General features: G+C 61.4%; 52 protein-coding genes and 1 pseudogene (2 of these 53 cut by a window edge). 29 read left to right on the top strand and 24 right to left on the bottom strand.

Annotated features, from left to right (window positions below; genetic code table 11):
* The 3 genes from DXT88_RS03165 to DXT88_RS03155 all read left to right on the top strand — a co-directional run.
* On the top strand, positions 1–1396 hold the 3' portion of the coding sequence (locus tag DXT88_RS03165) for a methyl-accepting chemotaxis protein (protein WP_265211528.1). Its footprint begins 323 nt before the window's first position; the window shows 1396 of its 1719 coding nt (coding positions 324–1719); its start codon lies off the left edge, out of view; it ends in the stop codon at positions 1394–1396.
* 51 nt (positions 1397–1447) lie between these two features.
* Positions 1448–2404: a chemotaxis protein gene (locus DXT88_RS03160; RefSeq protein ID WP_265211526.1), complete on the top strand. Its 957-nt coding sequence runs from the start codon at positions 1448–1450 to the stop codon at positions 2402–2404.
* A gap of 159 nt (positions 2405–2563) precedes the next feature.
* Complete coding sequence (locus DXT88_RS03155; RefSeq protein ID WP_265211525.1) at positions 2564–2878, top strand: hypothetical protein; 315 nt, start codon at positions 2564–2566, stop codon at positions 2876–2878.
* Between the two features lie 56 nt (positions 2879–2934).
* Here the strand turns inward: DXT88_RS03155 and DXT88_RS03150 are convergent, their stop codons facing one another.
* Positions 2935–4449, bottom strand: coding sequence for a GGDEF domain-containing protein (locus tag DXT88_RS03150; protein ID WP_265211524.1), 1515 nt, complete (start codon positions 4447–4449; stop codon positions 2935–2937).
* A 50-nt stretch (positions 4450–4499) separates the two neighbouring features.
* Positions 4500–6098 (bottom strand): methyl-accepting chemotaxis protein, encoded by a 1599-nt coding sequence (locus DXT88_RS03145; protein ID WP_407649261.1) that lies wholly within the window; start codon positions 6096–6098, stop codon positions 4500–4502.
* 342 nt (positions 6099–6440) lie between these two features.
* Here DXT88_RS03145 and DXT88_RS03140 point away from each other — a divergent pair, with 342 nt between their 5' ends.
* Positions 6441–7019 (top strand): TetR/AcrR family transcriptional regulator, encoded by a 579-nt coding sequence (locus tag DXT88_RS03140; protein ID WP_016835935.1) that lies wholly within the window; start codon positions 6441–6443, stop codon positions 7017–7019.
* A gap of 123 nt (positions 7020–7142) precedes the next feature.
* Positions 7143–8360 (top strand): MFS transporter, encoded by a 1218-nt coding sequence (locus tag DXT88_RS03135; protein ID WP_265211523.1) that lies wholly within the window; start codon positions 7143–7145, stop codon positions 8358–8360.
* A 126-nt stretch (positions 8361–8486) separates the two neighbouring features.
* On the opposite strand, the gene DXT88_RS03130 is transcribed toward DXT88_RS03135, so the two are convergent.
* From DXT88_RS03130 to DXT88_RS03120, 3 genes and pseudogenes are all read right to left on the bottom strand, one after another.
* Positions 8487–9278, bottom strand: coding sequence for an SDR family oxidoreductase (locus tag DXT88_RS03130; protein ID WP_265211522.1), 792 nt, complete (start codon positions 9276–9278; stop codon positions 8487–8489).
* 83 nt (positions 9279–9361) lie between these two features.
* Positions 9362–9475, bottom strand: a pseudogene (locus DXT88_RS03125) (3-oxoacyl-ACP reductase); the annotation flags it as partial.
* Between the two features lie 69 nt (positions 9476–9544).
* A complete protein-coding gene (locus tag DXT88_RS03120) occupies positions 9545–10129 on the bottom strand; it encodes an HD domain-containing protein (protein WP_265211573.1) in 585 nt (194 codons plus the stop codon).
* Between the two features lie 125 nt (positions 10130–10254).
* Between DXT88_RS03120 and DXT88_RS03115 the strand changes: the two genes are divergently transcribed.
* The 6 genes from DXT88_RS03115 (at position 10255) to groL (ending at position 16723) form a co-directional block, all read left to right on the top strand.
* Positions 10255–10947, top strand: coding sequence for a GntR family transcriptional regulator (locus DXT88_RS03115; RefSeq protein WP_265211521.1), 693 nt, complete (start codon positions 10255–10257; stop codon positions 10945–10947).
* A 436-nt stretch (positions 10948–11383) separates the two neighbouring features.
* Entirely contained in the window at positions 11384–12202 is an 819-nt protein-coding gene (locus tag DXT88_RS03110) for a phytanoyl-CoA dioxygenase family protein (protein WP_016835959.1), read from the top strand.
* A gap of 114 nt (positions 12203–12316) precedes the next feature.
* On the top strand, positions 12317–13114 hold the full coding sequence (locus tag DXT88_RS03105; protein WP_016835960.1) for an SDR family NAD(P)-dependent oxidoreductase: 798 nt from the start codon (positions 12317–12319) through the stop codon (positions 13112–13114).
* A 56-nt stretch (positions 13115–13170) separates the two neighbouring features.
* A complete protein-coding gene (locus DXT88_RS03100; protein WP_265211519.1) occupies positions 13171–14184 on the top strand; it encodes a TRAP transporter substrate-binding protein in 1014 nt (337 codons plus the stop codon).
* A gap of 469 nt (positions 14185–14653) precedes the next feature.
* Positions 14654–14944 (top strand): co-chaperone GroES, encoded by a 291-nt coding sequence (groES, locus tag DXT88_RS03095; protein ID WP_007882171.1) that lies wholly within the window; start codon positions 14654–14656, stop codon positions 14942–14944.
* Positions 14945–15070: 126 nt separating this feature from the next.
* Entirely contained in the window at positions 15071–16723 is a 1653-nt protein-coding gene (gene groL / locus DXT88_RS03090; protein WP_016835962.1) for a chaperonin GroEL, read from the top strand.
* Between the two features lie 167 nt (positions 16724–16890).
* Here the strand turns inward: groL and DXT88_RS03085 are convergent, their stop codons facing one another.
* Positions 16891–17460, bottom strand: coding sequence for a methylated-DNA--[protein]-cysteine S-methyltransferase (locus DXT88_RS03085; protein ID WP_265211518.1), 570 nt, complete (start codon positions 17458–17460; stop codon positions 16891–16893).
* 292 nt (positions 17461–17752) lie between these two features.
* Between DXT88_RS03085 and DXT88_RS03080 the strand changes: the two genes are divergently transcribed.
* The 3 genes from DXT88_RS03080 (at position 17753) to DXT88_RS03070 (ending at position 20311) form a co-directional block, all read left to right on the top strand.
* Positions 17753–18802 (top strand): methionine ABC transporter ATP-binding protein, encoded by a 1050-nt coding sequence (locus DXT88_RS03080; RefSeq protein ID WP_265211517.1) that lies wholly within the window; start codon positions 17753–17755, stop codon positions 18800–18802.
* The gene (locus DXT88_RS03075) at positions 18792–19445 is read left to right on the top strand and encodes a methionine ABC transporter permease (protein WP_016835964.1); all 654 of its coding nucleotides are present in this window, start codon (positions 18792–18794) and stop codon (positions 19443–19445) included. The genes DXT88_RS03080 and DXT88_RS03075 overlap by 11 nt, the downstream gene beginning before the upstream one ends.
* Before the next feature lie 65 nt (positions 19446–19510).
* The gene (locus tag DXT88_RS03070) at positions 19511–20311 is read left to right on the top strand and encodes a MetQ/NlpA family ABC transporter substrate-binding protein (RefSeq protein ID WP_016835965.1); all 801 of its coding nucleotides are present in this window, start codon (positions 19511–19513) and stop codon (positions 20309–20311) included.
* Between the two features lie 171 nt (positions 20312–20482).
* On the opposite strand, the gene ylqF is transcribed toward DXT88_RS03070, so the two are convergent.
* The gene (gene ylqF, locus DXT88_RS03065) at positions 20483–21436 is read right to left on the bottom strand and encodes a ribosome biogenesis GTPase YlqF (RefSeq protein WP_265211516.1); all 954 of its coding nucleotides are present in this window, start codon (positions 21434–21436) and stop codon (positions 20483–20485) included.
* A gap of 140 nt (positions 21437–21576) precedes the next feature.
* The gene (locus DXT88_RS03060) at positions 21577–23013 is read right to left on the bottom strand and encodes an MFS transporter (RefSeq protein WP_265211515.1); all 1437 of its coding nucleotides are present in this window, start codon (positions 23011–23013) and stop codon (positions 21577–21579) included.
* A 167-nt stretch (positions 23014–23180) separates the two neighbouring features.
* On the opposite strand from DXT88_RS03060, the gene DXT88_RS03055 reads away from it, so the two are divergent.
* Positions 23181–24059: a LysR family transcriptional regulator gene (locus DXT88_RS03055; RefSeq protein WP_265211514.1), complete on the top strand. Its 879-nt coding sequence runs from the start codon at positions 23181–23183 to the stop codon at positions 24057–24059.
* A gap of 1 nt (position 24060) precedes the next feature.
* Here DXT88_RS03055 and DXT88_RS03050 read toward each other — a convergent pair whose 3' ends face one another.
* Positions 24061–25008: a histone deacetylase family protein gene (locus tag DXT88_RS03050; protein WP_265211513.1), complete on the bottom strand. Its 948-nt coding sequence runs from the start codon at positions 25006–25008 to the stop codon at positions 24061–24063.
* A 188-nt stretch (positions 25009–25196) separates the two neighbouring features.
* Between DXT88_RS03050 and mltB the strand changes: the two genes are divergently transcribed.
* From mltB to DXT88_RS03035, 3 genes are read left to right on the top strand one after another with little or no spacing between them, the layout of a single operon-like run.
* Positions 25197–26351, top strand: coding sequence for a lytic murein transglycosylase B (mltB, locus tag DXT88_RS03045; protein WP_265211512.1), 1155 nt, complete (start codon positions 25197–25199; stop codon positions 26349–26351).
* 57 nt (positions 26352–26408) lie between these two features.
* Entirely contained in the window at positions 26409–28562 is a 2154-nt protein-coding gene (locus DXT88_RS03040; protein WP_265211511.1) for a TonB-dependent siderophore receptor, read from the top strand.
* A 25-nt stretch (positions 28563–28587) separates the two neighbouring features.
* The gene (locus tag DXT88_RS03035; RefSeq protein ID WP_265211510.1) at positions 28588–29751 is read left to right on the top strand and encodes a phosphotransferase enzyme family protein; all 1164 of its coding nucleotides are present in this window, start codon (positions 28588–28590) and stop codon (positions 29749–29751) included.
* Here DXT88_RS03035 and DXT88_RS03030 read toward each other — a convergent pair whose 3' ends face one another.
* Together DXT88_RS03030 and DXT88_RS03025 are read right to left on the bottom strand one after the other, a co-directional pair.
* Positions 29752–30165 carry a RidA family protein gene (locus DXT88_RS03030; RefSeq protein WP_116434920.1) on the bottom strand — a complete coding sequence of 138 codons (414 nt, stop codon included), beginning with the start codon at positions 30163–30165 and terminating at the stop codon, positions 29752–29754. It abuts the gene before it with no gap.
* A gap of 42 nt (positions 30166–30207) precedes the next feature.
* Positions 30208–31179 carry an agmatinase gene (locus DXT88_RS03025; RefSeq protein WP_265211509.1) on the bottom strand — a complete coding sequence of 324 codons (972 nt, stop codon included), beginning with the start codon at positions 31177–31179 and terminating at the stop codon, positions 30208–30210.
* A gap of 213 nt (positions 31180–31392) precedes the next feature.
* Here DXT88_RS03025 and DXT88_RS03020 point away from each other — a divergent pair, with 213 nt between their 5' ends.
* Positions 31393–32268 (top strand): LysR family transcriptional regulator, encoded by an 876-nt coding sequence (locus tag DXT88_RS03020; protein WP_265211508.1) that lies wholly within the window; start codon positions 31393–31395, stop codon positions 32266–32268.
* On the opposite strand, the gene DXT88_RS03015 is transcribed toward DXT88_RS03020, so the two are convergent.
* Complete coding sequence (locus DXT88_RS03015; protein WP_265211507.1) at positions 32209–32520, bottom strand: hypothetical protein; 312 nt, start codon at positions 32518–32520, stop codon at positions 32209–32211. The genes DXT88_RS03020 and DXT88_RS03015 overlap by 60 nt on opposite strands.
* A 45-nt stretch (positions 32521–32565) precedes the next feature.
* On the opposite strand from DXT88_RS03015, the gene DXT88_RS03010 reads away from it, so the two are divergent.
* The 3 genes from DXT88_RS03010 (at position 32566) to DXT88_RS03000 (ending at position 35922) form a co-directional block, all read left to right on the top strand.
* Positions 32566–33537 carry a MurR/RpiR family transcriptional regulator gene (locus DXT88_RS03010; RefSeq protein ID WP_265211506.1) on the top strand — a complete coding sequence of 324 codons (972 nt, stop codon included), beginning with the start codon at positions 32566–32568 and terminating at the stop codon, positions 33535–33537.
* Positions 33538–33634: 97 nt separating this feature from the next.
* Positions 33635–34429 (top strand): transporter substrate-binding domain-containing protein, encoded by a 795-nt coding sequence (locus DXT88_RS03005; protein WP_265211505.1) that lies wholly within the window; start codon positions 33635–33637, stop codon positions 34427–34429.
* A gap of 110 nt (positions 34430–34539) precedes the next feature.
* Positions 34540–35922 carry an MmgE/PrpD family protein gene (locus DXT88_RS03000; RefSeq protein ID WP_265211504.1) on the top strand — a complete coding sequence of 461 codons (1383 nt, stop codon included), beginning with the start codon at positions 34540–34542 and terminating at the stop codon, positions 35920–35922.
* Positions 35923–35928: 6 nt separating this feature from the next.
* Here DXT88_RS03000 and DXT88_RS02995 read toward each other — a convergent pair whose 3' ends face one another.
* A complete protein-coding gene (locus DXT88_RS02995) occupies positions 35929–36465 on the bottom strand; it encodes a YaeQ family protein (RefSeq protein WP_265211503.1) in 537 nt (178 codons plus the stop codon).
* A gap of 125 nt (positions 36466–36590) precedes the next feature.
* Between DXT88_RS02995 and DXT88_RS02990 the strand changes: the two genes are divergently transcribed.
* Both DXT88_RS02990 and DXT88_RS02985 read left to right on the top strand, forming a co-directional pair.
* Entirely contained in the window at positions 36591–37172 is a 582-nt protein-coding gene (locus DXT88_RS02990; RefSeq protein WP_265211502.1) for a DUF1415 domain-containing protein, read from the top strand.
* A gap of 321 nt (positions 37173–37493) precedes the next feature.
* Positions 37494–37826, top strand: coding sequence for a hypothetical protein (locus tag DXT88_RS02985; protein ID WP_265211501.1), 333 nt, complete (start codon positions 37494–37496; stop codon positions 37824–37826).
* A gap of 93 nt (positions 37827–37919) precedes the next feature.
* On the opposite strand, the gene cysM is transcribed toward DXT88_RS02985, so the two are convergent.
* On the bottom strand, positions 37920–38822 hold the full coding sequence (gene cysM / locus DXT88_RS02980; protein ID WP_265211500.1) for a cysteine synthase CysM: 903 nt from the start codon (positions 38820–38822) through the stop codon (positions 37920–37922).
* A gap of 179 nt (positions 38823–39001) precedes the next feature.
* Between cysM and DXT88_RS02975 the strand changes: the two genes are divergently transcribed.
* The gene (locus DXT88_RS02975) at positions 39002–40663 is read left to right on the top strand and encodes an isovaleryl-CoA dehydrogenase (protein WP_265211499.1); all 1662 of its coding nucleotides are present in this window, start codon (positions 39002–39004) and stop codon (positions 40661–40663) included.
* A gap of 6 nt (positions 40664–40669) precedes the next feature.
* Here the strand turns inward: DXT88_RS02975 and DXT88_RS02970 are convergent, their stop codons facing one another.
* From DXT88_RS02970 to DXT88_RS02950, 5 genes are read right to left on the bottom strand one after another with little or no spacing between them, the layout of a single operon-like run.
* Positions 40670–41986, bottom strand: a complete 1317-nt coding sequence (locus DXT88_RS02970; RefSeq protein WP_265211498.1) for a four-carbon acid sugar kinase family protein — start codon at positions 41984–41986, stop codon at positions 40670–40672.
* Positions 41983–43251, bottom strand: a complete 1269-nt coding sequence (locus DXT88_RS02965; protein WP_265211497.1) for a ribulose-bisphosphate carboxylase large subunit family protein — start codon at positions 43249–43251, stop codon at positions 41983–41985. Before DXT88_RS02965 ends, DXT88_RS02970 begins: the two co-directional genes overlap by 4 nt.
* 11 nt (positions 43252–43262) lie before the next feature.
* A complete protein-coding gene (locus DXT88_RS02960) occupies positions 43263–43802 on the bottom strand; it encodes a VOC family protein (RefSeq protein ID WP_016832757.1) in 540 nt (179 codons plus the stop codon).
* Between the two features lie 46 nt (positions 43803–43848).
* The gene (locus DXT88_RS02955; protein WP_265211496.1) at positions 43849–45732 is read right to left on the bottom strand and encodes a TRAP transporter large permease; all 1884 of its coding nucleotides are present in this window, start codon (positions 45730–45732) and stop codon (positions 43849–43851) included.
* Positions 45733–45744: 12 nt separating this feature from the next.
* The gene (locus tag DXT88_RS02950; RefSeq protein WP_265211495.1) at positions 45745–46782 is read right to left on the bottom strand and encodes a TRAP transporter substrate-binding protein; all 1038 of its coding nucleotides are present in this window, start codon (positions 46780–46782) and stop codon (positions 45745–45747) included.
* A 478-nt stretch (positions 46783–47260) separates the two neighbouring features.
* Here DXT88_RS02950 and DXT88_RS02945 point away from each other — a divergent pair, with 478 nt between their 5' ends.
* The 4 genes from DXT88_RS02945 (at position 47261) to DXT88_RS02930 (ending at position 51183) form a co-directional block, all read left to right on the top strand.
* Positions 47261–48448 (top strand): acetyl-CoA acetyltransferase, encoded by a 1188-nt coding sequence (locus DXT88_RS02945; RefSeq protein ID WP_265211494.1) that lies wholly within the window; start codon positions 47261–47263, stop codon positions 48446–48448.
* Between the two features lie 79 nt (positions 48449–48527).
* A complete protein-coding gene (locus DXT88_RS02940) occupies positions 48528–50156 on the top strand; it encodes an acyl-CoA synthetase (RefSeq protein ID WP_265211572.1) in 1629 nt (542 codons plus the stop codon).
* The gene (locus tag DXT88_RS02935) at positions 50153–50719 is read left to right on the top strand and encodes a PCC domain-containing protein (protein WP_016832767.1); all 567 of its coding nucleotides are present in this window, start codon (positions 50153–50155) and stop codon (positions 50717–50719) included. Before DXT88_RS02940 ends, DXT88_RS02935 begins: the two co-directional genes overlap by 4 nt.
* A complete protein-coding gene (locus DXT88_RS02930; RefSeq protein ID WP_265211493.1) occupies positions 50719–51183 on the top strand; it encodes a PPC domain-containing DNA-binding protein in 465 nt (154 codons plus the stop codon). The genes DXT88_RS02935 and DXT88_RS02930 overlap by 1 nt, the downstream gene beginning before the upstream one ends.
* Positions 51184–51391: 208 nt before the next feature.
* On the opposite strand, the gene glcF is transcribed toward DXT88_RS02930, so the two are convergent.
* The 5 genes from glcF to DXT88_RS02905 form a co-directional block, all read right to left on the bottom strand.
* Complete coding sequence (glcF, locus tag DXT88_RS02925) at positions 51392–52633, bottom strand: glycolate oxidase subunit GlcF (protein WP_016832769.1); 1242 nt, start codon at positions 52631–52633, stop codon at positions 51392–51394.
* A gap of 3 nt (positions 52634–52636) precedes the next feature.
* Positions 52637–53698, bottom strand: a complete 1062-nt coding sequence (glcE, locus tag DXT88_RS02920; protein ID WP_265211492.1) for a glycolate oxidase subunit GlcE — start codon at positions 53696–53698, stop codon at positions 52637–52639.
* A 3-nt stretch (positions 53699–53701) separates the two neighbouring features.
* Entirely contained in the window at positions 53702–55189 is a 1488-nt protein-coding gene (locus DXT88_RS02915) for an FAD-linked oxidase C-terminal domain-containing protein (protein WP_029363111.1), read from the bottom strand.
* Between the two features lie 225 nt (positions 55190–55414).
* A complete protein-coding gene (locus DXT88_RS02910) occupies positions 55415–56305 on the bottom strand; it encodes a LysR substrate-binding domain-containing protein (RefSeq protein WP_265211491.1) in 891 nt (296 codons plus the stop codon).
* A gap of 87 nt (positions 56306–56392) precedes the next feature.
* Positions 56393–57065: the 3' portion of an FAD-binding oxidoreductase gene (locus tag DXT88_RS02905; RefSeq protein WP_016832773.1), read on the bottom strand. The gene runs 737 nt beyond the window's last position; the window shows 673 of its 1410 coding nt (coding positions 738–1410); its start codon lies off the right edge, out of view; its stop codon occupies positions 56393–56395.

Genomic DNA, 57065 nt, shown 5'->3' with positions numbered 1-57065 from the left:
CGAACCGGAGGAAAAAGCGCTTTATCCGGATATCGAAAAATCCCTTGACGTATTCTTGGCCGAACACAAGAAGATCCTCGATATCTCGCGCTCCGACAAGAACGAAGATGCCCGCCTGCTGCTCAAAGGCGAGTCCACGAAGGTCTACCGCAGCCTGCTCGATCAGGTTGAAAAGCTGGTTGACGTCAACGAAAAGGGCGCAGAGAAATCCAGCGCCGATGCCGACGTCACCTATGCCAACGCACGCACGTGGATCATTGCCATGTTGCTGATCTGCATGGCTGCGGCAATGACATTGGCGGTGTGGATTTCACGGGTCATCGCGCGTCCGCTGACCGAAGCAGTCAACGTCGCTCAACGCGTCGCCGGCGGCGACCTGACCGCCACCATCCACGCCGCGAGCAAGGATGAAACCGGCCAGTTGCTGGAAGCGCTGCGCGGCATGAACGACAACCTGCTCAAGATCGTCGGCGAGGTACGCACCGGCACCGACACCATCGCCACCGCATCCAACGAAATCGCCAGCGGCAACATGGACTTGTCTTCGCGCACGGAACAACAGGCCGGCTCGCTGGAAGAAACCGCCTCCGCCATGGAAGAGCTGACCTCGACCGTCAAGCAAAACGCCGACAATGCCCGCCAGGCCAATCAACTCGCCGTCACGGCCTCGGAAGTTGCGGTCGCCGGCGGCAACGTGGTCGGCCAGGTGGTCGATACCATGGGGTCGATCAACGACTCGTCGAAGAAGATCGTCGACATTATCGGCGTGATCGACGGCATTGCGTTCCAGACCAACATCCTTGCATTGAATGCGGCTGTCGAAGCGGCACGCGCCGGCGAACAAGGCCGCGGCTTCGCCGTGGTCGCCTCGGAAGTACGCAGCCTGGCGCAGCGCTCGGCCGCCGCCGCCAAGGAAATCAAGATCCTCATCGATGACTCGGTGTCCAAGGTCGATGTCGGCAGCAAGCTGGTCGAACAAGCCGGCGCCACCATGGAAGAAGTCGTCAACAGCGTGCGCCGCGTGACTGACATCGTCAGCGAAATCACCGCCGCCAGCCACGAGCAAAGCCAGGGCATCGAACAGATCAATCTCGCCATCACGCAAATGGACGAAGTCACGCAACAGAACGCCGCGCTGGTCGAACAAGCCGCCGCCGCCGCGCAGTCGATGCAGGAACAGGCCGGCCGCCTGTCGGAAGTGGTCAGCGTCTTCAAGCTGGACGAACGCGCTGCACTGAGCAAGCCGGCCGCGCCGAAGCGCACTATCGATATCACCCCGACCCGCATGCCGGGAGTGAAACCGGCCAAACCGGTCGCCGTTCGCAAGGAAACCCGGCCGGCGCTGAAATCACCGAGCGCAGCCAACGACGAGACCGGCTCCTGGGAACAATTCTGATCCGGAAAAAACACTTCCTGCCCGCAACCCAACCTACCACCTGAGGCCTCCATGGATGCATTCCAAAAAGAAATCGACGAGCGCACGAACCTGACTTCCAGCAACAAATTCGAGTTGCTGTTGTTCCGCCTCGGCAGCGCCAACGGCGACGGCCCGGGTGAGTTGTTCGGCATCAACGTCTTCAAGATCCGCGAGATCGTGCCGATGGTGCCGATCACCACGGCCGCCGGCACCAAGGCGCCGATGCTGGGCATGGTCAACATCCGCGGTCAGGTGATTTCAGTGATCGACCTGCCCGCCGTCACGGGCTGCAAGCCGAAGACTGGCCTGAACATCCTGCTGATCACCGAATATGCTCGCAATACCCAGGCCTTCGCAGTGGAATCGGTGGAAGAAATCGTGCGCCTCGACTGGAGCCAGGTGCTCTCGGCCGAAGCCAGCGCCGGCGGCGACCTCGTCACCAGCATCGCGCGACTCGATTCAGACGTCGACGGCAGCCGCCTGGTGCAGGTGCTGGACGTGGAGCAGATCCTGAACATGACGTCGCCGGTCAAGCAGGCGCTCGACAGCGGCCGCAACGGCGAGCTGAAGGATCTGGTCAAACCCGGCGCCATTGTACTGGCGGCGGACGACTCCAAGGTGGCGCGCGCGCTGATCGAAGACGGCCTGACCACGCTGGGAGTGCCATTCATCATGACCAAGAGCGGCAAGGAAGCCTGGGAAAAACTGCAGGTATTGGGCGCCGAAGCGCAGCGTGAAGGCAAGCAGATCGCCGACAAGGTGGCGCTGATGCTGACCGATCTGGAAATGCCCGAGATGGACGGCTTCACGCTGACCCGCAACATCAAGGCCGATCAGCGCTACAAGGGGATTCCGGTGGTGATTCATTCATCGCTGTCGGGCTCGGCCAACGAGGACCATGTGCGCAGCGTTGGCGCCAACGGCTACGTCGCCAAATTTGCCATCGACGAGCTTGCCGCGGCGCTCAAGAAAACGCTGATGCATTGACGTGTTGATGCGCTGATGTGTTGATGCATTCCAGGCCCTTGCCGCGCACCCGGAAACCAGTGCCGGCAAGGAATAAGGAATTCCCCGATATCAGTAGCAGGAGCTGTTCATTATCATCACCACATCGCGCAACCCCATCCTCAGAGAGCACATATAGCCATGGATTTCATCTTCCACCTGCTCCAGCAAGACATGTTCCTCGCCGTCGTCTCCTACCTGAGCGTCGGCCTGGTTTTCCTGCTCTACTTTTTCTACCGTGAAAAGAAATGGGAAAACGACCTCGCCATGTATCAGGTCCGGAATATCGTTCCGGACGAAGCGCCGAAACTGCGTAATGCGGAAATCCATGTACTCAATCGCAGTACCGTAAAGACACCTGCCGTCGCCGCATTTGACGACGAAATGCAAGTGGTGGCCGGCGAGGTAATGGAGCAGGAATCCGACAAGTCCGAAAAATCCACCATCGCCCGCTGATGGCGAGCTGCGGCGGATTCCTCGATTCGCGGCAAACTTCCATACCGGACACCTGCTTACACGCCGACGCGGTCCCTGCCGTCGCCCTTGGCGCGATACAGCGCCTGATCCGCGACACCGATCAGATCGCGCACCGACATCTCCCGTTTCACTTCAGGCAAACAACCGACGCCTAGACTGACCGTCACGATACCGTCCGGATTGGCCGCATGTTCGATCTGCTGCGCACGCACCGCCAGTCGGATCTGTTCCGCAATCGCCGTCGCGCCCGCGGCATCGCAATCGGGCAGGATGATGGCGAATTCCTCGCCACCGTAACGCGCCGCCAGATCGCCGGGACGCCGTTCGCCGGACAGGATGGTTTTCCCGACCTTGCGCAGGCATTCGTCGCCGGACAGATGCCCATATAAATCGTTGTACAACTTGAAGCGGTCGACATCGATCATGATCAAGGCCAGGCTCTCGCCGCTACGTACCGCCCGGCTCATTTCCCGCGCCAGCGCGACGTCGAACTGACGCCGGTTGGCCAGGCCGGTGAGACCGTCCTGCAAGGCCAGCCGCTCCAGGGTCTGATTCAGTTTCTCCACTTGTGCGCGCGCTTCGTTGGCTTCGTTCTCGGCGATCGAGCGCTTATCGATCTGCGCCACCATGCGCCGCCCCATGACCGCAAAACCGGTCACCAGGAGCAGCACGCCGATCATGTGCATATAGGCGTCGGCGCGCCATTCGGCAAAAATCTCGTCGCGCGACAGCGCCACCGAAACGAACAGCGGGAAAGCGTCCAGATGGCGGTAGCCGTTGATACGCTCCACGCCGTCCTGCGACGACTTGATGACGGCCAGGCCGCTGGCGTGCCTGGCCGCATGATCGCGGTAGATGGCGGCGTCGGCCATGCTCTTGCCGATCGAGTCTTCGCGCAGCGGACGGCGGAACACGATGGTGCCGCGGTTGAGCGCCAGCAGGATAGCGCCGGACTTGCCGATGTCGAAGCTGTCGTAGAAACGTTGGAAGTAAGCCATGTCCACCGTCGCCAGCACCACCCCGCCAAAACTGCCGTCGGCGTTGTTGACGCGGCGGCTCACCGTGGCGATCCACTTTCCGGTGGATCGACTGCGCACCGGCGAACCGATATAGGGGCCGTCGTCGGGATGGTCGCGGTGATAAATGAAATACTCGCGATCAGCATTGTTCTGCGTGTTGTCCAGCCGCGGCTGCGAATTGACGACCCAGCGACCCTGGCTGTCGTAGACGAAGATGCCGTTGAGCTGCGGCAGTTCCTTGACCTGTACCGCCAGCAGGCGATGCAGGCGCTCCAGCGCTGCCGGCCCGGTGCCGTCGATGCGCAGGCGCTCCAGCAAACCCACCAGCACGGTGTCGGCTTCCTTCAACGTGTCATCGGCATGCTGCGCCAGCGCGCGCGCCATGTTGGTGACCGAAACGGTGGCTTCGCGCTCCTCGATCACGCGCGCCTGCCAGGTGCGCCAGATATCGAGGCCGATGATTGCCACACAGGCCAGCAGTACGAAGGCTGCTGCCAGCAGTGCCGTGGATGAACGTTTGTAGTGAACCATTGGACTCCGGATGGATTGCGGATGGACGGGGGATCAATCGAGATCGGCGATCAGCCGCGCTGCGCCAGTTTGAAAGCGCCGACCTGCTCCACCAGCTTTTCCGCTTCGTGGCGCAGGCTCTCGGCGGCAGTCGCGGCCTGCTCGATCAGTGCGGCGTTTTGCTGCGTCATCTGGTCGATGTCGCCGACGGCGCGCGTGACTTCGCCGATGTCTTCAGTCTGTCCGGCGCCGGCGGTTGCAATATCGCGCATGATCGTCGCCACGCTGCCGATGGCCGTCTCGATTCCGGACATGGCGCCGCCGGCCTGGCCGGCAAGGCGGTCGCCGTGGTCGACGTTGGCCACCGATTCGGCGATCAGATCCTTGATCTCGCGCGCGGCGGCGGCCGAGCGTTGCGCCAGCTGGCGCACTTCGGTCGCGACCACCGCAAAGCCGCGGCCTTGTTCACCGGCGCGCGCCGCTTCCACGGCGGCGTTGAGCGCCAGGATATTGGTCTGGAAGGCGATGCCGTCGATCACGCCGATGATGTCGGCGACCTTGTGCGAACTGGCGCGTATCGCGCCCATCGTCGCCACCACCGAGCCGACCACCTTGCCGCCTTCGCCGGCATGCGTGGAAGCGTTGTCGACCAGGTTGCCGGCCTGTTGCGTGTGACTTGCGTTGTTGCGGATGGCGGCGCTGAAATTATCCATGGTGGCGCGCACCTGCTCGAGCGCGCCGGCCTGCGCTTCCGCGCGGGCCGACAGGTCGTCGTTGCCGGCGGCAATCTCGTGCGCGGCGATATTGATGCGTTCCGAACTTCCACGCACGGCGCCGACGATGGTCGCCAGTCCTTGAGCGACGCCGTTGATGGCTTGCGTCAGCTGGCCGATCTCATCGCGCCGGCCCACGTGGATCATGGTGGTGAGATCGCCCTTGGCCAATTGCTGTGCGGCGGCCGTGGCATCGACCAGCGGTCGCGTCACCATGCGTTGCGCCAGCCAATACAGACCGCCCATGCCCAGCGCCAGCAAACCCAGCGCGATCGCACCATAGCGCAGCAGCAGCGCTGCGATGATCGCGGGCGCGCCTGAGGTCGCGGGCGGCAGCGCCGACACGGCCGCAACGCTCGCCCAGACATAAGCGCCCAGCACCGTGCCGGCGATGCCGAAGGCCAGCATGCCCAAGCGCGCGCCGATGCCGACCTGGAAGCGCTGGCTGACGTCGATGCCGACATACAGCACCGCCACCACCCGCCCCTGCGCGTCGCGCACCGGGTCGTAGCGGGTCATGTACTGGCGGCCGAACAATTGAGCGAAGCCGGTATAGCTGCGGCCGGCCAGCAAGTCGCGATAACCGGCGTGGGCATGATCGAGCAAGGTGCCGATGGCGCGTTCGCCGTTCTCTTTTTTCACCGAAGTCGAGATGCGCACGAAGTCCTTGCCGCGCTGGACGAAGATGGTGGCGCTGCCGCCGGTGGCCGCCGAAAAACTGTCGATCCTGCCGAAATTGAGATTGAGCACTTCAGCGCCGTTGCGCAGTACCGGCGTGGTCTCCGCGCCGATCACCAGCAACTCGCGCGCATCGGCTGAAAACGTATCTGGAAAACTGCCGGCGAGCCTGCGGGCGAGTTTGTCGATTTGATAAGCAAGCGGCAGAAAGCTGTGCATGACTGACAACCCTTCCTGAATGCGATTTTTGTTGTGGTCTCGAGTCGACGCCGGGGTGGGCACTGCTGCTGACACCGGCTTTGATTTTATGTCGATGGCCGATTGTAGACCAGCGTTGCACTGGAGGAAATCTTGTTTTCGAGGATGTCTTCATACGAATGAAAAACTGCGGAGCAAGACGATGATACAGAGACAGGTGCGGCGTAGTCGGCCGGATGGAGTTCCCGCAAGCAACCAAAGAAGAACGTCGCGCCATACACCACAAACCCTACGTCATGGCATTTTCGCCACAACTTCACGGCTCCCGTTGACTTTTAAGACGACCGGTCATATTATCGCTGCATGTCCAAGCCAAATACCCGTGACCAGATTTTCGACGCCGCGCTCAAACTCCTGTTGGAACGCGGTTTCAACGCGTCGAGCGTGCAAGACATCACGGTCGAGGCCGGCGTGCCGAAGGGTTCGTTTTACAACCATTTCGAGAGCAAGGAAGCCCTCGCCGCCGAAATCGTCAGCGACTATGCCTCACGTCGCAGCACATTGCGCGAGATCCTGGCCGACGACCGCCTGCCGGCGCTGGAACGCTTGCGCGGCTACTTCACGGCGCTCAACCAGCGCCTGGTTGACCGTGGTTTTCAGCACGGCTGCATGATCGGCAACATGACTGCGGAATTGTCGGAGCAAAGCCCGGTGATTCGCGAGCAGCTGCTCAGGATTTACGGCAACTGGAGCACCGCGCTCGAATACGCGATTACCGCCGGCCAGCAAGACGGCAGTATCCCGAACCAGCTGAGCGCCAAGACATTGGCGGGTTTCCTGCTCAATGCCTGGGAAGGCGCGACCTTGCGCGTGCGCGTGGAGCGCAGCCCGGATGCCTTCGATCAATTCATGGAAGTGGTTTTCAACAAAGTCCTGAGCTGAGCAGAACAGAACCGATTCACGCTACACAGAATATTTGCAGCAAGCCGCTTCAATGGAGCGGCATTTTTTTCACCAAGTTTAAGACGACCGGTCATTTCATCTCATTTTTATATCGAGAATTTCATGAACACATCTTCTCTTCCCACTTCCGCTCCTGCGGCGAGCAATGCGCCTCTGTACTGGATGGCGCTGGGCACCTTCGCCGTCGGCGCCGAGGGTTTCATGATCGCCGGCATTTTGCCGACGGTCGCCAAGGACCTCGGCGTCAGCGTTGCGGTCGCCGGCCAGTTGGTGGTGGCGTTCACCGCCGCTTACGCCATCAGTTCGCCGATCCTGACCGCGCTGACCGGCGCCCTGAGCCGCCGCGGCCTGCTGATCGGCGCGATGACCGCCTTCACGCTGGCCAACCTGCTGGCCTGGCAAGCCGGCGGTTACTGGTCGCTGATGACCGCGCGCATCCTGCTGGCCTTCGCCGCCGGCCTGTACGTACCCAATGCGCTGGCTCTGGCCGGTGCGCTGGTCGCGCCGGAAAAACGCGGCAGTGCGCTGGCGCTGGTGAGCGGCGGGATTACCGTGGCAGTGGCGCTGGCGGCGCCGCTGGGGACCGTGATCGCCGACAGCCTCAGCTGGCGCATGACCTTCGCCGGGGTGGCGCTGCTGGCAGCCATCGCGACGCTGGGCCTGATGCTGGGACTGCCGCGCGCCATCGGCAACAACCTGCCGGTCGCCAGCCTGCGTGAACGCGTGCTGGCCGCGCGCGACCCGGCCGTGCTGCGCGCCCTGCTGACCACGCTGCTGTGGGCCACCGGCGCGTACACCATGTACACCTATTTCGCGCTGTACCTGAACCAGGTCACCGGCATCCACGGCACCCACGTCGGCTACGTGCTGTTCGCCTGGGGCATCTCGGCTGCGATCGGCGTCATGGCCGGCGGCAAGATCGCCGACCGCGTCGGCTTCCGCCGCGTTACCGGTCCGGCGCTGATGTTCCTGATCGCCGCCTTCCTGACGCTGACCGCGATTGCCTACCTGCTGCCGGCCAGCCTGGCGGTGCTGCCGGTGTTCCTGAGCGTGATCGTGTGGGGCATTTCGGGATGGGCCTTCTATCCGGCGCAGCAGACCAACCTGATCGGCATCGCCGGCATCAAGCTGGCCCCGATCGCGATGTCGCTCAACGCCTCGTTCATGTACCTGGGCTTCTCGATCGGCGCCAGCGCCGGCGCGCTGACGGTGGCCGAAGGCTCGGCGCGGAATCTGGGACTGGTGGCGGCGGCTTTCGTGTTCGCGGCATGGCTGCTCAAACGCAGCGCGGCGCGCCGGACGGCTGCATCGGCGGCCTGATAGCGGCCAGCCTGCAATTGAAAAGCCCGCGCCGCTTTTGTCGGCGCGGGTTTTATTTTTTGTCCGCTTGGATGCGCGAAGCATCCGAAAGGTCAAATGACGGAAGCCTGCAGGGAATCTACCCGATTACAGATATTCGAGATTGCCGTCGACGCTGATCGCCTGCCCCGAGATGTTTCGCGCGGCAGGCGACGCCAGGAACAAGGCCATCGCCGCGACATCCTGGGTGGTCACCAGGCGCCGCAGTGAAATCTTCTTGACGTAGTCTTCGCGCATCTCGTCGAAGCTCACTCCAAGCGTCTTTGCCCGGGCGGCGATGACGCCGTCCATGCGTTCGCCCTCCACCACGCCGGGAAGAATTGCGTTGACGCGGATATTGCTGGGTCCGAGCTCGACCGCCAGCGATTTCATCAGACCGACGATGGCCCATTTGGTCGAGGCATACGGCGTGCGGAACTGATAGCCCAGGCGTCCGGCCACCGAGGAAAGCGTGATAATGCCCGGATTTTCCGAAGTCTTCTTCAGCAAGGGAACGGCGCGCTTGAGGAAGTAGAACTGGCTGTTCAGATTGGTGTTGATGGTCTGGTCCCAGGCGTCCGCGTCGAGGTCTTCAACCGCGCCCGTCGGTCCGGCGATGCCGGCATTGTTGATCAGCAGATCGAGGCCGCCGAGCTTCCCGGCCGCGTCCGCCATCACTGCATCGACGTCTTCGCGCTTGCCGACGTCGGCGACGCCGGCATGAATGCCGGGGTGCTTCTTCCTGATTGCTTCGACGGCGGCCGGATTGATGTCGCAAACGTAGACCGCCGCGCCGGTCTCCAGGAATGCTTCCGCAATGGCTGCACCGATGCCTGTGGCGGCGCCGGAGATGAAGACGCGCAGGCCGGCGTCCGGCTTCAATAGATCAACTGTTTTCATGAAAATCCCGACATGTGAGCACGTGAGCCACGTCATCGGTCGACGATGATGTGGCGGGAAAAATTGTCCGGTGAAGAGTCAGGCTACCGCGTCAACCCGCCCGCTACCCCTATTACCGCACCGTTAATATAGCTCGCTTCGTTACTGGCCAGGCAGGCATGGATATTGGCGCCCTCCTCCGGCTTGGGTACCCTTCGGTCCCAGTGCGCGGCTCCAGGTCTTGTTCGGTTGCATCGGCGATTGGCGTGATTCCGCCTGATGGTGCTTCATTCCGAAAAATGTCGCGCCACCCACTGCTCACACGCCGTCCACAGTTGCGGTGCGCCTTTTTGAATCACGGGACCGTAGCGGAACAGCACCTGTTCCAGTGAAACGCCGTTCTCCGTCCAGGTACCGCCACCGGTGAAGATATTGATGAGCAACGGCTGGAAGCGATCCAGCGCCTTGGCGAATTTTGCGTCGTCGGTTTCCGCACGTTCGAATTCCTGCCACAGGGCCAGAAGTTGATCACCCTGGTTTTCGGGCAACATGCCGAACAAGCGCTCTGCCGCCTTCACTTCCTGCTCCGCCTGCGCCGCCGCCGAAGACCCGCCGTGAATCGGAAAATCGCCGACGTCGATCTCGACAATGTCGTGCAGCAGGAGCATCCGGATGACGCGATTGGCATCCACGGTCCCATTCGCATATTCGCTCAGCAGCATGGCGTACATGGCCAGGTGCCAGGAATGCTCGGCGGAGTTTTCCTTGCGGCTTTGATCGAGCAGCGGCGATTGCCGCATCACGGTTTTCAGGCGATCGATTTCCCGCAGGAAGCCCAGTTGCTGTTCCAGTCTTGCCAATTCCACAAGCATCTCGCGCAAAAATATAATTTCATGATTATACAAAGCAGTACCGGATGCCGAATCTGACCAGGCCGGGTTGGGAGCGCCCTTTCTCTCCCACGCCGCCGTGTTAAGATACCGGCATGGAATCCGGAATGCAGAATTCAATCGATCAAAATACCTTGTATATCGAGAAGGTGTACGACCGCCTGCTCGAAGCCATCACCAGCGGCGACCTGAAACCCGGCGAACGGGTACGGCAATCGGCGCTGGCTGACCGCCTCGGCGTATCGCGTCAGCCTATCAGCCATGCCTTGCAACTGCTGCGATATCAGGGGCTGGTGCGCGACGCCGGCAAACAAGGGGTGGAAGTTTCCCCGGTCAATCCCGACTACATCGTTCATCTCTACCACGCGCGCGTCTCGCTGGAATCCAGTGCCGCAGCCATGGCGGCGCAGCGGGTCAAGGATGGTCTCGCGCCGAAAGATGACATCGATGCGCTAAAAGAGACGATTGAACGGGGCGTCAGCGCAATGCGGCATAATGCGCCGTTGTCAGTGCTCGTCAAGGCGGATTTCCGTTTTCACATGGCGATTTACCGGCTCAGCGGCAATCCGGCGATTGAGCAAATCATGGCCGGACAATGGCCGCATCTGATGCGTTCCATGATGGCCGTGCTCAATGATCCCGGCGTACCGGTGCGTGCCTGGGAAGAACATCAGATCATCGCGACGCACATTTTTGCCGGCGTGGTGGATGAAGCGTTTCAGGCGGCCGCCCGGCATATCGAACGCGCCGGCCGCGACCTCGCCAAGCGCCTGAGTGCCGGTCGTGATCCGACGGCGTGAGAGGTACTGAGGCAGGCAGTCATTGCCTTGCCTGCTTTCATTTCCCTTTCCAGCCTTCCAGCCTTTCCCATCCGCGGCCGCATCGGCCGCCATCTCCTTGGGTTTCGCCGTCCTTGACCACTTAAAACCCCTACCCAGTATCAAACTGACAATAAATCCCGATTTTCGCCTTTCGGCTTGAATTGGGATTCTGTTCTCGCCCGGCTCTCCAGAGCATATTCTGCGGCATCCTTTGCTAGTCGCCCCCCACTCCCACTCAGCTTCAGCGGCACTCAAGCCGCGCGTGTCCCTGAATCCCATGCTTTCGAATTTGCGAATTTCTCGTTGACCTGCTCAAGGGGGACGACTATTATCTAAAAACTGAATTCGGAATTCCAAATTCAGCATTCAAAAATAAAATCAAATACATCGCCCCATCAAGTCCACAGGAGACAATATGAAACTCAACGCAGAACAACTCGCCCGCTTTGATGAACTTGGGTATGTCTTTCTTCCAGATTGCTTTTCCGAAGCCGAAATCACCGCATTGCGCAATGCTTCGGCGGCCGTACTGGAGATGCAACGTCCGGATATCTGGCGGGAAAAAGATGGCACCCCGCGTACCGCATTTGCCTGCCATCAATACAACGAAGCCTGCAAACTGCTGGCCGCGGACGAACGCCTGGTAGCGCCGGTGGCGCAGTTGTTCAACGAAGAGGTGTACATCCATCAATTCAAGATCAATGCCAAAGCCGCTTTTACCGGTGAAGTCTGGCAATGGCATCAGGATTTTCCGACGTGGCACAAGGATGACGGCATGCCGGAACCGCGCGCCATGAACATCGCGGTATTCCTGGATGAAGTGATGCCGATCAACGGCCCGCTAATGGTGGTGCCGCGCAGTCACAAGGCCGGCGCGCTGGAATCTGCGCACGATACGGAAACCACTTCCTATCCCTTGTGGACGCTGGACAAGAAGACCGTTACCGAGATGGTCGATCGCAATGGCATCGTCACCCCGACCGGCAAGGCCGGCGGTGTATTGATGTTCCACGCAAATATGGTGCACGGCTCGGCCGGCAACATCACTCCGTATCCGCGCCGTATCGTTTATCTGACGCTGTCGGCAGTATCGAATGCGATCACCAAACCGACACGGCCGGATTTCATTGCGCATCAGGACTTCACGCCGCTGCACGCGAGCAGCGCCAATATTCTCAAAGAGTATGCCGAACGTGCTGCGGCGGCGCCCGCCAAGTCTGCCCTGGCAGCCTGAGCCGCAGCCTGCTTCCGACGGAGCCTGGCTCATGCAGGCGGGAACCGCAACTCCCGCGCCGCATGTTCCGGGCCCCGATATTCCGTACATCTCCGTACATCATTGAGGGAAATCATGTCTGAACGCATGAAAGGAAAGGTCGCCATTGTCATAGGCGCCGGCTCATCCGGGCCAGGCTGGGGCAACGGCAAAGCTGCAGCGGTGCTGTATGCACGTGAAGGAGCCAGGATATTCGCGGTCGATTTTCGTATTGAAGCTGCGCAGGAAACCGCAGCCATCATTCGCAGTGAAGGCGGGGAGTGCACCGCTTTCCGGGCCGATGTCGCCAGCAGCGACGATATTCGCGAAATGGCCGCCGCCTGCATGGCGACCTACGGCCAGATCGATGTGTTGCACAACAATGTCGGCATTGTCGAAACCGGTGGTCCGGTCGAGACTTCGGAGGAAAGCTGGGACCGTGTCATCGCGGTCAATCAGACCAGCATTTTTCTGACCTGCAAACATGTGCTGCCGTATATGGCGGCACGCAACGCCGGCGCCATCGTCAACATCGGTTCGATTGCCGGCCTGCGCTGGATCGGTTTCCCCTATCTGGCCTACAGCGCCGCCAAGGCGGCATTGATCAGCATGACCTCCAACATTGCCGTGGAATACGCGGCACAAGGCATCCGTGCCAATTGCGTGTTGCCGGGCCTGATGAACACGCCCTTGATTCGCGAACCGCTGACCAAGACGTATGGCGGCAATGTCGATTCGATGATTGCCCAACGCGACAAAATCTCCCCCACCGGCAAGATGGGAGATGCCTGGGACACCGCATATGCCGCACTGTTTCTGGCATCCGACGAAGCCCGCTACGTCAATGGCACCAGCATCATCGTCGATGGCGGCCTGACGGCGCGCTGCGTCTAGCGCAGCATCTGGCCGGATCATCGCGCCGTATTCAAATAAAAATCATGGAGACAGACATGCAAATCACTCGCCGTACCGTTTTGAAAGCCGCCGCCTCGGCAGTCGGCATCGCCGCCGTCGGCGCCACCAGCGTGCGCGCGCAAACTGCCGTGTTCAACTACAAGGTGGCGACCAACGTTCCGGTCACCCATCCGATTTATATCCGCCTCAGCGAAGCTGCCGAAAAAACCAAGGCGGAAACCGGCGGCAAGGTCGACATCAGGGTGTTCCCGAATGGCCAGTTGGGTTCGGATACCGATCTGCTCAGCCAGGTGCGCTCCGGCAGCGTCGAGTTCCTGACCTTGCCTGGCGTGATTCTGGCCAATCTGGTGCCGATGGCTTCGCTCAACAGTGTTGGTTTTGCCTTTCACGATTACCCCGCAGTGTGGAAAGCGATGGATGGCGATCTCGGCAAATACATTCGTTCGCATATCGAGAAAACCAATCTGCACGTATTCGACAAGGTGTGGGACAACGGTTTCCGCCATATCACGTCGAACAAACCGATCAACACGCCGGCTGAACTGGCGAACATGAAAATCCGGGTGCCGGTCAGCCCCTTGTTGTTGTCCTTGTTCAAATCGCTGAAGGCAGCGCCGACGCCGATCAACTTCAACGAGTTGTACAGTGCACTGCAGACCCGCATCGTGGATGGTCAGGAAAATCCTTTCCCGATCATCACCACTGCCAAACTGTATGAAGTACAGAAATATTGTGCGATGACCAGTCATGCCTGGGATGGTTACTGGCTGCTGGCCAACAAACGTTCCTTCGCCGCAGTGCCGGTGGCGCTGCAAGACATCATCACCAGGAACTTCAATGCAGCGGGTGTCAATCAGCGCGCCGACAGCGAAAAAATGGCGGCCGACCTGCAACAAGAACTGGCTGCCAAAGGCTTGATTTTTTCCAAACCGGCCACTGCACAATTCCGCCAGGTGCTGCAACAAAGCGGCTTCTACAAGGAATGGAAAAACAAGTTTGGTGAAGAGGCATGGACGCAACTGGAGGCGGCGGTGGGCAAGCTGGTTTGAGTGCGTCGCCGTAACACGGTCAACTGATCCCGAACCAAGCTGGAACGACAAAGTCTCGCCGACAGGCGGGACTTTGTCATTGGTAAACAGAGAAAACAGAGAAAAACAGAGAACGGCTTTGAGGCCGGCTACCTCCGCGCGTATTTATTCGTTTCGTTTGTTGATTTTCCCCGCAGAATTGCCCTCGCCATTTGAGCCGCCCGAGGGGATCATGCTTAATCGACAACAACAGTTCAGACTTAAACGAATTCCGACAATTACGCGACTCCGCGCGACTTAAATCATCCCTGCCCTTGAAAAACCCCCATCCCGCCCCTATACTTAGCACTCGTCAGGGGAGAGTGCTAACAGCTTCTTTTCTGGCCTACCCACTTTTCCGATGTGGCACGGAGTTCTTGCTGCAGGGCTTAAGTACACTTTGCAGCCAACGCCGCATTATTTATAACTTATTGAATTTTAAGGAGTTTTCATGAGCCTTCGTCCTTTGCACGATCGCGTTATCGTCAAGCGTCTCGACCAAGAAACCAAGACCGCATCCGGTATCGTGCTGCCTGACGCAGCAACTGAAAAGCCAGACCAAGGCGAAATCCTGGCTGTCGGCAACGGCAAGATCCTGGACGATGGCAAGGTCCGTCCGCTGGCAGTCAAGGTCGGCGACCGCGTTCTGTTCGGTAAGTACTCCGGCCAAGCCGTGAAGATCGACGGCCAGGAACTGCTGGTCATGCGTGAAGAAGACCTGTTCGCCGTCGTCGAAAAGTAATCGACGTCCGCTGCCGCGGCGCGACGTAAATCGTCCTGCGCCGGCAGCGAACAAGTCTGATCGGAGCTGATCGAGCCGATTCAAACGCAATTCAGCAATTCATAAACGAATTTTGGAGAATCCAACATGGCAGCAAAACAAGTAATTTTCGGCGATGACGCACGTGCAAAAATCGTCAATGGCGTCAACATCCTGGCTAACGCAGTCAAGGTAACCCTGGGTCCGAAGGGCCGCAACGTGGTTCTGGAGCGCAGCTTCGGTGCCCCTACCGTCACCAAGGACGGCGTTTCGGTTGCGAAAGAAATCGAACTGAAAGACAAGCTGGAAAACATGGGCGCGCAACTGGTTAAGGAAGTTGCTTCCAAGACTTCCGACAACGCAGGCGATGGCACCACTACCGCGACCGTGCTGGCTCAAGCGATCGTTCGCGAAGGCTTCAAGTACGTTGCCGCCGGTTTCAACCCGACTGATCTGAAGCGCGGCATCGACAAAGCTGTTGTCGCCATCGTTTCCGAAATCAAGACACTGTCGAAGCCAACCACCACCAGCAAGGAAATCGCCCAAGTCGGTTCGATCTCGGCTAACTCCGATTCCGACATCGGCGACATCATTGCCAAGGCAATGGACAAGGTCGGCAAAGAAGGCGTCATCACCGTGGAAGACGGCAAGTCGCTGGAAAACGAACTGGACATCGTCGAAGGTATGCAATTCGACCGCGGCTACCTGTCCCCCTACTTCATCAACAACCAAGAGAAGCAAGTTGTTGCGCTGGAAAACCCATTCGTCCTGCTGTTCGACAAGAAGGTTTCGAACATCCGTGACCTGCTGCCGATCCTGGAACAAGTCGCCAAGGCCGGCCGTCCACTGCTGATCATCGCTGAAGATGTCGAAGGCGAAGCACTGGCAACTCTGGTGGTGAACAACATCCGCGGCATCCTGAAGACTGCCGCCGTCAAGGCTCCTGGCTTCGGCGACCGTCGCAAGGCAATGCTGGAAGACATCGCTATCCTGACCGGCGGTCAAGTGATCGCTGAAGAAGTCGGCCTGACTCTGGAAAAAGCCACTCTGGCTGAACTGGGCCAAGCCAAGCGCATCGAAATCAGCAAGGAAAACACCACCATCATCGACGGTAACGGCGAAGCCATCGCTATCGAATCGCGCGTCAAGCAAATCCGCGCGCAAATCGAAGAAGCGACTTCCGACTACGATCGTGAAAAGCTGCAAGAACGCGTTGCCAAGCTGGCAGGCGGCGTTGCACTGATCAAGGTCGGCGCGGCTACCGAAGTCGAAATGAAGGAAAAGAAAGCACGCGTTGAAGATGCTCTGCACGCTACCCGCGCAGCAGTTGAAGAAGGCGTCGTTCCTGGCGGCGGCGTGGCATTCCTGCGCGCACGCGCCAACATCAAGGACTTGAAGGGCGACAATCCTGACCAGGAAGCCGGCATCAAGATCGTGCTGCGCGCGATCGAAGAGCCACTGCGCCAAATCGTGTTCAACGCCGGCGACGAGCCATCGGTTGTGGTCAACGCAGTGTTGGCAGGCCAAGGCAACTACGGTTACAACGCTGCTGACGGCACTTATGGCGACATGATTGCACTGGGCATTCTGGATCCGACCAAGGTTACCCGTTCGGCATTGCAAAATGCTGCTTCGGTCGCCGCCCTGATCCTGACTACCGAAGCGATGATCGCTGAGCAGCCAGAAGACAAGTCGGCTGGCGGTATGCCAGGCGGCATGGGTGGTATGGGCGGCATGGGCGGTATGGACGGCATGATGTAATTCGGCTGCGCCTGCATTCTCCGGAATGCGGGCGCACCGGAAAGCACGCTTTCCACACGGCTATACGTAGCACGCAGCAAAAGAAAAGGCCTCGAGCGATCGAGGCCTTTTTCATTGTGCGCAGCGTTTGCGTCTGCTCTGCTGCCCTCTGCTACTCAGACCTCGGATCACTCCGCGAACAGCAAACCCTGGTTCGGATCCGGCAGCTTGCTGCGGCGCTTTTGCGGGACGGCGGTGCCGGGCTTGTTGTGCAAGGCATGCGCGCCCTCCAGCGTGAGCAACAACTCCTTGGCCTTGAGTCCGCCGGCGAAACCGGTCAGTTCGCCCGAGGCGCCGATCACGCGATGACAGGGGGCGATGATGGAGATGGGATTCTTGCCGTTGGCTGCGCCGACTGCACGCACCGCCTTGATGTCGCCCAGTTGCACGGCGATTTCGCTGTAGCTGCGGGTTTCGCCGAACGGGATGGTCAGCAGCGCCGCCCATACCCGCTTCTGGAAATCGGTGCCGGTGAAATCCAGCGGGACTTCAAACTGTTTGCGCTTGCCCGCGAAGTATTCGTTGAGCTGGCGTTCAGTCTCCAGCAGCACCGGGCTGGCGGGGTCGGCGCTCATCTCACCCAGCCGCACGCGCGTGGGCTTGTCGTTTTCCCACAGGATCGCCGCCAGCCGCTCGCCGCGGCCGACCAGGGTCAGCTCGCCGACGGGCGAGTTCATGGTTATGTAGACGTATGCCATCGATGGTTTCCTTCCGGGCCGGGACGGCTATCTTAGTCGCATTGGCGCAAACATGCAGGGGGGACTTGCTGCTTATCGGAAATGAAACAGCCGGCATTCTTCATTGCAATTCGCGCCAAAAAGCGCTTGGTTATGCCTTTTTCTCATTAGGGAATATGCAAAATGTAGTTCCGCCTGCAACGAAATCCTCATAAAATCACGGCTCTATATAAAAATATCGGCAGCAGGCTGGTTATTTAGCCGCCCTGCTGCCTTTTTCTTGAAGCAACAATCAAGCAACATCGAAAGCAATATGATCGAAATTCAGGGGGTCACCCAACGCTTCCCCAACGGCAGCGGCACGGTTGATGCGGTACGCAACGTCGACCTGTCCATCCGCAAGGGCGAAGTCTTCGGCATCATCGGCCGCAGCGGCGCCGGCAAGAGCACGCTGGTGCGCACCATCAACCTGCTCAATCGCCCGACCGAAGGCAAGATCATCCTCGACGGCAAGGACATGACCACGCTGTCGGCCGACGACCTGCGCGATGCGCGTCGCCACATCGGCATGATCTTCCAGCACTTCAACCTGCTGTCGTCGCGCACCGTCTACAACAACATCGCGCTGCCGCTGGAACTGGCCGGCCTGTCCAAGGCCGAGATCGCCAAAAAGGTCGAACCGCTGCTGGAACTGGTGGGCCTGACCGCGCTGAAGGATCGCTACCCCGCGCAAATCTCCGGCGGCCAGAAGCAGCGCGTCGGCATCGCCCGCGCCCTGGCCAACGATCCCAAGGTATTGCTGTCGGACGAAGCCACCTCGGCGCTCGATCCGGAAACCACGCGCTCGATTCTCGAGCTGCTGCGCAAGATCAACAAGGAACTGGGGCTGACCATCGTCCTGATCACGCACCAGATGGAAGTCATCAAGGTGATCTGCGACCGCGTCGCCGTGATGGAAGCCGGCGAGGTCATCGAACAGGGCGAAGTGCTGGACGTGTTCCGCGAACCGAAACATGAAGTCACGCGCGCCCTGATCGGCGACGTGATCGCCCACGAACTACCCAAGGGCGTGCTGGAGCGTCTGCGCGCGCGTCTGGCCAATACCGAAGCAGGTTCGGGTACGGATCACCTGTTCCGCTTCGCCTTCACCGGCTCGGGCGTGGACCAGCCGCATCTGTCGGAAGCGGTGCGCCGCTTCAACCTGGACTTCAACATCCTGCACGGCCAGATCGACGAGATCCAGGGCCAGGCCTTCGGTTCGCTGGCGATCCTCGCCAACGGCACCGCCGAGAACATTACCAATGCAATGGATTACCTGCGTGCGCAAGGCGTCGTGGTGGAGGAGCTGAACCATGTCATCTGAACTGATTGATCTCTTCATCAGCTCGTTCGGCGAAACGCTGATGATGGTCGGCATCTCCGGCCTGCTCGGCGCCGTCTTCGGCGTGCCGCTGGGCATCGCGCTGCACCTGACCGAACGCAAGGGCATCCTGCCCAATGTCGCCTTCAACCGCATCGCCGGCCTGCTGGTCAACGCCGTGCGTTCGACTCCCTTCATCATTTTGCTGGTCGCCGTGATCCCGTTCACGCGCTTCTTCGTCGGCACCTCGATCGGCACCGCCGCAGCGATCGTGCCGCTGACCATCGCTTCGGCGCCGTTCATCGCGCGCCTGGTCGAGACCGCCTTGCGCGAAGTCGACCACGGCCTGGTCGAAGCCGCGCAAGCCATGGGCGCGACCACCTGGCAAATCATTTACAAGGTATTGGTGCCTGAAGCGTTTGCTGGTATCGTCGCGGGTCTTACGATCACCTTCGTCAGCCTGGTCGGCTATTCCGCCATGGCCGGCGCGATCGGCGGCGGCGGCCTGGGCGACCTCGGCATCCGCTACGGCTACCAGCGTTTCCTGCCGGAAGTAATGCTGGCGGTGGTGCTGATCCTGATCGTATTTGTGCAATTGGTGCAAACACTGGGCGATGTCCTGGTACGTCGTCTGAGCCATCGTTAAGAACAGGTCCAGGCGTAAAAAATAATGCAGCTATCCGCTGCTGCTATCGAAGAGAGAGGGAAACAATGAATCGTCGTCAATTAATCCAATTTTTCGCAGGTCTGGGCGTGGTTGCAGGCCTGGTGTCCGCACCGGTCCTGGCGCAAGACAAGCCGATCAAGATCGGCGCCACCGGCGGCCCGCACGCTGAAATTCTGGAACAAGTCAAAAAGATCGCCGAGAAAGACGGCCTGAAGCTGCAGATCGTTGAATTCAGCGATTACATCCAGCCGAACGCGGCCCTGTCCGCCGGCGATCTGGATGCCAACAGCTACCAGCACCAACCGTACCTGGATGCGCAAGTCAAGGACCGCGGCTACAAACTGGTCAGCGTCGGCACCACCATCACCTTCCCGATGGGCGTGTACTCGAAGAAGATCAAGTCGCTCAACGACCTGAAGAACGGCGCCCGCGTCGGTATCCCTAACGACCCTACCAATGGCGGCCGCGCACTGCTGTTGCTGCAGGCGCAAGGCGTGCTCAAGCTGAAGGCCGATGCCGGCCTGAAGGCGACGCCGCTGGACATCGTCGACAATCCGAAGAAGGTCAAGATCATCGAACTGGACGCGGCGCAACTGCCACGCTCGCTGGATGACTTCGACGCCGCCGCCATCAACGGCAACTTCGCTGAATCCGCAGGCCTGTCGCCAACCAAGGACGGCATCGCCATCGAAGCCGCCAAGGGCCCTTACGTCAACGTCATCGCCGTGCGCGTCGAAGACAAGGACAAGCCTTGGGTCGCCAAGCTGGTCAAGGCTTACCACAGCCCGGAAATCAAGAAGTTCGTGATCGAGAAGTACAAGAACTCGGTCGTCACTTCCTGGTAATCCGGCGATAGCCGCTGCCGCACCGGCGACCGCCGGCACGGCAAAAAAAAGGGCGGGACCTCCACGAGGTCCCGCCCTTTTTGTTTGCATGTCTGCGCCGTCGCGCCGGCAGTTCAGCAGTTCAGCACATACCGCACACGCAAGCCGTTTCGCTGCCCGCCCTCCGCTCCGTCATTCGGGGCGGCCGCGATTCTTTTCCGCTTCCTCGGCGGCGATGGCCGCCAGTTCCGCGGCTTCTTCCGCTGCTGCGATCGCCAGCTCGGCCTGGTAATTGGCCAGCAAGGCGGCGCGCGTGGCGGGCGTCTCCAGCGTGATTTGTCCGAGCGCGCCGGTGCGATAATCCTGCAGGAAAGTATGCGCCGCCTTTTCAAAGTCGAAGTCGCCGCCCTTGAGGCGGAAGCCGCGCTTGATGGCGACCCCTTCCACCACCGCCACGCCATCCATGCCGTCGGTCTTGAAACCGTAACGCGCCGCCAGCAGGTGCGGATAACGCTTGAGCAGTTCGTCGGCGAGGAAAGTCGCTACCTCTTCCTCGATCAGCGCGTTGCTGCCGATCGCGTGGCTGGCAGCCAGCATCAGGCCGTCGCTGGGATGCTGGATCTTCGGCCACAGCATGCCGGGCGTGTCGATCAGCACCATGTTGTTGCCGAGGTAAAGACGCTGCTGCGTCTTGGTCACGGCCGGCTCGTCGCCGACGGCGGCCACGCGCTTCTTGAGCAGCGCATTCATCAGCGTCGACTTGCCGACGTTGGGAATGCCCATGATCATCATGCGCAAGGGCTTGAGCGGCGTGCCGCGATGCGGCGCCAGCGCCAGCGCCAGCTTGGGCACCTTGGCGACGTCGCTCGGCTTCTTGCAGCTGAGCGCGACGGCGTTGACGTTCTTCTGGCTGTTGTAGTGCGCGATCCAGGCTTGTGTGACGCCCGGATCGGCGAGGTCGCTCTTGTTGAGGATCTTCAGGCAGGGCCGCTGGCGAAACAGGCGGATCTGCTCGATCATGGGATTGCAGCTGGCCTGCGGCAGGCGGGCATCCACCACCTCGATGACCAGGTCGACCTTTTCCATCGCCTCCGCCGCCTTCTTGCGGGCGGCGTTCATGTGACCTGGGAACCATTGAATAGACATGCGGAATTCTTCTTTTTGCAAAATAAGCCGCTATTTTACGGCCTGCGGCCCGTTTGCCCCTAAAAAGAAGGTCGGCGAAGGTGCCGATTCCTCCTGTTCGGCGACTTATTCCGCAACTTGCTCCGTACTTGCTCAGTAACTTACTCCCCGGCCGGAACGGCCGCGGCCGTACTCGCCGCCGAGCGTGCATTGACGTAACGCAACACCAGCACCAGCGCCAGCGCGTAGACGATGGCCACCACGCCGTAGGCCAGCACGATGCGCGTAATCCAGTTGCCGAAGCTGTGCAGGATCGCGCCCATCAGCGCCACGCCGACCAGCGCGCCGATCTGGCGATTGGCGTTGAGCGCGGCGGCGGCGCTGTTGGCGTGGCCCTTGCCGGCCACCTGCATCACGGCGGTAGTCATGGCCGGGATGGCGGTGCTGATGCCGAGGTTGGCGAGCGCGCCGGCCACCGCCAGCATCCAGTAAGGCGTCTCCGGCGTCAGCCCGATCTGCACCGCAGAAAACACCGCGCCGACCGTCAGGCCCAGGCGCAGCGGCAAACGCGGTCCGAAACGCGCCGTCATGCGGCCTGAGTTCAGGTTGCCGATGAAGATCACCGCCATCATTGGCAGCATCTGCAAACCGGTCTGCAGCGCATCGGCGCCGCGCGCCTGCTGCAGGAACAGCGCCAGGAAAAAGAACTGTCCGTAGACGCCGAAGTTGATCAGGAAGCCGATGCCGTTGGCGGCCGCGAACTGCGGCGTGGCGAACAGCGCACGCGGCAGCAGCGGCGCCGAACCGCTGCGCTCGCGCTGCACCAGCGTGCCGAACGCCAGCATCGTCACCACCACGGCGGTCGCGATGGGCAGCGATGTCCAGCCGTAGACCGGTCCTTCAATCAGCACGAAACTCAAGGCCGCCAGCATCAGCACGCCGAGGAAATGGCTGGCGATGGTCAACGCGCGCACGTGCCGCTCCACCGACGGAATCATCTTGACCGCCATGTACAGGCCGAGCAGGCCGACCGGCACGTTGATCAGGAAGACGCTGCGCCAGCCGAACGAATGGATCAGGATGCCGCCGACCAGCGGGCCGACCGCCGCCGCGCCGCCGACCGTGGCCGACCAGACGCCCAGCATGCGGGCGCGCACGCGGTCGTCTTCATAGACATGGGTCAGCAGGCTCAGCGAACTCGGCATGAAGAACGCTGCACCCAGGCCTTGCAACAGGCGCGCGGCAACCAGCATGCCGCCGTTGGGCGCGGCGCCGCACAGCAGCGAAGCGACCACGAACAGCACCAGGCCGAGCAGGTAGATATTCTTGGCGCCGTAGCGATCGGCCAGCGCGCCGCCGACCAGCAGCATGGCGGCGAAGCTCAGCGTATAGCCGTCGACGATCCAGACCAGCATGCTGAGCGGCGTGGCCAGGCTTTTTTCAATCGACGACAAGCCGACGTTGACCACGGTGACGTCGAGCATCGCCATGACGAAGCCGATGGCCAGTGTCACCAGCGGCAGCAAGCCGACATGAGCATCAGTCTTGTGTGGAATCGCAGTGATTGCGCCGGCCGGCGCAGGACATTGTGTAGACATGGAAGCACTTCTCTTTCGATAGGGTTGCCACCCGGCAATCCCCCGGGAATCCAAAGGGAATGCGAGCAAGGATGCCATTCTAAGCTTCTTGCGCAATGCAATAAATAAGCATAATCTCGGCACTCTGATGCAAATTTGCATCAACAATTACCTTGCAGGAAGCCATCATGGATTGGGACAACGCCCGTATTTTTCTGGCGATACAGCGCGCCGGCACCCTGCGCGGCGCCGCCGAACAATTGCAGATCGACCAGGCCACGGTCGGCCGCCGCCTCAACGCGATGGAGAAATCGCTGGGAGCACGGCTGTTCCTGCGCACGCCGGCCGGCTATGTGGCGACGCCCGCAGGCGATCTGGCCGTGTCTGCGGTCGAGAAGATGGAAACGGCCGCCGACCAGTTGCAACGCCAGATGCAAGGCATCGACGAGCGCCTGTGCGGCGTGGTGCGCATCGCCGCCACCGACACCATGGCCAAGCATGTATTGATGCCGGCCATGCAGCAACTGGCGGCCGATCATCCGGCAATCCGGGTGGTGCTGACGACCTCGACGCAAGTCTCCAACCTGACCCGGCGCGAAGCCGACCTGGCCGTGCGCAGCCTGCGCCCGACCAGTCCCGATCTGATTTCACGCCACCTGAAGCGACTGGCGCTCGGCCTGTACGCCTCCAGGAGCTACATCAAGAAGCACGGCCTGCCGCAACCGGGCACCGCGCTGGCGGGACATGACGTGGTGATTTACCAGCGTGCGATCTATGCGTCGCAGATCGACACCATCTGCGGCGAATCGACCGCCAATGCACGCGTGGCGATGGAAGTGAGTTCGGGATTGATGCTGCTCGAAGCGGTGGCGGCGGGATTGGGCATCGGCGAGTTGCCGACCTACATGGCCGACACGGTGCCGCAACTGGTGCGGCTCTGGCCCGAGCGCGCCGAACCGTACGACATGTGGCTGGTGCTGCACAGCGACCTCAACCGCACCGCCCGCGTGCGCGCCGTGGCCGACGCCATTGTTGCCGCTTACGATCGTCTGGAAGCGCTAGCCTGACTCAGTCGAGGTCGGCCAGCACCTTGAGATGGGCCACCACGCTGCGGCCCAAAGCCGACAGGTTGTAACCGCCCTCCAGGCAACTCACGATGCGGCCGCGCGCGTGCTGTCGCGCCACGTCCATGATCTGCTTCGTCATCCAGGCGTAGTCGGCCTCCACCAGCGCCATCTGCCCCATGTCGTCTTCGCGATGGGCGTCGAAGCCGGCCGAGATGAAGATCATCTGCGGCTGGTGTGCATGCAAAGCCGGCAGCCACTTGTCGGTCACCAGCTGGCGCACCACGTTGCCCGCGGTATACGCCGGCAACGGCTCGTTGAGGATGTGCGGCTCGGCCGGATCGGCTCCGCTGAACGGATAGAACGGATGCTGGAAGAAACTCACCATCAGCACGCGCGGATCATGTTTGAATGCCGCCTCGGTGCCGTTGCCGTGATGCACGTCGAAGTCGACGATGGCCACGCGCTCCAGACCATGAACGTCGATGGCGTGGCGTGCCGCGATGGCGACGTTGTTGAATAGGCAAAAACCCATCGGCGTGGTCGGCGTGGCGTGATGTCCGGGAGGACGCACCGAGCAGAAGGCGTTTTCCAGCTCGCCGGCGATCACCGCGTCGGTCGCGGCGACGGCAGCGCCGGCCGCACGCAAGGCGGCGTTCCAGCTGTACCGGTTGATCGATGTGTCGCCGTCCAGCGGATAGTGAGCGAGGTTGTCCTGCGCCAGAGCAAGTGCCCCGGCATTGTCGCGGATCAGCGCCACCGCGTTGGCGGTGTGCACGCGCTCGATGTCGGCGACGTCAGCCAGCGGCGCATCGCGTCGTTCCAGGAACTGGTCGATGCGGCTGGTGATCAGTTGATCCTCGATGGCCTGAAGGCGCAGCGGCGTCTCCGGATGCCAGTCGCCCATCTCGTGGCGCTGGCAGTCGGCATGCGTATAAAAAGCAGTCGTCATTGTTATCTTTGCTTTGTTCTTCCCGTGCGGGAGTGTCTCGTGGCATCTGTGACCTGTCCCGCTAGTGTACATCCAAGCGATCGGGGCAGAGTGGGCGGCGGCCGGACCGCCCGGCCGATCATGTATACTGGCCGACTTGGCTGTCAGCCACCTTACCGAGTTAATTTACGCGCAGCGCTGCGCCATCCATGTCAATGAAACCCTGCCTTCGTTTGCTTCGCCTGCTCGGCCTGTCCGCTCTCTCCCTTGCCTGCCTGATCCCTGCGGCGGTCCATGCGGAATCGACGACCCGCAAGAACCAGACGGACAAGAGCAAAAGCAGCAACACGAAAGCCAAAAACGCCAGGCAAGCCAAGCCGAAAAAGAAAGCCGCCCCGGCCGATGACGGCGAGTTCGCCAATTTCAGCCAGTGGAAGGAAGTCAACGATTTCATCGACGACATGGTCGCCCGCAACGGCTTCGACAAGGCAGCACTGCAAGCGCTGTTCAACAAGGCCCGCTACATCGACACCGCGATCCAGCTGATCAAGCCTGCGCCGAGCGGCAAACCGAAGAACTGGCAAGCCTATCGCGCGCGCTTCGTCGAACCGAAACGCATCAACGCCGGCGTCGACTTCTGGAACGAGCATGAACTGGCCCTGTCGCGCGCCGAAGCGCAATACGGCGTGCCGGCCGAAATCATCGTCGGCATCATCGGCGTGGAGACCGTTTACGGTCGCAACACCGGCAACTTCCGCGTGCTCGACGCCATCACCACGCTGGCCTTCGATTATCCCAAGACCGCCAACCGCGACGCCCGCATGGCGTTCTTCCGCGGCGAGCTGGAAAACACGCTGCTGTTCGCGCGCGAATCCAACATCGATCCGTTCTCGTTGCTGGGCTCCTACGCCGGCGCCATCGGTTGGCCGCAATTCATGCCGAGCAGCATCCGCCAGTACGCCGTCGATTTCGACGGCAACGGCAAGATCGACCTGCGCAGCTCGCCGGTCGACGCCATCGGCAGCGTCGCCAATTTCCTCAAGATCCACGGCTGGCAGCGCGGCGAACCGACCGTGTTCCCCGCCACCGTCACCGACGCCGGCAAGATCGACAACCTGATCAACCAGGGCCTGGAAGCCAAGTTCAGCCCCGACGAATTGCGTGCCGCAGGCGTGGTCTCCGGCAGCGAACTGCCGGCCGGCCTGCGCTTCGGGCTGGTCGACCTGCAGAACGGCGATGCGCCGACTGACCATTGGCTGGCGACTAATAATTTCTTTGCGATCACGCAGTACAACCGCAGCTATTTCTACGCCATGTCGGTGATCGACCTGGCCCGTGCCGTGCGCACCGCGCGCGCAAAATAAGCGGCCAGACTCTCCCCCCGCGCTACACGCTCCACTCAGAAACCGACCGCAAGACCGATGAAACGCTTCTCTCCCCTCGCCATTTCCCTGACGCTGGCCAGCGTCGCGCCTGCTGCCTTCGCCGAAGAAGGCACTGACGCCGGCACGCTGCCGGCCATCAACGTCAGCGCCGAAGCGACGCGCACCGACGTTTATCGCGCACGTACATCGGGCATTGCCGGCTTCGGCGAAACGCCCCTGCTGGACACGCCGGCCTCGGTCTCGGTGATCACCGAAGCGCAACTGAAAGACCAGCAGGCGCGCCTGCTCAGCGACGTCATCAAGAACGACGCCAGCATCGGCGAAAACTATGCGCCGGTCGGTTACTACGAAAATATCAGCGTGCGCGGCTTTCCGCTGGATCTGGCGAGCGGTTATCGCATCAACGGCCTGTCGGCGGTCGGCGAACAGAACATCGCGCTGGAAAACAAGGAACAGGTCGAAATCATCAAGGGCCTGGCCGGCCTGCAAGGCGGCGTGCTCAACGCCGGCGGCCTGGTCAATTACGTGACCAAGCGTCCGGCCGACGTGCGCTCGGTCATGCTCGGCACCGACTCCAACGGTTCGCGCTACCTGTCGACCGACCTGGGCGTGCTGTTCGGCGAGCATAAACAATTCGGCCTGCGCGTCAACGCCGCGCACGAAGACATCAATTCCTACGTCGACTACAGCAACGGCTATCGCGACTTCGCCTCGCTGGCGGCGGCGTGGGACATCAGCTCGAAAGCGCGTCTCGCCTTCAACATCGAATATCAGAAGAAGGCGCAGAAATCGGTCGCCGGCTATCAGCTGCTGGGCGGCACCACGGTGCCGTCCGGCGTCTCGCCGAAGACGATGCTGTCGCCGCAGCCTTGGGTGCAACCGGTGCGCATCGATTCGCTCAACTTCAATACCCGCTTCGACCTGGAATTCAACGACAATTGGCGCGGCTACATCACGGCCGGTCGCAGCCGCGCGGTGATCGACGACTACCTGGCCTTCCCTTACGGCAGCAATGTCGCCACCGTGTTCTCGCCGACCTTCGCGGCCAACGGCGACTACGACGTGTACGACTATCGCAGCCCGGACGACACCCGTCGCAACGACGAGGCGCAAGCGGTCGTGCAAGGCAAGTTCAACATGGGCGCCCTCAGGCACGGCCTGACGCTGGGCCTGACCATGTCGCGCCGCGTGATCGACAAGTCGGACGGCATTTCTATCCCGGTCGGCACCGGCAACATCTACAGCCCGGCCGCTGCGCCCCTGGCGCCGTCGGGCGCCGATATCCCGGCCTCGTACCGTAACCTGGACAGCCGCCAGCAGGCGATGCTGTTCACCGACCGCGTGCAGTTCGGCGAACGCTGGGAAGTGCTGGCAGGCGGCCGCCAGGTCTGGCTGAAGGAAAAAACCTACGCCGCGACCGGCGCCACCACGCGCGACACCGACCGCAACCAATTCTTGCCGCAACTTGCGCTGATCTATAAACCGCAAGTCAACATGTCGCTCTACGGCAGCTACGCCGAGACACTGAGCATGGGCACGGCGGCGGCGTTCTGGCAGACCAACTACCCGACCATCCTGCCGCCGTCAGTGGCGCGTCAACTGGAAACCGGCATCAAGTACGACTGGAACAAGGACCTGAGTTTCACTGCCGCGATCTTCCGCATGAAGAAGGCTTACGAGTATCCGCAACCGGACGGCGCGGGCGGCTTCAAGTATGTCCAGCAGGGCAAGCAGACGCATACCGGCCTCGAACTCGGCGCCGCCGGCAACGTGACGAAGCAATTGCGCCTCGCCGCCAGCCTGGCCTTCATCCAGGCGCGCGCGGACGGTACCGGCACGCCGGCATACGACGACAAGCAAGCCGTCAACGTGCCGCGCCTGCGCAGTGCGCTGTATGCCGACTATGCGCTGGCGGCCTTGCCCGGCCTGAACCTGCAAGGCAGCTGGCTGTACAGCGGCAGCAAGAGCGCCACGCGCGACGGCAGCGCAACAGTGCCGTCGTATCACATCTTCAACACCGGCCTGCGTTACCAGACCAGGATGGGCGGCCATCCGACCACCGTGCGCCTGACGGTCGACAACGTGTTCGACAAGCGCTACTGGAAAGACACCGGCGAGTCGCTCGGCGACAGCTACCTGCACCTCGGTGCGCCGCGTCTGGCGCGCCTGTCGGTGCAGTACGACTTCTGAGTCGCCACCAAGCCCAAACCAAGCCATGGAAGCCGCCTCCCATCACCTGACCCGCGTACTGAGCCACGGCATGAATGCCGACGCCGTGATATCGGACTGGCCGGCGCTGACCTCGGCCGAAGTGGCGCGCGTCCTGCTGCATTATCCGCAAGCCGGCGTGCCGAAGCGGCTGGTGTGGCATAGCCCGCGTCCTTTTTCCGCGGGTTGCGTGATGACGACCTCGATCATGGACGTGTTCGTCAAGCGCCATCATGTGTCGGTGCGCGACGTCGCCGGCCTGAGCGAAGAACACGGTTTCATCAATCACCTCCGCAGTCGCGGCATCGCCGTCAGCGAAGTGCTCACGACATCCGACGGCGCCACCGCCTTCACCGACGATCACTGGACCTATGAAGTGCATGGCGTCGCCTCCGGCGTCGACCTGTATCGCGACGCGGTGTCATGGACGCCGTTCAGCAGCAGCGTGCATGCGCATGAAGCCGGCAAGGCGCTGGCGCGCTTGCATCTGGCCGCGCAGGACTACGCCGCGCCGGCGCGCAAGGCGCGGACGCTGGTATCCAGTTTCACGATTTTTTCGCAGCCCGATCCGCTGCCCGCGCTACAACGCTACATCGAGCGTTACCCGGCGATTGCCGACTATCTGAAGGAGCGCGACTGGCGCGGCGAAGCTGCCGGCACGCTGCTGCCGTTCCACGCGCGGCTGCTGCCTTATCTGGATGAGTTGACGCCGCTGTGGACTCACAACGACTGGCACGCGTCCAACCTGCTGTGGACCGATCGCAGTGCGGCGGCGGGCGTCGAGACCATCCTCGATTTCGGCCTTAGCGACCGCACCTGTGCGCTGCACGACCTGGCAACCGCGATCGAGCGCAACGTCATCGAATGGCTGGCGATCCAGGAAGGCAAGACCGACGCAGTCCATCCCGACCTGCTCGATGCATTGCTAGACGGCTACCATCTGGTGCTGCCGCTGAGCTCGCGCCAATGGCTGGCGCTGGCGGCCTTGTTGCCGCTGGTGCATGCGGAATTCGCGCTGGCCGAGCTGGCCTATTTCCACGGGATTACACGCTCGGCCAACAATGCCGCACTGGCCTACGACGCTTATTACCTTGGACATGCCGCCTGGTTCAACAGCGCGGATGGGCAACGACTGCTCGCACGGATCGAACAACGCGCTGCTGCTGATTGATCAATCAGGAATCACCGCCGTCGCATCCACCTCCACCAGATATTCCGGCCGCGCAAACGCGCTCACGACAATACCGGTCGACACTGGAAACACCCCTTTGAGCCAACGCCCCACCACGCGATACACGTCTTCGCGATAGCGTGGATCGGAGATATAAATCGTCACCTTGCAGATGTGCTCGAGCTTGCCGCCGGCTTCCTTGAGCAACATGTCGATGTTGTACATCGCCTGCTCGGTCTGTCCCTTGACGTCGCCGATGCAGACGCTTTCCGAGGTATCCAGGTTCTGGCCGATCTGGCCGCGCAAGAACACGGTGGTGCCGCGCGCGACAACTGCCTGGCACAAATCGTTGTCGATGTTTTGTTCGGGATAAGTATCTTTGGTATTGAATCTGCGAATGCGCGTGTGTTCCATGAAAGCCTCAGTGAATAGATGGAGTGAAGTAACTCGGATTGATTACGCCTTGTCCTTCTTGTCGAAATAACCGGCGCGTATCGTCGCGCCGATCAGATTGACGATCAGGCGGCCGGCGGTGACGCAAGTCAGTTTGCTGGCGTTGTCTTTGATCGGTTGGATTTCAACGATGTCCATGCCGACCACACGTCCCTTCTTCACCAATCCGTGGATCAGCTTGCGTGCCTGCACGAAGTTCACGCCGCCGGGCGCCGGGCCGTCGACGGCCGGCATGATGGTCGGATCGAGACCGTCGGCGTCGATTGTCAGATAGTAGTTGCCGCCGTCGGGAATGCGCGCCAGCACCGCGTCCATGCCGATGTCGTGCAATTCGTAAGCCGAGATCAGGTCGGCGCCCCAGGCCTTGGCCGCTTCAAAATCCGCAGGTCGCCCGCTGCCTTGCGCGCGCAAACCGATCTGCACGATGTGTTTGACGAACGGCAGTTCGGAGGCGCGGCGTATCACGCTCGACAAGCCATCACGCACACCGTTGACTTCGTCGCGCCAATCCAGATGCGCATCGATGTGCACGATGGTCACCGGCCCGACTTCATCAAAGCCGCGCAACACTGGATTGGTGATGCCGTGATCGCCGCCCAGCACGATCGGCATGCCGCCGCCGCGCAAGATTTGCCGGATCGCCAGTTCAGCGCGGCGCTGATGATCGCCGGGTACGGCGAGGTCCGGCAGCACGTCGCCACAATCAACGAAACGGATGTCGTTGCGGCCTTGCAGCAGCGGGCCGTCAATGTCGAAATCGTAATGTTCCGGCGCGCGCACGATGCGGTCGGTGACATCACGGATCGCCTGCGGCGCATTGCTCTGGTCGTTGGTGAACTGACGTGGCGTGTAAGCAGAACCGAACGGCACGCCGAGGATAGCGATGTCGGCCTTCAGATTGCTCATGTCGGTGACCAGTTCCGAATACAACAATGTTTTGTGGCCGGTGCGCGGCGTGACGGTAAGTTGTTCCATGAACGTGGATCCTTTGACGAAATGTGTGGTGAAGAAGCAAACCGATGTCCATGCAAGATCGGAGCCAGCGGATGTGCCGACACGGCCAAACGGATTTGATCAATGGACTCTAGCAAGCAAGCCGGATAATAAAAAATGATTGTTTTGCAGGTATAGTCTTGAAATTCAATACCTTGTATTTTGGCTTTCCACTTACCTTCCCGGCAGGCAATCATGATCCAGTTGGACTTTGACGAACGCGACCTGCGCTCTCTGCGGGTGTTTTGCAATGCGGCTCAGGCCGGCGGATTCGCAGCGGCGGAAAAGCGCCTGCACATGTCCAAGGCGTCCATCAGCCGCCACGTGCGCGAAGTGGAAGAGCGCCTCGGTGTGCGCCTGTGCGAACGCGGCCCTGCCGGTTTCAAGCTGACGCCGGAGGGCGAAGTGGCGCTCAAGCTGGCCTCCGATGCACTGCGCTCGCTGGAACGGATCCGTTCTGAAATCGATGCCGTGCACGGCGTGCTGTCAGGTTCGCTGTCGATCGGCATCGTCGAACACACGCTGACGCATCCCGACTGCAAGATTCCGGAAGCGCTCGCCATCCTGCGCGAGCGCGCCCCCAACGTGCGGCCGGAAATCAGCGTCATGACCTTCCCCGATCTCAATCAGGCGCTGCGCGAACACCGCGTCGACATCGCGATCCGCGGCAAGTATCCGCGCGAAGGCGAATTCAGTTACCTGCCCTTGTTCGCAGAAACCCATCGTGTGTATACCGCTGCGAAAAAGCCGAAGCGCGGCGCCGACGATCTGCCGCTGGTCTACCGGCCGCACCCTTATGTCGATCAGGCGCTGGCCACGGAAAGCTATGCGCGCGGACCGGATGCCGGCGGACTGGAAGCCATCGGCTTGCTGGTGGCAACCGGCTGCTATCTGGGCATCTTGCCGGTGCACTACGTCCAGCTGCTGGGCAAGCGCTATGCACTCAGGGCGAAAAGCAACAGCCCCTCCTATCATCATCAGATCTGCGCGGTCACCGAAACCTCTCGTCCGTCAACGTATCGTGCGGATCTCTTCCTCGACATCCTCAAGGAACTGCATCCGGGCAATTGAGCCAACCAAAGCAACTAAGCCCGCCCCAAAGCGACGCATTGCAACGTCTTCCGCATGTCCATCATGGCGCTTTGGCGATGGACATGCCGACGCATCGCCTTCCTCAGCCATATGTTTTGATTCGCTTTGATTCACGCCAACGCGTATTTTTGAATCACCGAAATCAAACCGCTCCTGCGCAGCGATTTTTTTGAACGCTGAATTGCGTCGCAAAAATGATTCATTTGAATCATTTGCAAAAAATATTGGCACATATGTTGCTTGATGCCCTGCACATCCTGATTGCGGAGCATCCTCGTGACTCAAGCCTCATCAACCTCGCCAAAGCCGTCCGAGTCCTTCCGGACGCAGCAAGCGCTGGTGCTGCATATCAAGCAATGTTTCGACAGCCTGCCGCGGCAAGTACGCCTGGCGGCCGGCTTCGTGCTCGATCATCCGCACGAAGTTGCCGTGATGTCCATGCGCGAACAGGCGCGGCTGGCCGGCATCCCGCCATCAACGATGACGCGCCTGGCCAAGTTCCTCGGTATGGAAGGTTATGACGACATCCGCGAAGTGTTCAAGAACAATCTGCGGTCGCGCGGCAACGGCTACAGCCAGCGCGCCCATGGGCTGGTCGAACTGAATCAGAAGATCGGCGAAACCGCGCTCGCGCTCGACGTCGCCAACAACGCCATCGCCCATATCCAGGCGCTGTGCAGCGCCGACACATTGGCTGCGATTGTGCGTGCCGTAAAAATATTGTCATCGTCGCGCACCATCTATTGCCTGGGACTGCGTTCGTCGTTTCCTGTGGCGTTTCAGTTTTCCCACGTCTCCGAATATTTCGCCAAGAACATCACGCTCATTGACGGCGCCGGTGAAAGCGGCATGATGAAGGTCATGCATCAGGCCGGGCCCAAAGACGCCTTGTTCGTCTGCTGCATCGCGCCCTACTCGCGGCGCGCCATATCGATTGCCGGGCATCTGGCCAAAGCCGGCGTCAAGCTGATCGCCATCACCGACAGCGACAGTTCGCCGATTGCACGCATGGCGACCGAGACCATCCTGGTCGGCAAACAGAACGCCTCCTTCTTCGACACGCTGGTTCCTGCGTTTCTGGTCAGCGAAATCCTGGTCGCGCTGATGGCGGCGACGTCCAAGGTCGACGTCAAGGCCTCGGTGTCGGAGACGGAAAAGAATCTGTGGAGCATGGGCGAATGGTGGGGCGCGGAAGAAACCGAGCTGCCCCGCGTATCCAAACCCCGCGCGCGCAAGAACGACAAATGATACTCATCGCAACGCCTGTGCAAGCTCGCACAAGCTCACGCAATCGCTTCAGCACTACCCTCACTTCATGAATGACTTCAATTGAAAGGATATCGAAATGAAACGCCGCTCCCTCCTGCTTAGCCTGATTGCCGTCTCCGTCGCTGCCGCCTGTACTGTTTCCGGTAACGCCATGGCGGAGGACGCCCTGAGCACCATCCTCGCGCGCAAGGTCATCCGCGTCGCCGTGCCAACCGACTATCCGCCCTACGGCTCGGTCGGCACCGACATGACACCGCGCGGTTACGACATCGACATGGCGACGCTGGTCGCCAAGAAACTCGGCGTCAAACTGGAACTGATCCCCGTCACCGGCCCGAATCGCGTCGCCTACCTGCAGACCAAGAAATCCGACCTGACCATTTCTTCACTCGGCAAAACGCCCGAGCGTGAAAAGGTCATCGACTACAGCATCGCCTATGCGCCATTCTTTGACGCCGTCTTCGGCAAGCAGGACATCATCGCGAAGAATTACAGCGAGCTCACCGGCAAGGTCATCGCCGTCACGCGCGGTTCAATGCAGGACGAAGAACTCTCGCGCCTGGCGCCGGGCGCCGTGATCAAGCGCTTCGAAGACAACAACGGCACGGTCTCGGCCTTCCTCGCCGGCCAGGCGCAGATGTTTGCGACCGGCACGGCGGTGGCTGCCACGATCAAGACCAAGGATCCATCGGTGAGCATGGATCTGAAAGTGATCCTGTCCAATTCGCCGTGCTACATCGGCGTGCTCAAGGGCGAGCCGCAACTGGTCGCCAAACTCAACGAGATCATCCGCGAGGCCAAGAGCAACGGCGCCATCGACGAGATGTCGAAGAAGTGGCTGGGCGCCCCGGCCGGCGCGCTGCCGGAGTAAGGCGGCAACGCCGGTCTTCCGGGTGGCCATGCCCGACGCGATGCCGTTCTCCGGAATCGCATCGGGCAGGCAACCTCTCTACGTTCCCCGCCAATGAAACAGCGTCACACATGACTCACCCTAGCGCCATCAACCGGCTGGCCGACTGGATCTGCAGCCTGCACGCCGACCATGCCGCGCGCAATATTCCTGTATCCGTGCGCGGCATTGCCGCCAATTGCCTGATCGATACGATAGGCGTCGCCTTTGCCGGCGCGACGACGACAATCGCGCGTACGGCGCGCGCCATTGCTGTCGATGCCTGTTCACGTGGCGACGCTGCGGTAGTGGGAAGTCATCAATTGTTCTCCGCACCGGCGGCGGCGTTCGTCAACGGCGCGGCGGCGCACGCACTCGACTTTGACGACAATTGTTATGCCGGCTTCGTCCACGGTTCGGCCGTGATCGCCCCTGCCGCCATTGCGGTCGCGCAAAAGCGCAATGCCTCCGGTGCCGATCTGCTGACCGCGTTCATTGTCGGTTCCGAATGCGAATACGTCATCGGCGCCGCGACCAACAGCGTTCTCTATGACCACGGCTGGTGGACCACCGGCGTACTGGGACCGATCGGCGCCTGTGCGGCGGCGGCCTGGCTACTCAAGCTGGATCGTCGCCAGACGGCATCGGCATTGGGACTCGCAGTAGCCGGTACGGGTGGCATGAAGGCCTGTTTCGGCACCGATGCCAAGGCGCTGATGGCAGGCCGCGCGGCGGAAGCCGGCGTCGTCACCGCCCTGCTCGCCGCACAAGGTGCGAGCGGACCGCATGACGCCTTCGAACATTGGAATGGATTTACCGGCCTGTTCAACCACGGCGAATTCAACCTCGCCATGCTTGAGCAACTGGGGGCGCAATGGTTCATGGAGTCGCCCGGCGTCGACATCAAGCGTATTCCGCTGTGCCTGTCTTCGCATGCCGCGGTCGATGCCGTCATGGCAATCGCCTCCCGCCATGCAGTCGATGTGACGGCAATCGAAGAGATTGTCTGCGACGTGCCGCAAATCGTCTTCGCCAACCTGATTTACAACCAGCCGACCACACGGCAGGAAGCGCAATTCAGCATGCCGTTCGCGATTGCGGTGTCCTTGCTGTACGGCACGGTGGAATTGCAACATCTGGACGGTGCGGTCCTGCAAGAGCCGCGGGTCCTTGCATTGATGAAGCGCGTGAAGATGACCGTCGGCCCGCGCTGGAACCTGGAAGGCGCCTGCGAGGCGGCGCCGGAAGGCGCCAACGTGCGGCTCAGGATGCGTGGCGGCGATTGGATTGAAGGTTTTCAGGCCCAGGCGCGCGGCACTGCGCAATGCCCGATGCGGCAGGATGAAATCGAAACCAAGTTCATGCAATGCATGGAGGCCGGCGGCGATAGCAAGGACACAGGCGCGCTGCTGTTGTCCCGTCTCAAATCACTGGAGACGCTGCCGTCGGTGCGCGGCCTGTTTTCCGTCTTGTAGAGGCGATTACGGCTTGATGACCTGCGGGTCGATCTGCACCATCTCTTCATTGTTTCCCAGCCAGATCTGGCCGTCCTGGATCGTGCATTGCAACTGCATGTTGCGCTGGGCGAGCTTTTGCAATGCCTGGCTGGTTTCGGCGGCGATGTTGATGACGGTGAGATTCTTGGCGCGCTCGACGCGGCTGCCGATCTGGTTCCACCAGATGCTGCTGACGCTGCTGTAGCTGTAGACGATGACGCGTGCGGAGCGGCCGCAAGCCTTGAGGATGCGCTTGTCGTCGGGCTGGCCGACTTCGATCCACAGATCGATGGCGCCGGTCAGGTCCTTTGCCACCACGTCCGGGTCTTCGACATCGGACAGGCCCTTGCCGAAGGTCAACGCTTCGCTGGCGTTGAGCGCGAAGGCCAGCACGCGAATCATCATGCGCTCGTCGGTTTCCGACGGATGGCGTGCGATGGTCAAGGAGTGGTTCTGGTAGTAGTGCCGATCCATGTCGGAGATCTGCAGATCGGCTTTGAAAATGGTTGCTTTGAGCGCCATGACGGTCTTCTTTTTTGATGCGGGGAATGGATTACTTGCGAAGGATGTGAAGCATAGCCGATTTCAAGGGCTTTTCTACGCTTTCCCGCAAGATTGGAAAACCCCGCCCATGAGACAATTCCGCCATGGACACCGCCACTTTCCCCGCTGACGATACGGTCATCAGCCTGACCCAGGCTTGGGTCGCCGAAGCCGTGATCGGCCTGAACCTCTGCCCCTTTGCCAAATCGGTCTACGTCAAACAACAGATCCGCTACGTGGTCAGCCACGCCGACAACGAAGCCGACCTGGCGCAGCAACTGCTGAATGAATTGCAACACTTGCAGGCTGCTGATCCCGAGTTGCTCGACACCACTTTGCTGATTCATCCACACGTATTGCAAGACTTCTACGACTACAACAACTTCCTCGATGTTGCCGATCAGGTGCTGGAAGACGCGGAGCTGGACGGCGTCATTCAGATCGCCAGCTTTCATCCGCAATATCAGTTCGCCGACGCCCTGCCCGACGATATCGACAACTACACCAACCGCTCGCCGTTTCCAATTTTGCATCTGTTGCGTGAAAGCAGCATCGACCGGGCGGTCGCCGCCTACCCCGAAGCCAGCGCCATTTTCGAGCGAAACATCGCAACCATGCGGGATCTCGGCCTAAAGGGCTGGAATCGGCTGGCTTTTGTCGTATCAAAGAAACAACACCAATTATAGAAAAAATCCTGTTAATATCTGTTACAAATTCGAGGTGATTTCTCGCAACTATTTTGTAATAGACTTTTCTGAACGGATGTACTGCGCGTCAACATTGGCGTTTTGATAGTACCGACGTTGGGAGCATGGAAACGAATAGTGAAGGCTGGCAAGTCAGACCGACTGATCCCGATGGCCTTGGTTCGAGTTGTGTTGTTGCAGTGGGAAAAGAATGGCACCTCTGATGGAAACTAGTGAACCACGTTTTGCAGTTTTACCAAGAACTAATGCACTTGCACAAACAAGGCCTTTATAAACATCTGCATAATGGAACGTCCGATCATGACTACACCTAATAGCATCAACGATAATTCCCTTTCGGATCAAATCAACTACGATCCCAACCACCTGCTGGATGCGCTCATCGAGAAACTGCATCTGAAAAACGATGCCGCCTTATCGCGCGCGTTGGAAGTGGCTCCACCGGTCATCAGCAAGATTCGTCACCGCCGTCTGCCGGTTGGCGCGTCGCTGCTGATCCGCATGCACGAAGTCAGCGAACTGTCGATCCGCGAACTGCGCGAACTGATGGGTGATCGTCGCGAGAAATTCCGCATCAGCGACAAGCAGTTCAAGCCGAAGCCAGGCTCGCCGGCAGCACCAGGCGTGGAATAAAAAAACGGAGCGTAAGCTCCGTTTTTTATTGGCGCGAAGGAAAGCATTCCAGTGCCAGGGCCGCAGACCCGCAACCCATCTCATCCAGATGAATCATGCTGGAAATACGCCGGTGGACAGATACCGGTCGCCGCGATCGCAGACCACGAACACGATCGTCGCATTCTCGACCTGCTGTGATATGCGCAATGCCACTTCGCAAGCGCCGGCCGCGGAAATGCCGCAGAACAGGCCTTCCACCATCGCCAGCTTGCGCGCCATGTTTTCGGCGGCTGCCTGGCTCACCGATTCGATCTGGTCGACACGCGGCTTTTCATAGATCTTCGGCAGGTAGGCTTCCGGCCATTTGCGGATGCCCGGGATGGACGAGCCTTCTTCCGGTTGGGCGCCGATGATCTGGATCCCGGAATTCTGTTCCTTCAGGTAACGCGACACGCCCATGATGGTGCCGGTAGTGCCCATGGCGCTGACAAAATGGGTGATGCGGCCTTCGGTGTCGCGCCACAGTTCGGGACCGGTGGTCTCATAGTGGGCCTGCGGATTGTCGCCATTGGCGAACTGGTCGAGGATCAGGCCCTGGCCTTCCTTCTGCATCTGCTCGGCGAGGTCGCGCGCGTATTCCATGCCCCCGCTCTTGGGCGTGAGGACGATCTTGGCGCCGTAGGCGGCCATGCTCTGGCGACGTTCTTCGCTGAGGTTTTCAGGCATCAGCAAGACCATCTTGTAGCCGCGCAGCGCCGCCACCATGGCCAGCGCGATGCCGGTGTTGCCGCTGGTGGCTTCGATCAGGGTGTCGCCGGGCTTGATCTGGCCGCGTTCTTCAGCGCGGCGGATCATCGACAACGCGGCGCGGTCCTTGACCGACCCGGCCGGATTGTTGCCCTCCATCTTGCCGAGGATGATGTTGTTGCGTCGCCTGGCTTCTTCGCCGCCGAGGCGTTGCAATTGAATCAAGGGCGTATTGCCGATGGTGTCTTCGATGGTCAGATAAGGCATGGTCGGAGGAATCCTTTCAGGAGTCTCATTTTAATATGAGTCTTTGTCATGTGCCGGGCAGCCCTAGCGACAAGATACTTATATAGTTATAGCAAATACGCCTAACGCCGCTTTGCCGCGCCGGCCATGCCTTACACTGTCCGCGCCCGCCGTTCTTCCGTCTTCCCCAAGGAGCCGCAATGAAAACGCACGATGTCGCCAACCAGGTCCCGGACCTGCAGGACTTCAATCTGTATGACACCGATACCGCGCTGCGCCACGGAGTACAGCACAGGCAGGCCGGCTGGCATGCATCCGCGCTGGCCAGTTACGGCGCCGAACTGGGCAGCGCCGAGGTCTTGCAAATGGCCGCGCTGGCCAACCGCCACGCGCCCGAACTGAACACCCACGACCGCGTCGGCAATCGCATCGATCGCGTCGACTTCCATCCCGCCTGGCACGCCTTGCTGGGCCTGCTGCGGCGCGAAGCCTTGCACGCGCTGCCGTGGATGCCCGAATTCGACGGCAAGCCCGGCGCCCACGTGGCGCGCGCCGCCGGCTATTTCCTGCATGCCCAGATCGAAGCCGGGTCGCTCTGCCCGACCACCATGACCTTTGCCTCGATCCCGGTATTGCGCAGCGAAGAGGCCTTGTACGGACTGCTGCGCGACAAACTGTTTTCACGCCGGCACGATTCGCGCGACCTGCCGCTGGAACAGAAGCACTCGATGCTGATCGGCATGGGCATGACAGAAAAACAAGGCGGCTCCGACGTCCGCAGCAACACCACCGCGGCGCGCCCTCTCAACGGCAGCGGACGCGGCGCGGCGTACACACTGACCGGTCACAAGTGGTTTTTCTCGGCGCCGATGTGCGACGCCCACATGGTGTTGGCGCGCACCGACAACGGCCTGTCCTGTTTCTTCGTACCGCGCTGGCGGCCGGACGGCCACAAGAACGGCGTGCTGGTGCAGCGCCTCAAGGACAAGCTCGGCAACCGCTCCAACTCCAGCAGCGAAGTCGAGTTCGAAGATGCCTACGGCGTCATGGTCGGCGATGAGGGACGCGGCATCCCGACCATCATCGAGATGGCCAACCACACGCGCCTCGATTGCGTGATCGGCAGCGCCGGCCTGATGCGCCATGCGCTGGTCCAGGCCATCCATCATGCGCGCCATCGCAGCGCCTTCGGCAAGCATCTGGCCGAGCAAGCGCTGATGCGCAACGTGCTGGCCGACCTGGCGCTGGAAAGCGAAGCCGCGACCTTGCTGATGCTGCGCCTGGCAAGCGCCTTTGAAGCACCCGCCGATCCCTTGCAACGCGCGTGGCGACGCATCGTCACGCCGGCCGCCAAGTTCTGGATCTGCAAGCGTGCGCTGGAATTCACCGGCGAGTGCATGGAAGTCTGGGGCGGCAACGGCTACGTGGAAACCGGACCGATGGCGCGCATGTATCGCGAAGCGCCGGTCAACTCGATCTGGGAAGGTTCGGGCAACGTCATGTGCCTCGATGTGCTGCGTGCAATGGAGCGCGAGCCGGACGCCTGTCTGTTGCTGCTGGACGAATTGCAGCAGGTCGCCGATGGCCATGAAGTCTTGCAAGCGCCGTTGCATGCGCTCAAGCAGATGATGACGCTGGCGCCGGAGCAGCGCGAAATGCTGGCGCGCCGGCTGGTGCAGCAACTGGTGCTGGCGGTACAGGGTGCGCTTATGCTGCAGCACGCGCCGCCGGCGATGGCCGAAGCCTTCGTGCTCAGTCGCGGCGACGCCGCCAACGGTCGCGTGTATGGCACGCTGCCGGCGGGAACTGCGGATGCCGCGTCCTTGCAGAAAAGCATCCTGGCGCGCGCCTGGCCGCATTAGTCAAGCCTAAACGCCGTTGGCCAGCCGGTCGAACAAATCTTCACCGCCCATCTGGCCGCCCTTGAGCATCAGTTCGATGCCGTCTTCACGTTCGCCGTCGGCATGCGCACGGCACAATGCGACGCCGGGCGAGAGTTTGCCGAGATAGGACAGGCCCCAGATATCAAGCGCCTTCAAGGCATGGCTGGAGGTGTCGCCGCCGGCCACGCCGATGCGGCGCGCCGTGGTCAGCGGCAACAGACGCCGCAGAAAATCTCCGCTTGCCTGCGCCAGCCGTAACGACACGCGCTCGCCGCCCAGATGGGCACCGTCGGCGGTGCATGCCAGCACATGATTGCCGGCGTTGAGACGCTGCGCAATGCGCGACAGCATCGCACCGATATATGCCTGGTCGCCGTCGATCAAGCGCCGTGCATCGAGCGCAATGCGTTCGTAGGACTCCGCGGCAGCAACCTGGCGCGCCGTGACCGGCGACAAGCTGCCGGCCAGCACGAACACCGCGCCTTCAGCTGCGGCAATGCGTGTCGCATCAATCGCGGGCGCGGGTAATCCGTCCTGCTCGCGCCAATGAGCGCACAAGGCCTGCACCACGCTGCTGGCGCCGATCGCCAGCAAGGGCTGCCGTTGTGCGTGCCGCCAGATCTGCCGGCCGATCGGCGGCAGATGCGCCGCGTCGCCGACGTCGAACAGGACGGCATCGGGATGAGCTTGCACGATCCGCTCCACTTCCGCATCCAGTCGTTCTGCATTCCCGGCATAGGCGGGCGCATGGATTGCCGCCACCTGCATGCTCTGCCCCGCCAGGTGAACGCGCATGTCGGCTTCATGCATCGGCGTCACCGGATGATTGCGCATGGTCTGGTGACGGTCGATGCGGAACACCTCGCCGCCGCCGTTGACCGCGGCGTACAGGTTGCTGAACAGGCAGTAACGTTGCAAATTCGGCTGGCCGCCGACGATGGGTACGAAGTCGTTGTCGATATGTTGCCGCCATACCGCCAGGGCCGTGCCGATGTTGCCGACATGCGGCGCGCTGTCGAAGGTCGAGCAGATCTTGTAGTGCGTCACCGGCGGCTGCAGGCCGGCGAAGAAGCGCGCAACCGGTTCGAGCTCCTCGCGCATTTCAGCCGGCGCCATCGAGCGCGCAGCACCGGCGATGCCGAGGCAATCAAGCGCGCCGGCTGCTTCCAGCTGACGCCGGTCGGGCACGCGCAGGAACAGCAAGCTGCGCAAGCCGGCTTCCGTCGCCGTCGCCAGCGTGTCGGTGGCGCCGGTGAAGTCATCGCCGTAAAAGCAGACGCGCGGACGATGCCCGTCGTTCATTTCAGACGCGGTCCGAAGAAGTCGAGCGCGCGTTGCAACTCCGGCGACTGGCGTGCGCGCTCCTGCAGGCTGACGCCGTCGCGCGCCGCTTCCCATGCCTGGCGCAGGCTGGCGACGCCGGCCGAGGCGCCGTCCGGATGCGCAAGAATGCCGCCGCCCGAGAGAAAGATCACGTCGGTGCTGTTGACCGCAGCAAAGGTCGCCGGCACCGTCCCCGCCCATTGTCCGGACGAAAACACCGGCATCACTTCATCGCCCGGCGCCATCGGCGTCAGGCAATCGCGTGCCGACTGCACCACTTCGTCATTGAATTCGGAGAACTTGCCGTCGAGTCCGTGCACATGCAAATGATCGACGCCGCTCAGGCGCCACAGGCTTTGATACGCCGGGAACGACATGCCCAGCACCGGCTGGCGCGACATCATGCCGAAGCCGTTGCGATGACCGTGGATCGCCAGTCCGCTGCTGCGACGCAGGCTTTGCAGCGCCGAGAAGCCACACCAGTTGAGCCCGACCATGATGCAGCTGCCGCCTTCACGCTCGACCAGGTCGGCGTGACGGCGCATGGCATCGAGCTCGTCGGTGATATTGAACGCCACCATCACGCGACGACCGGACTTGTCCTGGTAGGCGCGCACGCGTTTCATGACTTCGCGCACGCGCTCTTCCAGCGGCGCATGGACAGGGTTGGCGCAGACTTCGTCGTCCTTGATGAAGTCGACGCCGGCTTCGCAAAGCTGCGTCACGAGCTCGCCGGTCTCGACTGCGCTGAGGCCGACGTTGGGCTTGATGATGGTGCCCAGCAGAGGCGCTTGCGCCACTCCGGTCAGCTTGCGCGTGCCGGCGATGCCGTGACGCGGCATGTCGAATTGGCGGCGGTAATGTTCCGGCAGCGACAACGACAGCAGGCGCATGCCGGTGACTTCGCCGAGATCGAACAGGTTGCCGGCGACGGTCGCCGCCAGCGTCGGCAGGTTGGCGCCGACATTGTCGATCGGGAAGGAAATCCTCACCTTGGCGCGACGCCACGGCCCCTGCATGTTCTGGCGTTGCTGCCAGGCGTTGGGCAGGCTCGGCGTCGCCACGCTGCCGAGCTCTTCCACCGACACCACGACGGCGCGCGCGCGTTCGCGCAGCTGTTCGGTCTCGCCCTGCACGCGCACGAAGGTGCCGCAGGATTGCTCGCCTGCCATGACCTCTGCGACCTGCACGGGATCGAGCGGCGTTTCGATCAGGTAATCCGCGTAAAAACGATTGTCGTCCATCGCATCCGCCATCACATCTTGCTCAGATCGGGGAAGGTGCGCACCGGATCGCTGCCGTCCCAGTTTTCAGCCGATTCGCGGATGATGCGGAACACCGTTCCCTTGGGGCCGGCAATTTCCGACAGCTCGATCACGGTGCCGGGATGGTATTCGGTCTCAAAATAAACGAAGCGGCCGCGCTCGCCGACTTCACCGCTCATGCCGACCTTCCAGCCCTTTTCCAGCAGGCGCGCAAGATCGTTGTCGAAGTCTTCGGTCCAGTAGGCCAGATGCTGCAAGCCGGTGCGGCCGGCCTTGAGGAAATCCCGGTACATCGACGGCGCATCGTTGCGCTGCTGGATCAGTTCCACCTGCACGTTGCCGGAGTTGGCCAGCGCCACCGACGAATGGATGTCTTGCAGCTCGCCCTTGTAGCGATAGTTCTTCAGCGGCACGCGCTCCATGTAGTACCACGGGCCCACGCCCAGCACTTCGCTCCAGTATTTCATTGCCGCTTGTATGTCTTCGACGACGTAGCCCAGTTGTTTGATCTCACCCAGAAAACGGCTCATTGCTCACCTCTTTTTCGTTTGTTTAGTTTGAATAATTGGTCAATTTTTACGTCAGGAAGCCGATCGAAATCCACGGCACCGCAGCCACCACCAGCAGCGCAATCACCAGCGCGGCCAGGTAGCCCCATACCCGGTTGAAGACCTTGTCCGGCGACACCTTGCCGATCGCGCAGGCGGCATAGAAGCCGACGCCGAACGGCGGTGCGAACAGGCCAATGCCCATCGCCAGGATCACCACCATGGCGTAGTGCACGTCGTGGATGCCCAGCGAACGGGCCACCGGGAACAGCAGCGGTCCGAACAGCACGATCGCCGGGATGCCTTCCAGGATGCTGCCCAGCACGATGAAGATCACGATGGTGATCAGCAGGAAGCCGAATCCGCCGCCCGGCACACCCTGCATCAGCGACACCAGCTTGGCCGAGAAGCCCGACTGCGTCAGCGCCCAGGCCATCGAAGTGGCCATGCCGATGATCAGCAGGATCGCGCCCGACAGGGTTGCCGCTTCCACCAGCATCGGGTAGATGCGCCTGAAGTCGAGATGCTTCATGAAGGCGTGCATGACCAGGCCGACCACAATCGTGTACGCGACACCGATGGTGGCGACTTCGGTTGCAGTAGCCACACCTTCGATCACGGCCACTCGAATCAGCATCGGCAAAGCCAGCGCAGGTATCGCCGCAATCAGGGTCTTGCCGATCACGCCGATGGTGGCGCGCTTCACATCCGGCATCGGTTCGCGACGGGCGCGGAACCAGCAGACGATACCGATCGCGATCGTGGCGATCACGGCAGGCATCAGGCCGCCGATGAACAAGGCGGTGATCGACACGCTGCACACCGCGCCGATGGTGATCAGTACCAGGCTCGGCGGAATCGTTTCGGTCATGGCGCCGGAGGACGACAGCAAGGCCACCAGTTCTTCCGGCTTGGAGCCGCGCTTCTTCATTTCCGGGAACAGCGCCGGCGCAATCGCTGCCATGTCGGCCGCCTTGGAGCCGGAGATGCCCGAGACCAGGAACATCGCGCCCAGCAGCACGTATTGCAAGCCGCCGCGTACGTGGCCCAGCAAGGCCGCCATGAAGTCGATCAAGGTACGTGCAAGGCCGCTGATTTCCAGCAGCGAACCGAGCAAGACAAACAGCGGCACCGACAACAGGATCAGGCTGGACATGCCTTCATCCATGCGGCTGACCACGATCATCATCGGCGCGCCGGTGGCAATCGTCAGATAGGCCATCGTCGCCGTACCGAAGGCGAACGCAATCGGGATCCCGCCTGCGACACACGCGCCGATCAGCACCACGAAGAACACGATCAGGTTGTAGTTGCCCATGGCCAGCAAGGCCGGCTTGCAGATCCACAGCACGGCGCCGATCACGGCCACGACGGCAACGGCGGAGAGCACCTGCCTGACGCTGGAGCGGCTCGCCATGCGCGCAATCGCCGCCAGGAACATCAGGATGGCGCCGACCGGCAACGCAGCCGCGCGCAGGCCGTCGGGGATTTCCAACGCAGGCGTCGTGATCGCCATCTGCTCCGACGCATGGTCGACCGCGGGATGGATGATCATCAGGACAAAGATGCAGACGATCAGGGCGGCGACGGTTTCCAGCCAGACGCGCCATTTGTCGGAGAGCTTGTTGACGATGGCGGTCAGGCGCATGTGTTCGCCCCGGTCCAGCGCCAATACCGCGCCCAGCATCGACAGCCAGATGAACAGCGTCGAGGCCAGCTCGTCCGACCAGATCAGCGGGTCGTGCAAGGCATAGCGGTAGATCACGCCGGCCAGCAGCACGCCGGTTTCCACCACCACCAGCGCCGCGGCAACCGCGGCGACAACGTGCATGACGCCGCGATTGACGCCCGCCAGCAGACGCGCCAGCGGGTTGGTCGGCGCCGATGCAGAAGGCAGTCTCACTTCGGTCATCGCCGCGTCCATTTATGCCAACTTCCCGGTGTATTTCTCCAACAGCGCCCAAGGTTCGTCGCCGAACTTCTTGTGCCACTCGGCGTAGAAACCTGCGCTGCGCAGCTTGGCGCGGAAGGCTTCGTTGTCGGTGTCGTTGAAGGCCAGGCCCTTGCCCTTCATTTCGGTGGCCAGCGAATCGTTCAATGCCTTGACGTCGGCGCGTTGCTTGATGCCGGCTTCATTGACATTGCGCGTAACGATCTCTTGCAGATCCTTCGGCAGGCGTTCGAACGACTTCTTGTTGGCCAGGAACCAGAAACCATCCCACATGTGGTTGGTCATCGAGCAGTACTTCTGCACTTCGTACAGCTTGGCTGTCGAGATGATCGCCATCGGATTCTCCTGGCCTTCGACGATCTTGGTCTGCAGCGCGGAATACACTTCGGCGAAGTTGATGCTGGCCGGCGCCGCATCGAAGGCGCGGAACATCGACGTCCACAGCGGGCTCGGCGGCACGCGCAGCTTCATGCCCTTGAGGTCTTCCGGCTTGTTGATCGCGCGGGTGCTGTTGGTGATCTGGCGGTAGCCGTTGTCCCAGATCTTTTCAAATGCAAAGACGGTCGACTTGGCGTCGATCTGCTTGCGCACGTGCGCGCCCAGCTCGCCGTCGAGTGCAGCCCACACCTGGTTGTAATCCTTGAAGGCAAAGCCGACGCCGCTGATCTGCGCAGCCGGCACCAGCGTGCCGAGGATCAACGGCGACAATGTGAAGAAGTCGACCGCGCCCGAGCGCACCTGGCCCAGCGTGTCGGTGTCGTTGCCGAGCTGGTTGTTCGGATAGACCTGGAAGTCGATGCGGCCCTTGGATTCGGTCGCGATCTTGGCGGCCATTTCCTTGGCGCGCAGATTCATCGGATGCGTGGCCGGCAGGTTGTTGGCGTACTTCAGCGTGAACTCAGCTGCGGCAAATGCCTGGGTCGATATCATGCCGGTGGCAGCGGCAGCCGAAGCGACGGAAACAGTCTTCAAAAAACGACGGCGAGTGATGCTGGCAGTTGGGTTACCCATCTGTTTGTCTCCTGATTTTAGTTTTGGTTAATTTATGTTGCCGATACTAGTAACGACTAATTCAGCACTGCTTATGCGTCCTAGAGCAATTTGGATGCCAAGTCGTCGAAGTGTCTCGACTGACCTGGGCGCCCCTCCCTGAAGTCGGCATTGCACGCACATTCTCTTCGATAAACGCCTGATTCGACAAGGGATGTGAAGGCTAATCGGGTGTTTATTTTGATGCGACACCTGTCGCATTGCCTGAACACTTGATTGACACCTGTATGCGCTTTTCAGCCAGACCTCATACCGCAACGCAGCAAATTCACTCCAGCGCGCAACGTGCTATGTTTACCGCCATCACGGCCCGCCGACGCCGCCCGCACGGGCGCTGCCGTCATCACAAGAATCAACGAAACCAAGCCGCGCCGGCTGCCGAAAAACGTGGCATCGTTTTTGCATATTGTTGTCCCAACACACTCTTTCAGGAATCCACATGACTGCGCACATGACTGCATCCTCCCCCTGCATCACCGGCTGGAACCACTCCCAATTCGGCAAGCTCGACGGCATCGATCCGGAAGCACTGATCGGCCAAGTCGCCAAGGCCGCCATCGAACACGCCGGCCTGACGCCGGAAGACATCGGTTCCATCCACATCGGCACCTTCAACGGCGGCTTCCTCTACCAGGACTTCCCGTCCTCACTGGTGTTCAATACCTTGCCCGAGCTGCGCTTCAAGCCGGCCGTGCGCGTAGAGAACGCCTGCGCCACCGGCTCGGCCGCGATCCACTCCGGCATGCAATCGATCCTGTCCGGCCAGGCCAAGCACGCGCTGGTGATCGGCTTTGAAAAAATGACCGAGCTGGCCACGCCGCAAGTCGGCGAAGTGCTGCTCAAGTGCTGCTACGCCAAGGAAGAAGCCGGCATCCCGGGCGGCTTCGCCGGCGTGTTCGGCAAGATTGCGCAGGCCTACTTCGACCGCTACGGCGATCAGTCGGATGCCCTGGCCGCCATTGCCGCCAAGAATCACAAGAACGGCATGAGCAATCCCTACGCCCACATGCGCAAGGATTTCGGCTTCGATTTCTGCCGCAATGTGTCGGAAAAAAATCCCTTCGTCGCCGGTCCGCTCAAGCGCACCGACTGCTCGCTGATCTCCGACGGCGCCGCCGCGCTGATCCTGAGCGCCGCCGATGTCGCCAAGACCATGCAACGCGCCGTGACCTTCCGCGCCGCCGTGCACGTCAATGATTTCCTGCCGCTGTCGCGCCGCGACCCGACCCGCTTCGAAGCCGGTACGCTGGCATGGCAACAGGCATTGAAACAGGCCGACCTGAAATTGCTCGACCTGTCGCTGGTGGAAACCCACGACTGCTTCACCATCGCCGAGTTGCTGGAGTATGAAGCCATGGGCCTGGCCGAACCGGGCCAAGGCGCGCGCGCCATCCTCGACGGCGTCACCGCCAAGAACGGCCGCCTGCCGATCAATCCTTCCGGCGGTCTGAAATCCAAGGGCCACCCGGTCGGCGCCACCGGCGTGTCGATGCACGTGATGGCGGCGATGCAGGCCAGCCACGATGCCGGCGACATGCAGATTCCAAATGCGCGCTATGCCGGCGTGTTCAACATGGGCGGCGCTGCGGTGGCGAACTACGTGAGCATCCTGGAACGCGTGCATTGATTTTTCCCCCGTCGTCCCGGCACTGTCCGGGACGGCAGCAACAACGGTAGTAATTGCAACAACCGCAGCAAAGACCCACATAAAAATACACACGAGCGAGACGATGTTAACCAAAGTAATGAACCTGGGGCGCCTGCTATCCGACGTCGCCCGTCGCTTTCCTGACGAGCCCGGCCTGATCTTCGGCGACGGCACTGCGGACGGCAAAGGCGACAAGATCGCCACCTGGAAACAGATCAACGACCGCGTCGATACGCTCGCCCACTCGCTGCAAAAGCTGGGCGTGAGCAAGGGCGACAAGATGCTGGTCCACTCCCGCAACAACCTGCAGATTTTTGAAAGCGCCTGGGCGGCATTCAAGCTGGGCATGGTTTGGGTCCCGACCAACGTGCGCATCACGCCGCCGGAAGCCGCCTACCTCGGCCAGTCCAGCGGCGCCAGCGTGATGCTGTACGACCGCGGCTTCGCCAACTACGTCGACGCCGTCAAGGAAGTCTCCCCCGCGCTGAAACACGTCATCGCGTTACAAGACCCGCGCGCCGGCGAACTGGATTTCGAAACACTCGCCACCGCGACCGGTACGCATCAGTCCTTCGATGAAGTGGAAGTCGATTACGAAGACCCGCTGTGGTTCTTCTACACCTCAGGCACCACCGGACATCCAAAGGCGGGCATGCTGTCGCACGGCCAGATGGCTTTCGTCGTCACCAATCACCTCGCCGACTTGCTGCCGGGCCTGACCCATCAATCGCGCTCGCTGGTGGTCGCGCCGCTGTCGCACGGCGCCGGCATCCACGCCGTCGTCAACACCGCGCGCGGCGCCGCCAGCATCCTGCTGTCGACCGAACGCCTGGTGCCGGAAGAAGCCTGGCAACTGGTGCAGCGCCATCGCGTCGACAACATGTTCACCGTGCCGACCATCGTCAAGATCCTCACCGAAGACGAATCGGTCGACCGCTACGACCACAGCTCGCTCAAGCACGTCATCTACGCTGGTGCGCCGATGTACCGTGCCGACCAGGTGTACGCATTGAAGAAGCTCGGCAAGGTGCTGGTGCAGTACTACGGCCTCGGCGAAGTGACCGGCAACATCACCTTCCTGCCACCGTACATGCACGAAGCGGACGACGCCCATCCGAAAGCGCGCGTCGGCTCTTGCGGCATGCCGCGCACCGGCATGGAAATCGCCATCCTCGATGACAACTGCAAAAAATTGAAGCCGTTTGAAACCGGTGAAATCTGCGTGCGTGGCCCCGCCGTGTTCATGGGATATCACAACAATCCGGACGCCAATGCCAAGGCATTCAAGGGCGACTGGTTCCACACCGGCGATCTCGGTCATGTGGACCAAGACGGTTTCCTGTATATCACCGGCCGCTCGTCCGACATGTACATCTCGGGCGGCTCCAATGTCTATCCGCGCGAGATCGAAGAAGCACTGCTGACCCACCCATCGGTGTCTGAAGTCGCCGTGCTCGGCGTGCCGGATCCGAAATGGGGCGAAAGCGGCATCGCCGTCATCGTCGCCAAGTCCGGCCAGCAAGCCGACGGCGACGCGCTGTTGTCGCATCTGGAGAGTCGCATCGCCAAATACAAATGGCCGCGCCGCTTCGTGTTCTGGGAGACCATGCCGAAATCCGGTTATGGAAAGATCGTCAAGAAGCAGATCAAAAGTCTGCTCGAGGAGAAAGGTGACTATCGCTTATGAAAATTTCCAACAAGTCCGCCGAAGGCCATCCGGGATTTGTCGAGGTACGCAAGTTTCTGCACGCCGGCCAGCAGAGCTACCCGCGCACGCTGGACCTGGAAGCCAATCCGGCGGAAGAACTGCGCATCACGCTGCAGCCCGGTACCAAAGTCGGCGCAGCCTTGCGCGAAGTGCTGCAACGCTACGGCCAGCGCGGCGGCGTCGGCCGCATGTGCGGCGGTACCGCGCGCAAGCTGCACTACCATCGCATCGAGAACACGCGCGACGCCAACCGTCCGTACGACTACGGCCTGCCGCATGTGCTGGAAGGCGTGATCACCTTCGTCACCGGCGCGATCACGGTTGGTCAGAACCAGGAAGGAAAAGTATTATTGCATTGCCACGCCGGTTTCCTTGACGGCGACGGCTCGATACACGGCGGGCATTTATTGCTCGACACGGTGGAAGTGGGCGACGATCCGCTCATCATCCGCCTGTGCTTGTTTTCCCAGGGCGCTTTCGTCGTCAACAGCGATGAAGAGACGCTATTCAGTCTATTGCATCCGACACCCATGGAATCATGATGACGACATCGACACTTATAAAAAACACAGAGACACACACCAACGACAACGATATTCAGGTAGAGGAAGGCACACTGGGAAAACTGGTGATGGCGCGCCTCAAACCCAACCAGGACCTCACCGAAAGCGTGGAAGCGCTATGCCGTCAATACGGCATGCAAACCGCCATCGTGCGCGGCGCCATCGGCAGCCTGATTGATGCGCACCTGGAATACGCGACGCCTACCGGTTCGCGCGAAATGGAAATCAACGGGCCGGGGGTCGAGATCCTCAACGTCTTCGGCGAAATCGGCTTCAACGGCGGCAAGCCGCATGCTCATCCTTTGCAGGGTGTGGTGGCGGATGTGGAGGGGAAGATTTTTGCGGGGCGCTTTGTGCGTGGGGCGAATCTGTCGTTCATCACGATTGAGATTACCTTGCAGGAGTGGATTCCCAAGCAGGCGCAGCAGGTGTTGCACGCTTGATTTTGGTTGCCGACTTGCGTTGGCTTGATTGATGAAGGCGGCTCTCTTTTGAGGCCGCTTTTTTGTTTACGTGCAGCTTGTTCCGTCGCCCTGCTTAGGTAAGTTGGATTTTTCTTTCTTCGATCAACCCTTCGCCGGGGGTAGCCCGGCAAAGGGTTGATCGAAGAAAGAACAACGAAGCTACAAACGAACGGCAAGTCGGAACAGCTTACGACCCCACCAAAGCCGCATCCAGCAACTCAATCCAATGCTTCACCGGCGTATCCGTCCCCGACTGCAAATGCGTCAGGCATCCGATATTCCCGGAAACAATCATGTCCGGCTGAGTAGCCTGCAGATTATTCAACTTGTTGTCGCGCAAACGATAAGACAGCTCCGGCTGCAGCACCGAATAGGTCCCCGCCGATCCGCAGCACAGATGACTGTCGGCGCACAACTTCACGTCGACGCCGGCGCTGCCAAGAATCTGCTCCACCTTGCCGCGAATCTTCTGTCCATGCTGCAAGGTGCAAGGCGGATGATAAGCAACCCGCTTGCCTATTTTGCCCTTGAGCTTGCCGGCCAACTCCGTTTCAAAGTCCGGCAGAATCTCGCTGATGTCACGCGTAAGCTGCGCAATCCGATGCGCCTTGGCGGCATAGGCAGCGTCGTGCTGCAACAGATGCCCGTATTCCTTGACGGTGGCGCCGCAGCCGGAAGCATTCATCACGATCGCTTCGACCGTGAAGCCGGCCGAGCCGTCGACATACGGCCACCATGCATCGATGTTGCGACGCATGTCGTCGAGCCCGCCGTCCTGATCATTCAGGTGATAGCGGATCGCGCCGCAGCAACCGGCCTTGGGCGGCACGATCAACTCCACACCCAGCGCATCGAGCACGCGCGCGGTCGAGCTGTTGATGTTGGGCGACATGGCCGGCTGCACGCAGCCATCCAGCATCAGCATCTTGCGCGCATGGGTGCGCGTCGGCCATTGCCCGGCATCCTGTTTCGGCGGCACCTTGTTCTGCAATTTTTGCGGCAACAGCGGACGCACCAATTGACCAGCCTTCATCGCCGGATTGAACAGCCACTTGTTCGGCAGCAGCGTCTTGAGCGTGGTGCGCACGATGCGCTGGCCGAGCGGACGCGGCACCTGGTCTTCGACCACCTTGCGGCCGATGTCGACCAGGCGGCCGTATTGCACGCCGGACGGACAGGTCGATTCGCAATTGCGGCAGGTCAGGCAACGGTCCAGGTGCGATTGCGTGGCGGCGGTGGCCGGCTTGCCTTCGAGCACCTGCTTGATCAGGTAGATGCGGCCGCGCGGACCGTCGAGTTCGTCGCCCAGCAGTTGATAGGTCGGGCATGTCGCCGTGCAGAATCCGCAATGCACGCAGGAGCGCAGGATAGCGTCGGCTTCCTTGCCTTCATTGGTGTCGCGGATGAAATCGGCCAGATTGGTTTGCATAGATTAAAACTCGCTGTACATGCGGCCGGGATTGAAGATGCCGGAGGGGTCGAAGGAGGCTTTCAGCTTGCGATGGATCTTGGCGACCGCAGGCGCGAGCGGCTGGAATACGCCGACGCTCTTGTCGCCGCCACGATACAGGCTGGCATGGCCGCCGGCTGCAGTTGCGGCGGCACGGATGACGGCCACGCCGTCATCGCCGCGATACCAGCGCTGCGCACCGCCCCATTCGATCAGCTGCATGCCATTGAGCGCTAGCGGCTGCGCCACCGACGGCAGGGAAATCCGCCACAACGGCGCATCCACATCAGCGAAGAACGCATGGTTCTGTTCGCGCAGGTCACGCCAGAAATCCTCGCCGTTGGTCAGTTCCGTGCCGCCAAGCTTGGTCTCTGCGGCAGAGACCGCAGCTTGTGCGCCCGACAAACGGATCGTCAGCACGCCGTTGACCCAGGCGCTGGCCGACAACGGCAGAGGCTGGCCGCCCCATTCGTTGAGCAGGCGGATGGCATTGGCCTGGTCGACTTCAAACACGCGCGTGCTGGTGGCGAAGGCTTGCGGCAACACCTTGATCGAGGCCTGCAGGATCAGACCGAGCGTGCCGAGCGAACCGGTCAGCAGGCGCGAGACGTCATAGCCGGCGACGTTCTTCATGACCTGTCCGCCGAAATGCAGGACCTGTCCTTGTGCATCCATGAGGTCGGCGCCGAGCACGAAGTCGCGCACCGATCCGCTGGCCTGGCGCCCCGGCCCCGACAAACCCGTCGCGATCATGCCGCCGACGGTGGAGACGCCGCCAAAACGCGGCGGCTCGAAAGCCAGCACCTGATTGTTGGCGGCCAGCGCGGCATCGATTTCCGACAACGGCGTGCCGCAACGCGCGGTGATCACCAGTTCGGTCGGCTCGTAGTCGATGATGCCGCTGTAAGGACGCGTGTCGAGCACTTCGCCGCGCGGTTCCTGGCCGTACCAGTCCTTGGTGCCGCCGCCGCGGATTTGCAGCGGCGCGCCGCCGGCCGTGGCCGCGACGATGCGCTCCTTGAATGCTTGCAGTGTCTGTTCCATGCGTTAAAACCTTGGCAAATCGGGAAACTTGATGGCGCCGCGCTGCACGTGCATCTTGCCGTACTCGGCGCAGCGATGCAGCGACGGAATGGCCTTGTCGGGGTTGAGCAGGAAGGCCGTGTCGAAGGCGCGCTTGACCTTGAAGAAGGCTTCGCGCTCTTCCGGCGAATACTGCACGCACATGGAGTTGATCTTCTCGATGCCGACGCCGTGCTCGCCGGTGATGGTGCCGCCGACCTCGACGCACAGCTCGAGGATCTCGGCGCCGAACAATTCGGCGCGGTGGAATTCGTCCGCCTGGTTGGCGTCGAACAGGATCAGCGGATGCAGGTTGCCGTCGCCGGCATGGAACACGTTGGCGCAGCGCAGGCCGTACTTGCCTTCCATCCTGGCGATGCCGAGCAGGACTTCAGCCAGTCGCTTGCGCGGGATGGTGCCGTCCATGCAGTAGTAGTCGGGCGAGATGCGGCCGGCGGCCGGGAAGGCATTCTTGCGGCCCGACCAGAAGCGCAGGCGCTCGGCTTCGGACTGCGACACCGCGATGGCGGTGGCGCCGCTGGCGTTGAGCACCTCGCTCATGCGGCCGATTTCTTCTTCTACTTCTTCGCTGGTGCCGTCGGATTCGCACAGCAGGATCGCTTCGGCGTCGATGTCGTAGCCGGCCTTGACGAACGGCTCGACCATGCGCGAGCTGGTCTTGTCCATCATTTCCAGGCCGGCCGGGATGATGCCGGCGGCGATCACGTTGGCGACCGCGTTGCCGCCCTTCACGACGTCGTCGAACGAGGCCATGATCACGCGCGCCTGCTGCGGCTTGGGCACCAGCTTGACGGTGACTTCGGTGACGATGCCGAGCATGCCTTCGGAACCGATGAAGACCGCCAGCAAATCGAGGCCGGGCGCATCGAGGCCGGCATTGCCGAGCTCGATGACGTCGCCTTCGATGGTGACCACGCGCACGCGCAGGACGTTATGTACGGTCAGGCCGTATTTGAGGCAATGCACGCCGCCGGAGTTTTCGGCAACGTTGCCGCCGATGGTGCAGGCGATCTGCGAAGAAGGATCCGGCGCGTAGTAGAGGCCGTGCGGCGCCGCCGCTTCCGAGATCGCCAGGTTGCGCACGCCGGGCTGGACCACGGCGGTGCGCGAGTACTTGTCCATGCTGACGATCTTGTTGAACTTGGCGGTCGACACCACCACGCCGTCGGCGATCGGCATCGCGCCGCCGGACAAACCGGTGCCGGCGCCGCGCGGGACGATCTGGACTTTCAGCGCGTTGCAGGTGGTGAGGATGGCGATGACCTGCGCTTCGTTCTCGGGCAAGACCACGACCATCGGCAACTGGCGGTAAGCGGCCAGGCCGTCGCACTCGTAAGGGCGGGTGTCTTCTTCGTCGAACAGCACGCAATGGGGCGGCACCACGGCTTTCAGCGCGGCAACGACCTCGCGCTGGCGGGCGGGAGAAAATAAGGGAGCAACTGGGGCGTTCATGCGTGACCTCGTTTGGCTTTGGGCTGGGACGCGGCGATGACAGATGAATTATTGTTTCCGGCTTATGGCGCCGGTTTGGAATGCTTGTCTCGCTGTTGTCTTCGCAATGCCTGAAGTGTAGCGAATTTCAGCCGGGGAAAGCGAAAAGCGTGGTCAGGGCGCACTGAAAAGAATTCACGGCGCGTCATGAATTCTTTTCAGGGACTTCGACGGCTTGTTCGCGACTCAGATGTTCTTGAAGGCGTTTTGCAGCCAGTCGATGAAGGCATCCACCTCGGGCCGGTCGCGGATCTGCTTTTCGTAGACCACGTAATAGGCATGCGGCGGCGTGCGCAGGCGCACGTCGAAGAGCTCGACGATTTCGCCGCGGGCGAGCAGTTCTTCGGCGAAATGCTGGCGCGTGAGGCCGACGCCGTAGCCGTGGCGCACCGATTCCAGCAGCAGGCCGAGATCGTCGACACGCAGGCCGGTCGAGGGCTCCGGCCAATCCTTGAGGCCGGCGGCTTCAAACCAGGGCTGCCAGGGCTCCAGCGCCGAGCGCAGCAGGTTGGCGTGCTGCAGGTCTTGCGGCCCCTTCAGCGGCGGGATGGTCTTCAGGTAGGCTGGGCTGGCGACGGCAAAGGCCGGCTCTTCGAATAATTTTTCGGTGACGAAATTGGGATAGTTGCCGGCGCCGAAACGGATTTCGACGTCGCTCTCCGACAGGCTCAGGTCGTACAGCGGCACCGACAGGTACATCTCGACGGTGATGTCGGGATAACGCTGCGTGAACTCGGCGATGCGCGGCACCAGCAAGTGACGCGCGAACGTCGGCGGCAGCATGATCTTGACCTTGGGCTGCACCGTGGCGTTGCGATGCGGCATCGGGAAATCGGTCAGCGTGCGCAAGGCGGAGCGCACCACGTCGAGATAGCGGCGACCGAATTCGGACAGGCCGATCGAGCGGCCGTCACGGAAGAACAGACGCTCGCCGACGAACTCTTCCAGCAAACGGATACGATGCGACAGCGCCGATGGCGTGATGCAGAGTTCTTCCGCCGCCACGGCGAATGAATTGTGACGCGCCGCCGCTTCAAACGCGGAAAGGGCATGGACGGGAGGAAGGCGTGTTGCCATGTCTTGTTCTACCTGCTGTTGTTGCGGGACGGCCGCCACGCGGCGCGTCCCGGGGTGCTGCTTGCTATTGGATGCGGAATCAAATGATTACCAGCGTACGATCTTGCCCGGATTCATGATGTTCTTGGGATCGAGCGCATGCTTGATCGCCCGCATCACATCAATGGCGCCGTCGCCGTGTTCCTGCACCAGGAAATCCATCTTGTGCAGGCCGACGCCGTGTTCACCGGTGCAGGTGCCGTCCATCTCGATGGCGCGCGTGACCATGCGTTCGTTGACGCCTTCGGCGCGCGCGATGTCGGCCGGATCGTTGGGATCAACCATCATCTGCACGTGGAAATTGCCGTCGCCAACGTGGCCGATAATGGCGTGGACCAGGCCGTTGGCTTCGCAGTCGGCCTTGGTTTCCAGCACGCATTCGGCCAGGCGTGAAATCGGCACGCAGCAGTCGGTCGAAATCGCGCGCGCGCCGTGGCGCAATTGCAGGATCGCGAAGTAGGCGTTGTGACGCGCGGCCCAGAGGCGCGAGCGGTCTTCCGGACGCGTGGCCCATTCGAAGCCCAGCGCGTTGTTGTCGTTGGCGAGTTCCTGCACGACTTCAGCCTGCTCCTTGACGCCGTTTTCGCTGCCGTGGAATTCAAACAGCAGCAGCGGATTTTCGGGCAGGGTCATCTTGTCGTGGGCGTTGATCGCCTTGACGCCGTTTTCGTCGAGCAGTTCGACGCGCGCCAGCGGCACGCCGACCTGGATCGCCTGGATC

The sequence above is a fragment of the Herbaspirillum lusitanum genome, from assembly GCF_026127345.1.
Taxonomy (GTDB): Bacteria; Pseudomonadota; Gammaproteobacteria; order Burkholderiales; family Burkholderiaceae_D; genus Herbaspirillum; species Herbaspirillum lusitanum.
The sequence above is the reverse complement of the archived record's forward strand: the minus strand, read 5'-3'. Positions and strand labels throughout refer to the sequence as shown.

Bases quoted from the DNA above. Each gene is read 5' to 3' on its own strand.
- DXT88_RS03070 (WP_016835965.1), top strand. From the start codon at position 19,511: ATGAATCGTCGTCAATTAATCCAATTTTTCGCAGGTCTGGGCGTGGTT.
- DXT88_RS03055 (WP_265211514.1), top strand. From the start codon at position 23,181: ATGGATTGGGACAACGCCCGTATTTTTCTGGCGATACAGCGCGCCGGC.
- DXT88_RS03140 (WP_016835935.1), top strand. From the start codon at position 6,441: ATGTCCAAGCCAAATACCCGTGACCAGATTTTCGACGCCGCGCTCAAA.
- groES (WP_007882171.1), top strand. From the start codon at position 14,654: ATGAGCCTTCGTCCTTTGCACGATCGCGTTATCGTCAAGCGTCTCGAC.
- DXT88_RS02985 (WP_265211501.1), top strand. From the start codon at position 37,494: ATGACTACACCTAATAGCATCAACGATAATTCCCTTTCGGATCAAATC.
- DXT88_RS02990 (WP_265211502.1), top strand. From the start codon at position 36,591: ATGGACACCGCCACTTTCCCCGCTGACGATACGGTCATCAGCCTGACC.
- DXT88_RS03155 (WP_265211525.1), top strand. From the start codon at position 2,564: ATGGATTTCATCTTCCACCTGCTCCAGCAAGACATGTTCCTCGCCGTC.
- DXT88_RS02910 (WP_265211491.1), bottom strand. From the start codon at position 56,305: ATGGCAACACGCCTTCCTCCCGTCCATGCCCTTTCCGCGTTTGAAGCG.
- glcE (WP_265211492.1), bottom strand. From the start codon at position 53,698: ATGGAACAGACACTGCAAGCATTCAAGGAGCGCATCGTCGCGGCCACG.
- ylqF (WP_265211516.1), bottom strand. From the start codon at position 21,436: ATGTCTATTCAATGGTTCCCAGGTCACATGAACGCCGCCCGCAAGAAG.
- DXT88_RS03075 (WP_016835964.1), top strand. From the start codon at position 18,792: ATGTCATCTGAACTGATTGATCTCTTCATCAGCTCGTTCGGCGAAACG.
- mltB (WP_265211512.1), top strand. From the start codon at position 25,197: ATGTCAATGAAACCCTGCCTTCGTTTGCTTCGCCTGCTCGGCCTGTCC.
- DXT88_RS02955 (WP_265211496.1), bottom strand. From the start codon at position 45,732: ATGACCGAAGTGAGACTGCCTTCTGCATCGGCGCCGACCAACCCGCTG.
- DXT88_RS03105 (WP_016835960.1), top strand. From the start codon at position 12,317: ATGTCTGAACGCATGAAAGGAAAGGTCGCCATTGTCATAGGCGCCGGC.
- DXT88_RS03040 (WP_265211511.1), top strand. From the start codon at position 26,409: ATGAAACGCTTCTCTCCCCTCGCCATTTCCCTGACGCTGGCCAGCGTC.
- DXT88_RS03145 (WP_407649261.1), bottom strand. From the start codon at position 6,098: ATGCACAGCTTTCTGCCGCTTGCTTATCAAATCGACAAACTCGCCCGC.
- DXT88_RS03130 (WP_265211522.1), bottom strand. From the start codon at position 9,278: ATGAAAACAGTTGATCTATTGAAGCCGGACGCCGGCCTGCGCGTCTTC.
- DXT88_RS02945 (WP_265211494.1), top strand. From the start codon at position 47,261: ATGACTGCGCACATGACTGCATCCTCCCCCTGCATCACCGGCTGGAAC.
- DXT88_RS03085 (WP_265211518.1), bottom strand. From the start codon at position 17,460: ATGGCATACGTCTACATAACCATGAACTCGCCCGTCGGCGAGCTGACC.
- DXT88_RS02975 (WP_265211499.1), top strand. From the start codon at position 39,002: ATGAAAACGCACGATGTCGCCAACCAGGTCCCGGACCTGCAGGACTTC.
- DXT88_RS03060 (WP_265211515.1), bottom strand. From the start codon at position 23,013: ATGTCTACACAATGTCCTGCGCCGGCCGGCGCAATCACTGCGATTCCA.
- DXT88_RS03025 (WP_265211509.1), bottom strand. From the start codon at position 31,179: ATGGAACAACTTACCGTCACGCCGCGCACCGGCCACAAAACATTGTTG.
- DXT88_RS02995 (WP_265211503.1), bottom strand. From the start codon at position 36,465: ATGGCGCTCAAAGCAACCATTTTCAAAGCCGATCTGCAGATCTCCGAC.
- groL (WP_016835962.1), top strand. From the start codon at position 15,071: ATGGCAGCAAAACAAGTAATTTTCGGCGATGACGCACGTGCAAAAATC.
- DXT88_RS02950 (WP_265211495.1), bottom strand. From the start codon at position 46,782: ATGGGTAACCCAACTGCCAGCATCACTCGCCGTCGTTTTTTGAAGACT.
- DXT88_RS02915 (WP_029363111.1), bottom strand. From the start codon at position 55,189: ATGAACGCCCCAGTTGCTCCCTTATTTTCTCCCGCCCGCCAGCGCGAG.
- DXT88_RS03150 (WP_265211524.1), bottom strand. From the start codon at position 4,449: ATGGTTCACTACAAACGTTCATCCACGGCACTGCTGGCAGCAGCCTTC.
- DXT88_RS02930 (WP_265211493.1), top strand. From the start codon at position 50,719: ATGACGACATCGACACTTATAAAAAACACAGAGACACACACCAACGAC.
- DXT88_RS02960 (WP_016832757.1), bottom strand. From the start codon at position 43,802: ATGAGCCGTTTTCTGGGTGAGATCAAACAACTGGGCTACGTCGTCGAA.
- DXT88_RS03020 (WP_265211508.1), top strand. From the start codon at position 31,393: ATGATCCAGTTGGACTTTGACGAACGCGACCTGCGCTCTCTGCGGGTG.
- DXT88_RS03000 (WP_265211504.1), top strand. From the start codon at position 34,540: ATGACTCACCCTAGCGCCATCAACCGGCTGGCCGACTGGATCTGCAGC.
- DXT88_RS03030 (WP_116434920.1), bottom strand. From the start codon at position 30,165: ATGGAACACACGCGCATTCGCAGATTCAATACCAAAGATACTTATCCC.
- DXT88_RS03115 (WP_265211521.1), top strand. From the start codon at position 10,255: ATGCAGAATTCAATCGATCAAAATACCTTGTATATCGAGAAGGTGTAC.
- DXT88_RS03135 (WP_265211523.1), top strand. From the start codon at position 7,143: ATGAACACATCTTCTCTTCCCACTTCCGCTCCTGCGGCGAGCAATGCG.
- glcF (WP_016832769.1), bottom strand. From the start codon at position 52,633: ATGCAAACCAATCTGGCCGATTTCATCCGCGACACCAATGAAGGCAAG.
- DXT88_RS03050 (WP_265211513.1), bottom strand. From the start codon at position 25,008: ATGACGACTGCTTTTTATACGCATGCCGACTGCCAGCGCCACGAGATG.
- DXT88_RS02970 (WP_265211498.1), bottom strand. From the start codon at position 41,986: ATGAACGACGGGCATCGTCCGCGCGTCTGCTTTTACGGCGATGACTTC.
- DXT88_RS03035 (WP_265211510.1), top strand. From the start codon at position 28,588: ATGGAAGCCGCCTCCCATCACCTGACCCGCGTACTGAGCCACGGCATG.
- DXT88_RS02935 (WP_016832767.1), top strand. From the start codon at position 50,153: ATGAAAATTTCCAACAAGTCCGCCGAAGGCCATCCGGGATTTGTCGAG.
- DXT88_RS02965 (WP_265211497.1), bottom strand. From the start codon at position 43,251: ATGGACGACAATCGTTTTTACGCGGATTACCTGATCGAAACGCCGCTC.
- DXT88_RS03100 (WP_265211519.1), top strand. From the start codon at position 13,171: ATGCAAATCACTCGCCGTACCGTTTTGAAAGCCGCCGCCTCGGCAGTC.
- cysM (WP_265211500.1), bottom strand. From the start codon at position 38,822: ATGCCTTATCTGACCATCGAAGACACCATCGGCAATACGCCCTTGATT.
- DXT88_RS03080 (WP_265211517.1), top strand. From the start codon at position 17,753: ATGATCGAAATTCAGGGGGTCACCCAACGCTTCCCCAACGGCAGCGGC.
- DXT88_RS03160 (WP_265211526.1), top strand. From the start codon at position 1,448: ATGGATGCATTCCAAAAAGAAATCGACGAGCGCACGAACCTGACTTCC.
- DXT88_RS03110 (WP_016835959.1), top strand. From the start codon at position 11,384: ATGAAACTCAACGCAGAACAACTCGCCCGCTTTGATGAACTTGGGTAT.
- DXT88_RS03005 (WP_265211505.1), top strand. From the start codon at position 33,635: ATGAAACGCCGCTCCCTCCTGCTTAGCCTGATTGCCGTCTCCGTCGCT.
- DXT88_RS03120 (WP_265211573.1), bottom strand. From the start codon at position 10,129: ATGCTTGTGGAATTGGCAAGACTGGAACAGCAACTGGGCTTCCTGCGG.